This is a genomic window from Mesorhizobium sp. M1409, from assembly GCF_040317535.1.
Classification (GTDB): domain Bacteria; phylum Pseudomonadota; class Alphaproteobacteria; order Rhizobiales; family Rhizobiaceae; genus Mesorhizobium.
This window is the reverse complement of the sequence record NZ_JAMYKV010000001.1, coordinates 1-54,466: the sequence shown is the minus strand read 5'-3', so window position 1 is coordinate 54,466 and position 54,466 is coordinate 1. Positions and strand designations below refer to the sequence as shown.

62 protein-coding genes, 1 tRNA gene and 1 pseudogene are annotated in these 54,466 nt (G+C 61.8%); 42 read left to right on the top strand and 22 right to left on the bottom strand.

Annotated elements, in window-relative coordinates:
• Positions 1–110 precede the first annotated feature (110 nt).
• The 5 genes from rpsU (at position 111) to NKG99_RS00300 (ending at position 4,287) form a co-directional block, all read left to right on the top strand.
• A complete protein-coding gene (gene rpsU, locus NKG99_RS00320) occupies positions 111–389 on the top strand; it encodes a 30S ribosomal protein S21 (protein ID WP_023810129.1) in 279 nt (92 codons plus the stop codon).
• Positions 390–530: 141 nt separating this feature from the next.
• On the top strand, positions 531–1,373 hold the full coding sequence (locus NKG99_RS00315) for a tetratricopeptide repeat protein (protein WP_352863137.1): 843 nt from the start codon (positions 531–533) through the stop codon (positions 1,371–1,373).
• Positions 1,374–1,578: 205 nt separating this feature from the next.
• On the top strand, positions 1,579–2,055 hold the full coding sequence (locus NKG99_RS00310; RefSeq protein ID WP_352725195.1) for a DUF992 domain-containing protein: 477 nt from the start codon (positions 1,579–1,581) through the stop codon (positions 2,053–2,055).
• Between the two features lie 93 nt (positions 2,056–2,148).
• On the top strand, positions 2,149–2,646 hold the full coding sequence (locus tag NKG99_RS00305) for a DUF992 domain-containing protein (protein WP_352863136.1): 498 nt from the start codon (positions 2,149–2,151) through the stop codon (positions 2,644–2,646).
• Positions 2,647–2,850: 204 nt separating this feature from the next.
• Positions 2,851–4,287, top strand: coding sequence for an MFS transporter (locus tag NKG99_RS00300; RefSeq protein WP_352863135.1), 1,437 nt, complete (start codon positions 2,851–2,853; stop codon positions 4,285–4,287).
• Between the two features lie 14 nt (positions 4,288–4,301).
• On the opposite strand, the gene NKG99_RS00295 is transcribed toward NKG99_RS00300, so the two are convergent.
• The 9 genes from NKG99_RS00295 to NKG99_RS00255 form a co-directional block, all read right to left on the bottom strand.
• Entirely contained in the window at positions 4,302–4,994 is a 693-nt protein-coding gene (locus tag NKG99_RS00295) for a response regulator transcription factor (RefSeq protein WP_352863133.1), read from the bottom strand.
• Positions 4,991–7,720: a DUF4118 domain-containing protein gene (locus NKG99_RS00290; protein ID WP_352863132.1), complete on the bottom strand. Its 2,730-nt coding sequence runs from the start codon at positions 7,718–7,720 to the stop codon at positions 4,991–4,993. The genes NKG99_RS00295 and NKG99_RS00290 overlap by 4 nt, the downstream gene beginning before the upstream one ends.
• Before the next feature lie 57 nt (positions 7,721–7,777).
• On the bottom strand, positions 7,778–8,341 hold the full coding sequence (gene kdpC, locus NKG99_RS00285; protein ID WP_352863131.1) for a potassium-transporting ATPase subunit KdpC: 564 nt from the start codon (positions 8,339–8,341) through the stop codon (positions 7,778–7,780).
• A gap of 73 nt (positions 8,342–8,414) precedes the next feature.
• Positions 8,415–10,508 (bottom strand): potassium-transporting ATPase subunit KdpB, encoded by a 2,094-nt coding sequence (gene kdpB, locus NKG99_RS00280; RefSeq protein ID WP_352863129.1) that lies wholly within the window; start codon positions 10,506–10,508, stop codon positions 8,415–8,417.
• Positions 10,505–10,720 carry a hypothetical protein gene (locus tag NKG99_RS00275; RefSeq protein WP_352863128.1) on the bottom strand — a complete coding sequence of 72 codons (216 nt, stop codon included), beginning with the start codon at positions 10,718–10,720 and terminating at the stop codon, positions 10,505–10,507. The genes kdpB and NKG99_RS00275 overlap by 4 nt, the downstream gene beginning before the upstream one ends.
• Before the next feature lie 7 nt (positions 10,721–10,727).
• Complete coding sequence (gene kdpA / locus NKG99_RS00270; RefSeq protein WP_352863126.1) at positions 10,728–12,431, bottom strand: potassium-transporting ATPase subunit KdpA; 1,704 nt, start codon at positions 12,429–12,431, stop codon at positions 10,728–10,730.
• A 19-nt stretch (positions 12,432–12,450) separates the two neighbouring features.
• Entirely contained in the window at positions 12,451–12,540 is a 90-nt protein-coding gene (gene kdpF / locus NKG99_RS00265) for a K(+)-transporting ATPase subunit F (RefSeq protein WP_019861144.1), read from the bottom strand.
• A gap of 474 nt (positions 12,541–13,014) precedes the next feature.
• Positions 13,015–13,311, bottom strand: coding sequence for a hypothetical protein (locus tag NKG99_RS00260; protein ID WP_352863124.1), 297 nt, complete (start codon positions 13,309–13,311; stop codon positions 13,015–13,017).
• Between the two features lie 203 nt (positions 13,312–13,514).
• Entirely contained in the window at positions 13,515–13,739 is a 225-nt protein-coding gene (locus NKG99_RS00255) for an alkylphosphonate utilization protein (protein WP_352863122.1), read from the bottom strand.
• Positions 13,740–14,046: 307 nt separating this feature from the next.
• Here NKG99_RS00255 and NKG99_RS00250 point away from each other — a divergent pair, with 307 nt between their 5' ends.
• From NKG99_RS00250 to NKG99_RS00180, 15 genes are all read left to right on the top strand, one after another.
• Positions 14,047–15,288, top strand: a complete 1,242-nt coding sequence (locus tag NKG99_RS00250; RefSeq protein ID WP_352863120.1) for a tyrosine-type recombinase/integrase — start codon at positions 14,047–14,049, stop codon at positions 15,286–15,288.
• Between the two features lie 24 nt (positions 15,289–15,312).
• Positions 15,313–15,804, top strand: coding sequence for a hypothetical protein (locus NKG99_RS00245; RefSeq protein WP_352863118.1), 492 nt, complete (start codon positions 15,313–15,315; stop codon positions 15,802–15,804).
• 117 nt (positions 15,805–15,921) lie between these two features.
• Positions 15,922–16,140: a helix-turn-helix domain-containing protein gene (locus tag NKG99_RS00240; protein WP_352863117.1), complete on the top strand. Its 219-nt coding sequence runs from the start codon at positions 15,922–15,924 to the stop codon at positions 16,138–16,140.
• 123 nt (positions 16,141–16,263) lie between these two features.
• Positions 16,264–16,551 (top strand): hypothetical protein, encoded by a 288-nt coding sequence (locus NKG99_RS00235; RefSeq protein WP_352863116.1) that lies wholly within the window; start codon positions 16,264–16,266, stop codon positions 16,549–16,551.
• Positions 16,548–16,799 (top strand): hypothetical protein, encoded by a 252-nt coding sequence (locus NKG99_RS00230; RefSeq protein ID WP_352863114.1) that lies wholly within the window; start codon positions 16,548–16,550, stop codon positions 16,797–16,799. The genes NKG99_RS00235 and NKG99_RS00230 overlap by 4 nt, the downstream gene beginning before the upstream one ends.
• On the top strand, positions 16,799–18,172 hold the full coding sequence (locus NKG99_RS00225; RefSeq protein WP_352863113.1) for a primase-helicase family protein: 1,374 nt from the start codon (positions 16,799–16,801) through the stop codon (positions 18,170–18,172). Before NKG99_RS00230 ends, NKG99_RS00225 begins: the two co-directional genes overlap by 1 nt.
• Positions 18,173–18,262: 90 nt before the next feature.
• Entirely contained in the window at positions 18,263–18,748 is a 486-nt protein-coding gene (locus NKG99_RS00220) for a hypothetical protein (protein ID WP_352863112.1), read from the top strand.
• Positions 18,749–18,790: 42 nt separating this feature from the next.
• Entirely contained in the window at positions 18,791–18,988 is a 198-nt protein-coding gene (locus NKG99_RS00215; RefSeq protein ID WP_352863111.1) for a hypothetical protein, read from the top strand.
• Positions 18,989–19,060: 72 nt separating this feature from the next.
• A complete protein-coding gene (locus NKG99_RS00210) occupies positions 19,061–19,756 on the top strand; it encodes a class I SAM-dependent methyltransferase (protein ID WP_352863109.1) in 696 nt (231 codons plus the stop codon).
• A gap of 73 nt (positions 19,757–19,829) precedes the next feature.
• Entirely contained in the window at positions 19,830–20,393 is a 564-nt protein-coding gene (locus tag NKG99_RS00205; RefSeq protein WP_352863107.1) for a terminase small subunit, read from the top strand.
• A gap of 229 nt (positions 20,394–20,622) precedes the next feature.
• On the top strand, positions 20,623–21,396 hold the full coding sequence (locus NKG99_RS00200) for a recombinase family protein (protein WP_352863105.1): 774 nt from the start codon (positions 20,623–20,625) through the stop codon (positions 21,394–21,396).
• A gap of 193 nt (positions 21,397–21,589) precedes the next feature.
• Positions 21,590–21,730, top strand: coding sequence for a hypothetical protein (locus tag NKG99_RS00195; RefSeq protein ID WP_352863103.1), 141 nt, complete (start codon positions 21,590–21,592; stop codon positions 21,728–21,730).
• Between the two features lie 237 nt (positions 21,731–21,967).
• On the top strand, positions 21,968–22,279 hold the full coding sequence (locus tag NKG99_RS00190) for a helix-turn-helix domain-containing protein (RefSeq protein ID WP_352863101.1): 312 nt from the start codon (positions 21,968–21,970) through the stop codon (positions 22,277–22,279).
• A 243-nt stretch (positions 22,280–22,522) separates the two neighbouring features.
• A complete protein-coding gene (locus NKG99_RS00185) occupies positions 22,523–22,876 on the top strand; it encodes a hypothetical protein (protein WP_352863099.1) in 354 nt (117 codons plus the stop codon).
• Between the two features lie 322 nt (positions 22,877–23,198).
• Complete coding sequence (locus tag NKG99_RS00180; RefSeq protein ID WP_352863097.1) at positions 23,199–23,660, top strand: hypothetical protein; 462 nt, start codon at positions 23,199–23,201, stop codon at positions 23,658–23,660.
• 477 nt (positions 23,661–24,137) lie between these two features.
• Here the strand turns inward: NKG99_RS00180 and NKG99_RS00175 are convergent, their stop codons facing one another.
• Positions 24,138–24,452 carry a hypothetical protein gene (locus tag NKG99_RS00175; RefSeq protein WP_352863095.1) on the bottom strand — a complete coding sequence of 105 codons (315 nt, stop codon included), beginning with the start codon at positions 24,450–24,452 and terminating at the stop codon, positions 24,138–24,140.
• Between the two features lie 461 nt (positions 24,453–24,913).
• Between NKG99_RS00175 and NKG99_RS00170 the strand changes: the two genes are divergently transcribed.
• The 3 genes from NKG99_RS00170 (at position 24,914) to NKG99_RS00160 (ending at position 26,048) form a co-directional block, all read left to right on the top strand.
• The gene (locus NKG99_RS00170) at positions 24,914–25,435 is read left to right on the top strand and encodes a hypothetical protein (protein ID WP_352863093.1); all 522 of its coding nucleotides are present in this window, start codon (positions 24,914–24,916) and stop codon (positions 25,433–25,435) included.
• Between the two features lie 73 nt (positions 25,436–25,508).
• On the top strand, positions 25,509–25,712 hold the full coding sequence (locus tag NKG99_RS00165; RefSeq protein WP_352863091.1) for a hypothetical protein: 204 nt from the start codon (positions 25,509–25,511) through the stop codon (positions 25,710–25,712).
• Between the two features lie 90 nt (positions 25,713–25,802).
• Positions 25,803–26,048, top strand: a complete 246-nt coding sequence (locus NKG99_RS00160; protein ID WP_352863090.1) for a hypothetical protein — start codon at positions 25,803–25,805, stop codon at positions 26,046–26,048.
• Between the two features lie 272 nt (positions 26,049–26,320).
• Here the strand turns inward: NKG99_RS00160 and NKG99_RS00155 are convergent, their stop codons facing one another.
• Both NKG99_RS00155 and NKG99_RS00150 read right to left on the bottom strand, forming a co-directional pair.
• Positions 26,321–26,980, bottom strand: a complete 660-nt coding sequence (locus tag NKG99_RS00155; RefSeq protein WP_352863088.1) for a hypothetical protein — start codon at positions 26,978–26,980, stop codon at positions 26,321–26,323.
• A 5-nt stretch (positions 26,981–26,985) separates the two neighbouring features.
• Positions 26,986–27,870, bottom strand: a complete 885-nt coding sequence (locus NKG99_RS00150; RefSeq protein ID WP_352863087.1) for an HAD family hydrolase — start codon at positions 27,868–27,870, stop codon at positions 26,986–26,988.
• A gap of 439 nt (positions 27,871–28,309) precedes the next feature.
• Here NKG99_RS00150 and NKG99_RS00145 point away from each other — a divergent pair, with 439 nt between their 5' ends.
• The 3 genes from NKG99_RS00145 (at position 28,310) to NKG99_RS00135 (ending at position 30,862) form a co-directional block, all read left to right on the top strand.
• Positions 28,310–29,425 carry a hypothetical protein gene (locus tag NKG99_RS00145; protein WP_352863085.1) on the top strand — a complete coding sequence of 372 codons (1,116 nt, stop codon included), beginning with the start codon at positions 28,310–28,312 and terminating at the stop codon, positions 29,423–29,425.
• Positions 29,426–29,502: 77 nt separating this feature from the next.
• On the top strand, positions 29,503–29,895 hold the full coding sequence (locus NKG99_RS00140; protein WP_352863083.1) for a hypothetical protein: 393 nt from the start codon (positions 29,503–29,505) through the stop codon (positions 29,893–29,895).
• 601 nt (positions 29,896–30,496) lie between these two features.
• The gene (locus tag NKG99_RS00135; protein WP_352863081.1) at positions 30,497–30,862 is read left to right on the top strand and encodes a hypothetical protein; all 366 of its coding nucleotides are present in this window, start codon (positions 30,497–30,499) and stop codon (positions 30,860–30,862) included.
• A 163-nt stretch (positions 30,863–31,025) separates the two neighbouring features.
• Here the strand turns inward: NKG99_RS00135 and NKG99_RS00130 are convergent.
• Positions 31,026–31,115 (bottom strand) — tRNA-Ser (locus NKG99_RS00130).
• A 328-nt stretch (positions 31,116–31,443) separates the two neighbouring features.
• On the opposite strand from NKG99_RS00130, the gene NKG99_RS00125 reads away from it, so the two are divergent.
• From NKG99_RS00125 to NKG99_RS00110, 4 genes are all read left to right on the top strand, one after another.
• Positions 31,444–31,686 (top strand): hypothetical protein, encoded by a 243-nt coding sequence (locus NKG99_RS00125; protein WP_352863079.1) that lies wholly within the window; start codon positions 31,444–31,446, stop codon positions 31,684–31,686.
• Positions 31,687–31,825: 139 nt separating this feature from the next.
• The gene (locus NKG99_RS00120) at positions 31,826–32,146 is read left to right on the top strand and encodes a hypothetical protein (RefSeq protein WP_352863077.1); all 321 of its coding nucleotides are present in this window, start codon (positions 31,826–31,828) and stop codon (positions 32,144–32,146) included.
• 37 nt (positions 32,147–32,183) lie between these two features.
• Complete coding sequence (gene msrA, locus NKG99_RS00115) at positions 32,184–32,849, top strand: peptide-methionine (S)-S-oxide reductase MsrA (RefSeq protein WP_352863075.1); 666 nt, start codon at positions 32,184–32,186, stop codon at positions 32,847–32,849.
• Positions 32,850–33,061: 212 nt separating this feature from the next.
• Positions 33,062–34,051 carry a BMP family lipoprotein gene (locus tag NKG99_RS00110; RefSeq protein ID WP_352863073.1) on the top strand — a complete coding sequence of 330 codons (990 nt, stop codon included), beginning with the start codon at positions 33,062–33,064 and terminating at the stop codon, positions 34,049–34,051.
• 64 nt (positions 34,052–34,115) lie between these two features.
• Here the strand turns inward: NKG99_RS00110 and NKG99_RS00105 are convergent, their stop codons facing one another.
• A complete protein-coding gene (locus NKG99_RS00105) occupies positions 34,116–34,508 on the bottom strand; it encodes a hypothetical protein (RefSeq protein WP_352863071.1) in 393 nt (130 codons plus the stop codon).
• A gap of 20 nt (positions 34,509–34,528) precedes the next feature.
• Positions 34,529–34,738: a SlyX family protein gene (locus NKG99_RS00100; RefSeq protein WP_352863069.1), complete on the bottom strand. Its 210-nt coding sequence runs from the start codon at positions 34,736–34,738 to the stop codon at positions 34,529–34,531.
• Between the two features lie 215 nt (positions 34,739–34,953).
• Between NKG99_RS00100 and NKG99_RS00095 the strand changes: the two genes are divergently transcribed.
• The 6 genes from NKG99_RS00095 (at position 34,954) to deoA (ending at position 41,203) form a co-directional block, all read left to right on the top strand.
• The gene (locus NKG99_RS00095) at positions 34,954–36,486 is read left to right on the top strand and encodes an ABC transporter ATP-binding protein (protein ID WP_352863067.1); all 1,533 of its coding nucleotides are present in this window, start codon (positions 34,954–34,956) and stop codon (positions 36,484–36,486) included.
• Positions 36,483–37,622 carry an ABC transporter permease gene (locus tag NKG99_RS00090; RefSeq protein ID WP_352863065.1) on the top strand — a complete coding sequence of 380 codons (1,140 nt, stop codon included), beginning with the start codon at positions 36,483–36,485 and terminating at the stop codon, positions 37,620–37,622. Before NKG99_RS00095 ends, NKG99_RS00090 begins: the two co-directional genes overlap by 4 nt.
• A 1-nt stretch (position 37,623) precedes the next feature.
• Positions 37,624–38,595, top strand: a complete 972-nt coding sequence (locus NKG99_RS00085) for an ABC transporter permease (protein WP_352863063.1) — start codon at positions 37,624–37,626, stop codon at positions 38,593–38,595.
• A 62-nt stretch (positions 38,596–38,657) separates the two neighbouring features.
• Positions 38,658–39,050 (top strand): cytidine deaminase, encoded by a 393-nt coding sequence (gene cdd, locus NKG99_RS00080; RefSeq protein WP_352863061.1) that lies wholly within the window; start codon positions 38,658–38,660, stop codon positions 39,048–39,050.
• Positions 39,051–39,074: 24 nt separating this feature from the next.
• Positions 39,075–39,884, top strand: coding sequence for a purine-nucleoside phosphorylase (locus NKG99_RS00075; protein WP_352863059.1), 810 nt, complete (start codon positions 39,075–39,077; stop codon positions 39,882–39,884).
• Positions 39,884–41,203: a thymidine phosphorylase gene (gene deoA / locus NKG99_RS00070; protein WP_352863057.1), complete on the top strand. Its 1,320-nt coding sequence runs from the start codon at positions 39,884–39,886 to the stop codon at positions 41,201–41,203. Before NKG99_RS00075 ends, deoA begins: the two co-directional genes overlap by 1 nt.
• 85 nt (positions 41,204–41,288) lie before the next feature.
• Here deoA and NKG99_RS00065 read toward each other — a convergent pair whose 3' ends face one another.
• The 3 genes from NKG99_RS00065 to NKG99_RS00055 form a co-directional block, all read right to left on the bottom strand.
• Positions 41,289–41,852, bottom strand: a complete 564-nt coding sequence (locus tag NKG99_RS00065) for a TIGR02281 family clan AA aspartic protease (protein ID WP_352863056.1) — start codon at positions 41,850–41,852, stop codon at positions 41,289–41,291.
• A 224-nt stretch (positions 41,853–42,076) separates the two neighbouring features.
• The gene (gene upp / locus NKG99_RS00060; protein WP_352863054.1) at positions 42,077–42,706 is read right to left on the bottom strand and encodes a uracil phosphoribosyltransferase; all 630 of its coding nucleotides are present in this window, start codon (positions 42,704–42,706) and stop codon (positions 42,077–42,079) included.
• A gap of 144 nt (positions 42,707–42,850) precedes the next feature.
• Positions 42,851–43,825 (bottom strand): adenosine deaminase, encoded by a 975-nt coding sequence (locus NKG99_RS00055; protein WP_352863052.1) that lies wholly within the window; start codon positions 43,823–43,825, stop codon positions 42,851–42,853.
• Positions 43,826–43,958: 133 nt separating this feature from the next.
• Between NKG99_RS00055 and ubiE the strand changes: the two genes are divergently transcribed.
• The 3 genes from ubiE to coaBC all read left to right on the top strand — a co-directional run bounded on the left by ubiE (position 43,959) and on the right by coaBC (position 47,944).
• The gene (ubiE, locus tag NKG99_RS00050) at positions 43,959–44,735 is read left to right on the top strand and encodes a bifunctional demethylmenaquinone methyltransferase/2-methoxy-6-polyprenyl-1,4-benzoquinol methylase UbiE (protein ID WP_352863050.1); all 777 of its coding nucleotides are present in this window, start codon (positions 43,959–43,961) and stop codon (positions 44,733–44,735) included.
• 70 nt (positions 44,736–44,805) lie between these two features.
• Positions 44,806–46,380, top strand: coding sequence for a 2-polyprenylphenol 6-hydroxylase (gene ubiB / locus NKG99_RS00045; RefSeq protein WP_352863048.1), 1,575 nt, complete (start codon positions 44,806–44,808; stop codon positions 46,378–46,380).
• Positions 46,381–46,474: 94 nt separating this feature from the next.
• The gene (gene coaBC / locus NKG99_RS00040) at positions 46,475–47,944 is read left to right on the top strand and encodes a bifunctional phosphopantothenoylcysteine decarboxylase/phosphopantothenate--cysteine ligase CoaBC (protein WP_352863046.1); all 1,470 of its coding nucleotides are present in this window, start codon (positions 46,475–46,477) and stop codon (positions 47,942–47,944) included.
• Positions 47,945–48,040: 96 nt separating this feature from the next.
• Here the strand turns inward: coaBC and NKG99_RS00035 are convergent, their stop codons facing one another.
• On the bottom strand, positions 48,041–48,613 hold the full coding sequence (locus NKG99_RS00035) for an invasion associated locus B family protein (protein WP_352863044.1): 573 nt from the start codon (positions 48,611–48,613) through the stop codon (positions 48,041–48,043).
• 337 nt (positions 48,614–48,950) lie between these two features.
• Between NKG99_RS00035 and NKG99_RS00030 the strand changes: the two genes are divergently transcribed.
• A complete protein-coding gene (locus NKG99_RS00030; RefSeq protein WP_352863042.1) occupies positions 48,951–49,259 on the top strand; it encodes a hypothetical protein in 309 nt (102 codons plus the stop codon).
• Between the two features lie 128 nt (positions 49,260–49,387).
• Positions 49,388–49,864 (top strand): NUDIX hydrolase, encoded by a 477-nt coding sequence (locus NKG99_RS00025; protein ID WP_352863040.1) that lies wholly within the window; start codon positions 49,388–49,390, stop codon positions 49,862–49,864.
• A 9-nt stretch (positions 49,865–49,873) separates the two neighbouring features.
• Here the strand turns inward: NKG99_RS00025 and NKG99_RS00020 are convergent.
• A pseudogene (locus tag NKG99_RS00020) lies at positions 49,874–50,086 on the bottom strand (citryl-CoA lyase); the annotation flags it as partial.
• 552 nt (positions 50,087–50,638) lie between these two features.
• On the opposite strand from NKG99_RS00020, the gene NKG99_RS00015 reads away from it, so the two are divergent.
• Positions 50,639–53,131, top strand: coding sequence for an EAL domain-containing protein (locus tag NKG99_RS00015; protein WP_352863038.1), 2,493 nt, complete (start codon positions 50,639–50,641; stop codon positions 53,129–53,131).
• Positions 53,132–53,157: 26 nt separating this feature from the next.
• On the opposite strand, the gene NKG99_RS00010 is transcribed toward NKG99_RS00015, so the two are convergent.
• Positions 53,158–53,760: an OmpA family protein gene (locus tag NKG99_RS00010; RefSeq protein ID WP_352863036.1), complete on the bottom strand. Its 603-nt coding sequence runs from the start codon at positions 53,758–53,760 to the stop codon at positions 53,158–53,160.
• A gap of 7 nt (positions 53,761–53,767) precedes the next feature.
• Positions 53,768–54,259, bottom strand: a complete 492-nt coding sequence (locus NKG99_RS00005) for a hypothetical protein (protein WP_352863034.1) — start codon at positions 54,257–54,259, stop codon at positions 53,768–53,770.
• Positions 54,260–54,466: the final 207 nt, after the last annotated feature.

Genomic DNA, 54,466 nt, shown 5'->3' with positions numbered 1-54,466 from the left:
GCGGCATGATTCTGCTATCAGCCGCCCCAATTCGTGGTGTAAACCGCCGCGGAGGCTAGTGGCTATGGCCGCTTGCCTGTTGATATCAAACCCGAAAGACAGGATTGCCCGTGCAGGTACTCGTCCGCGACAATAACGTTGATCAGGCGCTTCGCGCTCTCAAGAAGAAGATGCAGCGCGAAGGCATTTTCCGCGAAATGAAGATGCGCGGTCACTACGAGAAGCCGTCCGAAAAGCGCGCCCGTGAAAAGGCTGAAGCTGTCCGCCGCGCCCGCAAGCTGGCCCGTAAGCGCGCCCAGCGCGAAGGCCTGCTGCCGATGACGCCGCGCCCCGTTGCTGCTGGCGCCGCCGGCGGTGCAGGTGGTGCTCCGCGTCCGCCGCGGTTCTAACGCCAATTTTTCGTCCTTTTCGAAGGATATCAGAGGTGGCGCGATGCGGAATCGCCGCCACCTTTTTGTTTTGGTTGTGACCCGGCCCGGAGGGGGGAACCGGACCTGAGCGACGCGGCTTGAAGTGAGGACAGGGCAGACATGAACGCAACAAGCGTGGAGCGCGGTACCGCATTGCGTGGTTTCGCCCTGACAGTGGCCCTGCTCTCCGGACTGGCGCTTGCCGGCTGCCAGACGTCAGGCCCGACCGGCGAATTCAACAACATCGACAAGGCGCAGGGGTCGAGCGAGAACATCTCCTCGCTGTCGGCGGTCATTCAGCGCAATCCCCAGGATCCCGAAGCCTACAACGTGCGCGGCTCGGCCTATGGCCGTGGCGGCCAATACCAGGCGGCGCTCAAGGATTTCAACCAGGCCATCCAACTCAACCCGAATTTCTTCCAGGCCTATTCGAACCGCGCGCTCATCCAGCGCTTCCTCGGCAATCAGACGGCCGCGCTCGAGGACTACAACCGTTCGATTCAGATCAATTCAAATTATGACGCCGCCTACATCGGCCGTGGCAATCTCTACCGCAAGGCGGGCCGCACCCAGGACGCATTCAACGACTTCCAGAAGGCGATCCAGCTCGACACGACCGACGCGCGCGCCTACCACAATCGCGGCCTGATCTATCAGAGTCAGGGCCAGCACAAATTCGCCATCGAGGACTTCTCGACCGCCATCTCTCTGGCGCCGGACGCCGCCGAACCCTACAATGGCCGCGGCCTTTCCTACCTGGCGACAAATGACGAGGACAACGCCTTCGCCGACTTCAACATGGCGATCAAGCTCGACGGCAAGAATGCCGAGGCCTGGGCCAACCAGGCGTTGATTTACGAGCGGCGCGGCGACAAGGCCAGGGCGGCGAAATCCTATCACGAAGCCATCCATCTAAACCCGGCCTACCAGCCGGCCAAGGATGGCCTCGCCCGCGTCAGCTGATCGATTTCGGCAAGCATTCCCACACAATCTGCGTGGCATCCAAGTGCCGCGGCGTCCTTTGCGTGTCCGAAAAGACGCACTCCGGCAACCCCGTGTTAACCCCGGCAGCAAGGCGTCGACCCGTGCCTTGTTCGCGCCAAGTTTTCAGCGGAACGGTCTGCCCACCCAATCCGTTGTCAAAAAGTAATTTGCGAAAGGACCTCCCATGATCAAGAAACTCGCCTGCGCCGCTGTCCTCGCCATGACGGCGTTTGCCGTCGCCCCGGCCAGCGCCGGCAAGCTGCAACTCGGCACGCTCGACTGCACCATCGATGGCGGCACCGCTTATATCGTCGCGTCCAACAAGGGCGTGTCCTGCGTCTTCCGCCCCCATCATCACGGACCGTCCGAGGTTTACACCGGCGTGATCTCCAAGGTCGGCCTCGATGTCGGCAAGACGCATCAAGGCCAGCTCGTCTGGGCCGTGCTGGCGGCAACGCGCGACCGCGACGGAGGCGATCTCGCCGGCAGCTACTACGGCGTCAACGCCGAGGCGAGCGTCGTGACCGGCGGCGGCGCCAATCTGCTTGTTGGCGGCCTGGACAGCGCCTTCATGTTGGAGCCGCTCAGCGTCCAGGCGCAGACCGGCGTCAACCTTGCCGTGGCCGTGACCTCGCTCCAGCTCATCCATTCGTTCAAGTGAATGCAGTGGAGCCATGCGCTCCACGACCCCTCACCCTGCGGCGCGAAACCAGATAGGATGGTTCCGCGCCGTTTGTTTTTGAGGGGGACTGCCATGCCCAAGACAGCCAGACTGAAGACAGCCATTGCCGCCGCCGTGATCGCCACTGTGTTTGCCGGGGCGGCGCATGCGCGGGACCAGGGCTTAGAACTCGGCACGCTCGATTGCGCCATCGGCGGCGGCACCGGCTTCATCTTCGGCTCGAGCAAGGATTTGAGCTGCACCTTCAATCCCGCCGACAAGAGCTTCGCGCCGGAAGCCTATTTCGGCGCCGTCAACAAATACGGCCTCGACATCGGCACGACGAAGCAGACGTTCATGCAGTGGATCGTGCTGACGCCGCTGAAGAATATCTATGCCCCGGGCGCGTTGGCCGGCGACTATATCGGCGCCAGCGCCGAGGTGACGGCGGCCGTCGGCGCCGGCGCCAATCTGCTGGTCGGAGGATCCTCGCAGGCCTTCACCTTGCAGCCGCTCAGCCTGCAGACGCAGACCGGCATGAACCTCGCGATCGGCGTCAGCCAGTTCCAGTTGCGCAGCACCGAGAATTGATCGCGCCACCGGACCGCAACCACATCCCGAAAAATTCGCTTGAGCTCAACCTCGGTTGAGGTTTTACAAGCCTGCCCCGACCGGAGCAGCGCGCTTGAAGCGGCGCGCGATACACGCTCCTGCCCGCGCATGGTCCTGCCGGAAATCCGTACTGGCTTCTGGCGTCCTGCTCTGGCGTCAAGATATTGCAAGGCAGGGGTGGACATGACCGATATCAACACAAACAGGGTCGACTGGCGCGCATTGTGGGCAAGCGGCGACTTGGCGCGCTTCTGCTTCATCAGCCTCGGCATCCTGCTGCACGCCACCAACGAAACCATGGTGGCAACCGTGATGCCGGCCATGGTCGGCGAACTGGCCGGCGTGCAGCTCGTCGGCTGGTCGCTGGCTATCTACGAGCTCGGCGCCATCGTTGCCGGCGCGGCGGCCGGACGTCTGGTGAGCTATGTCGCGCTGCGCACCAACATGGTGGTCGCCGCGCTCCTTTACGCAGCCGGAGCGCTGATCTGTGCCACCTCGCCTTCCATGCAACTGTTTCTCGCCGGCCGCCTTATCGAAGGACTTGGCGGCGGGGCGCTGGTGTCGCTGGCCTTCGTCTCGGTCGAGCGGCTGTTCTCGCGCGCCATCTGGCCACAGCTTTTCGGCATCATGTCGGCGATCTGGGGCGTCGCCGCCTTCAGCGGACCATTGCTCGGCGCGATCATGACCGAGCTGCTGTCATGGCGCTGGGCCTTCGGCGTCTTCACCCTCGGCGGCACCGCCATGGCGCTGGCAAGTTTCATCGTGCTCGACACGCCGGAGGCGACGAAACCCAGGACGAGCATAGGCATGGCGCCGCCCTTCCCGTTCGCGGCCCTTGGCTGCCTTGCCGTCGCCGTGGTGCTGATCGCCTCGGCCGGCGTCGACATCGCATTGCTGCGTTCCTCGCTGCTGATGGTCCTTGGCCTGGCTGGCCTGGTGCTGTTCTTCTCCATCGACGCGTTGAAGCCGCGCTCGCGGCTGTTTCCGGCGCGGCTGTTCTCGTGGCGAACGCCGGTCGGCGCCGGCATGACCATGGTTGCCGCCTTTTCGGTAGCGACCTGTTCCTTCGGCGTCTACGGACCGCTGCTGCTGACCAGCCTGCACGACATTCCGCTGCTGACCACCGGCTACATCATCGCCGCCGAATCGATCGCCTGGTCGATCCTGTCGATCCTGGTCGCCAACGCGCCGCCACGGCGCGAGCGGCTGATCATCGTTGGCGGCGCGGTGATGATCGCGGCCGGTATTGCCGGCTTTGCCTATACGATACCCCTAGGCTCTATCCCGCTGATCCTGATCTGCGCGCTGCTGCAGGGCGGCGGCTTCGGCATCTCCTGGCCCTTCCTGACGCGCGTCATCGTCGCCTCAGCGCCTGAAAGCGAGCAGACCATCGCCTCGGCGGCGGTGCCGACCATGCAGCGCATCGGCTATGCCGTGGGTGCCGCACTCGCCGGCATCGTCGCCAACGCCAGCGGCTTTTCGCAAGGCTTGAACCACGACGCGGCGGCGAATGTCGCATCCTGGCTGTTTCTCGCCTTCGTGCCGCTCGGCATTGTCGGCTGCCTGGCGGCTCTGCGGGCATCGACAACAGCAAATCGACTGCAAGAGGCTGTTGGCTAGACCGGGGTCCTGGCTTACTCGACCTCGCGCAGACGATAGCCCACACCAGTCTCGGTGGTGATGTAGCGCGGCTGGTCGGGGGTCTTCTCGATCTTCTGCCTGAGCTGCCGGACATAGACCCTGAGATACTGCACGTCGGTCGAATCGCCCCAGACCTGCTTCAACAGGAAATGGTGGGTCAGCACCTTGCCTGAATGCTGCACGAGGATGCGCAGGATATCGTACTCCTTCGGCGAGAGCTTTACGTCCTTGCCCTCGACCTTGACGATGCGCTTGACCAGATCGACGGACAGGTCGCCGGTCTGGAAAACAGGCTTCTCGCCCTGTTGCTGGAATTTGTGCCGCAGCGCCACGCGGATGCGCGCGACCAGTTCGTTCATGCCGAACGGCTTGGTGACATAGTCGTCTGCGCCGAGTTCAAGAGCCTGGACGATGCCGGCCTCGTCGGTGCGGCTCGACAGAATGACCACCGGAATGTCGAGGCCGTCGTCACGCCATTTGCGCAACAGCTCATGGCCGCTCATGCCGGGCAGGCCAAGGTCGAGCAGGACAAGGTCCGGCTTCTCGGCCTCCATCAGCTCGATCGCCGCTTTGGCGTTCGGCGCCTCGCTGATCGCGTAGCCTTGGCTGCCGAGCCCGACACGCAGCAGCTTTCGGATCGGCGGCTCGTCATCGACGACCAGTATCCTGACGTTCGAGTTTGTCATGCCAAGTCACCCACATCATCCGTGGCGGAGGCGTCGAGATCGGGCGGGTTGGCCGGCTTAGGCATCTTGATGGTGAAGACCGCGCCCGAACGATCGGTCCGGTTTGCCGCCGTGATCGTCCCACCCATCGCCTCGATGAAACCACGGCAGATCGAGAGCCCGAGCCCGGTGCCGGCGCGGACCTGATCGCGCTTGCGCACCCGGTAGAAGGTATCGAAAATCCGTTCCAGATCGCCGGGGGGGATGCCCGGCCCTTCATCCATGACCTGCAGGAGGACAGAACCATTGTCGATCCAGCCCTGCATGCGGATCGTCGAGCTGGCCGGCGCGTATTTCGCTGCATTGTCGAGGAGATTGAACAGCGCCTGCTCGAACAGCACGGGATCGACCTTCAACATCGGCAGATCCGAGGGGATGTCCGTCTCGATCTTGTGCTCGCCGATGATTTTCCTGGCCCGCTGCAAGGCGGAACCGACGATGTCGCCGACATAGTGGAAGGCAAAGTTCGGCTCCATCGCGCCGGACTCGATCTTGGTCATGTCGAGCAGATTGGCGATGAAACGGTTCAGCCGCTCGGATTCGTCGAGCACGGTCGACAAAAGCTCCACCCGGTCCTGTTCGGGAAGTGTCGGCGCGAATTCCCGCAGCGTGCCGGCCGCACCCATGATGGCGGCGAGCGGCGTCTTCAAGTCATGCGAGATCGAGGTGAGCAGCGCCGAGCGCAGCCGGTCCGCCTCGGCCGCGAGCTTGGCGCGGTCGACGTCGGCGACCAGCTGGATGCGCTCGATGGCGACAGCCGCCTGGTCGGCCAGCGCGTCGAGCAGGCGCTGTTGTTCGGGCGTCAGCAGCGGTCCCTGCTTGTCATTGTCGAGGCCGACGACGCCGATCGCCGTGCGCCCGGTTCGCAAGGGAAGGTAGAGGCGCTTGGCGCCGGGAAGCGTGTCGGCGCCGCGACCCGCGGCACGGTTGTGCTCCCACGCCCAGCGGGCGGCGGCGATGTCGGCTTCGGCCAGCGTGTCGTCAGGCGGATAGCCGGCCTTGACGGTGATCGTTCCGTCTTCCGGCAAAAGCAGCACCACCCGCAGCTTCAGCATCGAGGCGATCTGGAAAGCGGTGGCCCAGAGAACGTCGTCGAGCGTGCCGGCACCGGCAAGCTTCTTCGAAAAGAGGTAGATGTCCTCCGTCGCCCGCGCCCGTGAGCGGGCGGCGACCGCCTGGCGCTGCACGCGCGCCGTCAGATTGCTGGCGATAACGGCGACAACCAGGAACACGCCGAGCGCGACAATGCTTTCCGGATCCCGGATGGTCAGCGTGTAGCGCGGTTCCAGGAAGAAATAGTTGAAGGCAAGGGCGCTGACGAAACAGGCATACAGAGCCGGCCACAGGCCACCGGTCACCGCCGATGCCAGCACCGCGATGAGAAAGATGATCGCCAGATTGCGAACGTCGAGAAACTGGTCGAGAAGCATGGCGAAGGCGAGCGAGCCCACGACAAATGCCGTGGCCTTTAGATAGGGCCAGATCTCGAACTGCCACTGCTCGTCCGCCGCCCTGACGCTCCTCGACGCCGCCTCCGTGCCGCGTTCGTTTCCCGAAATGACATGGACGCTGATGTCGCCGGCATTGCGGATGAGATCATAGGTGAGCGAGCCTTCGATCAATTCCCGCCAGCGCGACCGGGTCGGCCTGCCGACCACGATATGGGTGAAGTTGTTCGCCGTCGCGTAACGCACGATGTCCTGCGCTACATTCTGCCCCGGAATGGTCGTTACCTCGGCGCCAAGCTGCTGGGCGAGGCGCAGGTTGTTTGCGAGCCGGTCCTTATCCTCTTCGGGCATACTGGCCGAGCGCGGGCTATCGACATGCAGCGCCGTCCAGGGGGCACGCAGCCGGTCGGCCAGCCTGCGCGCATAGCGGACGCGGGCCGCTCCTCCCGGACGCGCGTCGAGGCAGACGAGAACCCTTTCCCCGGCAGCCCATGGTCCGGGAATAGCATGGGCCTGCATATGGATCAGCAACTGGTCGTCGACGCGCTGTGCGGTTCGGCGCAGCGCCAGCTCTCTGAGCGCCGTCAGGTTGCCGGGCGAGAAGTAGTTCTCGATCGCGCGCTGGGCGGTGTTGGGGAAATAGACCTTGCCTTCCTCGAGCCGTTTGATCAGGTCGTCGGGGGTAAGATCGATGATCTCGACATCGTCGGCCTGGTCGATGATGGAATCGGGAACCGTTTCGCGCACCCTGACCTTGGTGATCTGGGCGACGACGTCGTTCAGGCTTTCGACATGCTGGATGTTGAGCGTCGTGTAGACGTCGATGCCGTGCGTCAGGATTTCCTGAACGTCGAGATAGCGCTTGGGATGGCGGCTGCCGGGCGCGTTGGTATGGGCGAGCTCGTCGACGAGAACCAGCGCCGGACGCCGGGCAAGGATGGCGTCGATATCCATCTCGTCAAGGATGCGCCCTTTGTAGTCGACCTTGCGGCGCGGAATGACCTCATAGTCCTCGACCAGGGCCAGCGTTTCCTTGCGGCCATGCGTCTCGACGATGCCGATCACCACGTCGACGCCGTCGGCCAGTCGGGCGCGGCCCGACATCAGCATTTCGTAGGTTTTGCCGACGCCCGGCGCGGCGCCGAGGAATATCCGCAAACGGCCGCGTCCCTCCCGCTCGGCATGATCGAGCAGCGCGTCGGGAGAGGGTCTGGTATCGTTGCTTCTGTCGTCCGGCATCAGGTTCGATCATGGATGGCGCCGGGGATACTGTCGATCCCTGGCCGCCGCCATTCCCTATTTCGCGGCGTCCAGCGCAAGATTGAGACCAAGCACATTGACCGCCGGTTCGCCCATGAAGCCGAGTTCCCTGCCCTCGACCTGGCGGTCGACAAGCGCCTTGACCTTGGCTTCATCGATCCCCCTGGCCTTCGCCACCCGGGCAACCTGGAAGTAGGCCGCTTCGGGACTGATATCAGGATCGAGGCCACTGCCGGAAGTGGTGACCAGATCGATCGGGACGGGCTGGTTCGGATTCTCCGCCTTCAGCTTTTCCGCGTCGCCCTTGATGCGGTCGATCAGCTTGGGGTTGGTCGGACCTAAATTGCTGCCGCTCGAGGCGGCGGCATTGTAGCCGTCGCCGGCAGCCGAGGGGCGACCATGGAAATAGCGGTCGCTGGCAAAGGCCTGGCCGATCAGTTCGGAGCCGATGACCTTGCCGTCCTTCTCGATCAGGCTGCCATTGGCCTGGCGCGGGAACAGCGCCTGGGCGATTCCGGTCATGCCCAACGGATAGATCAGGCCGGTCAGCACCGTGAAGAAGACGATCATGACGATCGCGGGTCTTATCTGGGTGAGCATGGACATATTCCTCAGAGCAATTCCAGGAAAAGTGCGTAGCGCTTTCCCTAGGGAATTGCGTTAAAACACAGAGTTAAGCGAGGCCGAGTGAGGTGACGATCATGTCGATCGCCTTGATGCCGACGAACGGGACGATGATGCCGCCGAGACCGTAGACGAGCAGGTTGCGGCTGAGCAGCGCGCCGGCGCCGATGGCACGGTATTTGACGCCTTTCAGCGACAGCGGGATCAGTGCGATGATGATCAGCGCGTTGAAGATGATGGCTGACAGGATAGCACTCTGCGGCGTCGCCAGATGCATGACATTGAGTGCCTGTAACGGGCCCGTGGTCTGCCCCGGCGCGATGTAGAAGGCCGCGAACATCGCCGGGATGATGGCGAAATATTTGGCGACGTCGTTGGCGATGGAGAAAGTCGTCAGCGAGCCGCGCGTCATCAGCAGCGCCTTGCCGATTTCGACGATCTCGATCAGCTTGGTCGGATCGCTGTCGAGGTCGACCATGTTGCCGGCCTCGCGGGCGGCGACCGTGCCGGTGTTCATGGCGACGCCGACATCGGCCTGGGCAAGGGCCGGCGCATCGTTGGTGCCGTCGCCGCACATGGCGACCAGCTTGCCCTTGGCCTGCTCGTCGCGGATCAGCTTGAGCTTGTCCTCGGGCGTCGCCTGGGCGAGGAAGTCGTCGACGCCGGCCTCCGCGGCAATGGCCGCCGCCGTCATCGGATTGTCGCCGGTGATCATCACCGTGCGGATGCCCATCTTGCGCAGTTCGGCAAAGCGCTCCCTGATGCCGCCCTTGACGATGTCCTTGAGGTGGACGACGCCGAGCAGGCGCCCGTCGCGCTCGACAGCCAGCGGCGTGCCGCCCGACTTGGCGATCTCGTCGGCGATCGCCTGCAGGTCACGGACGGTATCGCTGCCGGGCCGCGTCGCGTGGGCGGCGACCGTCGACTGGCTGACATGGGCAAGCACGGAATCGACCGCACCCTTGCGCACCGAAGAGCCGTCAATGTCGACGCCGCTCATGCGGGTCTGCGCGGTGAAGGGCACGAAGGTGGCATGCAACGTGGCCATGTCGCGGGCGCGGATGGCGTATTTCTCCTTGGCCAGCACGACGATCGAGCGGCCTTCCGGCGTCTCATCGGCAAGCGACGCGAGTTGCGCCGCGTCGGCCAGCTCCTGCTCGGTGACGCCCTTGACCGGACGGAACTCGGTCGCCTGGCGGTTGCCGAGCGTGATCGTGCCGGTCTTGTCGAGCAGCAGCGTGTCGACGTCGCCGGCAGCCTCGACGGCGCGGCCCGACGTAGCCAGCACATTGAAGCGCACCAGGCGGTCCATGCCGGCAATGCCGATGGCCGACAGCAGCGCGCCGATGGTGGTCGGGATCAAGGTGACGAACAGGGCGACGAGCACGGTGACCGAGATATAGCCACCCGAATAAGTCGCAAAACTCGGGATCGTTGCGGTGGCCAGAACGAAGATCAGCGTCATGCCGACGAGCAGGATGTTGAGTGCGATCTCGTTCGGCGTCTTCTGGCGCTCAGCGCCTTCGACCAGCGAGATCATGCGGTCGAGGAAGGTGTGGCCGGACGCGGCCGTGATGCGCACGCGGATCCAGTCGGACAAAACCTGCGTGCCGCCGGTGACCGCCGAACGGTCGCCACCGGATTCGCGAATGACCGGTGCGGATTCGCCGGTGATTGCTGCTTCGTTGACCGAAGCGACGCCCTCGATCACCTCGCCGTCGGACGGGATGATGTCGCCAGCCTCGACCAGCACCGCATCGCCGACCTTGAGGCTGGTGCCGGGCACGAGTTTGTATCTGGTGCGGTCTTCGCCGGTCAAAAGCTTGGCCTGGGTCTCGGTGCGCGCCTTGCGCAGCGAATCCGCCTGTGCCTTTCCGCGGCCTTCGGCGACCGCTTCGGCGAAATTGGCGAACAGCACGGTGAACCACAGCCAGATGATGATCTGCAGCGTGAAGCCGAGATTGCCGCCGCCGGTGACTAGGTCCTTGACGAACAGCACCGTGGTGAGGGCCGAGACGACGGCGACGACGAACATCACCGGGTTCCTGGCCAGCGTGCGCGGGTCGAGCTTGCGGAAGGCGCCGCCAATGGCGGGAAGCAGGATGCGGGCATCCATGATGCTTGCTGATTTCGAGCGGCTCATTTTGAAGCTCCGGCTTCGGTGTTGTTGGATGGCACCGAACGATCGGTTGCCGAAAAGAAGTGTGGCGGCCCGTAGGCCAGCAACCAGAGGACGAGCATGACTGCCGCAAGACCGAGAAACGTCGACAGGGTCGGGAAAGGAGGAGGTCTCTCCTCCTTCCCGTGATCGCCACCGTGGCTGATCTTGCGACGCATGGAGTTGAACCAGGGCATGACAGCCTCAGAAGGTCTGCCCGTGAATGCCAGCCAGGTGCTCGATGATCGGCCCGACGGCGAGCGCCGGGAAGAAGGTCAGACCACCGACGATCAGGATGACGCCGACCAGCAGCCCGACGAACAGCGGGCCATCGGTCGGGAAGGTGCCGGCGGAAGCCGGAACCGTCTTCTTCGCCACCAGCGAGCCGGCGATGGCCAGCGCCGGGATGATGACCAGGAAGCGGCCCATCAACATTCCGATGCCGATGGTGATGTTGTACCAGGGCGTGTTGCCGCTGAGGCCGCCGAAGGCCGAGCCATTGTTCGCCGCACCCGACGTGTAGGCGTAGAGAACCTCGGAAAAGCCGTGCGGGCCGGCATTGCCCATCGACGCCACACCGGTCGGCAGCACGACCGCGATGGCGGTGAAGATCAGCATCGCCAGCGGCAGGCACAGGATGGCCAGCATCGCCATCTTGACCTCCTTGGCCTCGATCTTCTTGCCGAGATATTCGGGGGTGCGGCCGACCATCAGGCCGGCGACGAAGACAGCGACGACGATGTACGTCAGGATACCGTAGAGCCCGGCGCCGACACCGCCGACGATGACTTCGCCAAGCTGCATGTTGATGATCGGGATCATGCCGCCGAGCGCGGTGAACGAGCCGTGCATGGCATTGACGGCGCCGCAGGAGGCGGCGGTGGTGATGACGGCAAACAGCGCCGACAAGGCGATGCCGAAGCGTGTCTCCTTGCCTTCCATGTTGCCGCCGTCGATGCCTAGCGCATGCACCAGCGGGTTGCCGGCGGCTTCCGCCCAGTAGCAGACGATGACGCCGCCGATGAACATGACGCCCATGGCCGACAGGATCGCCCAGCCCTGGCGCTGGTTGCCGACCATGCGGCCGAAGACGTTGGTCAAGGCAGCGCCGATGGCGAAGATCGACACCATTTGGATCAGGTTGGAGATCGCGTCAGGGTTTTCGAAGGGATGCGCGGCATTGGCGTTGAAGAAGCCGCCGCCATTGGTGCCGAGCATCTTGATGGCCACCTGCGAAGCGACCGGGCCGACGGCGATGGTCTGCCTCGCGCCTTCGAGCGTCGTGGCCTCGACGTAGGCGCCAAGCGTCTGCGGCATGCCGAGCCAGACATAGACCAGAGTCAGCACGATGCAGAACGGCAACAGCAGATAGAGTGTTGAGCGGGTCATATCGACCCAGAAATTGCCGATCGACTTGCCGGAAGCGCGGGCAAAACCGCGGATCAAAGCGATGGCGATGGCTATGCCGGTGGCCGCCGAAACGAAGTTCTGCACCGTCAGGCCGGCCATCTGCACGAGGTAGGACAGCGTGCTCTCGCCGCCGTAGTTCTGCCAGTTGGTGTTGGTCATGAAGCTGGCGGCGGTGTTGAAGGCCAGTCCTGGCTCAACCGCGGTCATGCCGGCGGGGTTGTAGGGCAGGCTTCCCTGCAGGCGCTGCAGGACATAGAGCACAAGGAAGCCGGCAAGGTTGAACAGCAGCAGCGCCACCGCATAGGTGGTCCAGTGCTGCTCCTCGCGTTCGCTGGTTCCGCAAATGCGATAGAGCCCGCGCTCGATCGGGCCGAAGATTGGCGAGAGCAGCGTGCGGTCGCCGTTGAAGACGCGGTGCATGTAGCCGCCGAGCGGTTTCACGAGCAAAATGATGATCCCGCAATAAACCAGGATCTGTATCCAACCGTTCAGGGTCATGGCTGTGCTTTCCGTGCCTTCAGAAGCGTTCTGGACGAACGAGCGCGTAGGTCAGGTAGGCGAGCAGGAACAAGGTCACGCCACCACCGAGGATGTAATCGAAAAGCATGGTCCTATCCTCAGCTCAAATTCTGTCGCAGGCTTTGACATAGGTGAAGAACAGGGCGAAAAACAAAACCCCGATCCCAAGAACAATGCCGTCCATTATGTTTGTTCCTTTTGCTCACTTGTACTTTGCGCCCTCGACGAAGATTCGCGACGCCATGGCCCGCCGCATTTTTTGCCGCTGACGGAACCGGTTGTGTTTTCTCAAGGGGAATATGGACCCGATCGCCATAAAGGTTCGAGACGGGACGGGGCGGAAAGAAATAGGAATTTCATAAAGGTTTTGGCCTGGCGACCATCCCAGGGGTCGCGGTCGGTGCGTCGCGCACGCCCTACCGGCTGGCCGTCATGCCGGCCATGCGGGACGTCATCGTGCAGCCGGCCCGGAACGCCGAAAAAGCGAAAAGCCCGGCTGGGGGGCCGAGCCGGGCTTCTGTGGTCGGGGTGTGGCTTTCACCCATGACGATGGGAGGTGCATTCATTGCTGAATGGATTTGGCCGGCATTCCAATATCGTTTTGTATTCCTATGGCATCCGAGGCCCATTCCCGCATTTCCGGGGAAGCATCGCTGGACTTGAGGATCGACACCGCCAGCGCTGCCATATCGGCCGGCGGTTTTTGGTTGGCGTCCATATAGGCGAAATAGCCGACCGTGGCGGCACATCCTATCGAAATGGCAGGCGAGACAAACTGGACTGTCTTCAGAACTATTGTTCGGCAGCGTTTGGATGGGCTGGGTTTTGCGACGTCAGCCTCGTCATCCAGGTCAGTCATTCCACCCCGCCCTCGCGAGTCGATACCTCACCATTTAGGACGATGAGCTTCATTGGTTAAAATGCGGATAAAACTTTCACAAGCCTGGTCGCGCTGCGGGCCGAGAACTATACGCCGCAACAATCACTGGCCTTGTGCGCTCTTTGGCAAGGACGAGACGGTTGATATTTACCGAAGCTGCATCTTGATTGCAGCCTTGAGGGTCACGCCTTCTTCACGAACTCGGTTTTGAGCACCAGGCCCTTCACTTGCTTGGTGTTGCATTCGATCTCGCCGGGATTGCCGTTGAGGCGAATGTTCTTCACCAGCGTACCCCGCTTGATCGTCTCCGAGGAGCCTTTGACTTTGAGGTCCTTGATCAGCGTGACGGAATCGCCGTCATTCAATTGAGCGCCGTTGCTGTCGCGCACGATTACATCGTTTGGCATGCCGTCTCCTGTGATTGGATCACCACTACCAGATCACGTAACAATTCCAAAATCGGCTCGTGGGCGTTCACGCGTGATCCTTCTGGCGCCCTTACGAGACGCAACGATATCAGAGGGTTCTACCATTTTTTGTGGGCTGGCGGAGAGAGCGTCCGCCAAAGGTGGAGTGACATAGGGTGACGCACGGTGGCATGGCTAACTGAAAATCCCTGCAAATACAACGAATTTGCCCATTCCAACGGGTCGCGCGCTGACATATACTACCTTCCAATGACACCATAGAGGTGCAAGGAAAGGTGCAAGTGAAATGGCGCGCCCCACCAACAAGCTCTCCGCTCAGGAGGTCAAGTTCGAAGCAAGGCCGGGACGCCACAGCGATGGCGGCGGCCTCTACCTTCAGGTTGAGCCGGGCGGGTCAAAATCTTGGGTCTTCATGTGGAAGCGTGACGGTAAGCGCACAGCGATGGGGCTGGGACGTTATCCCGATAACGGCCTAGGCGACGCGCGCGGTAAGGCTGAAGCGGCTCGCAAGAACCTCGCTGCTGGCCGTGATCCCTTGCTGCAGGTGCGTCAAGAGGCGGAGCGCGAGGAGGCCGACAAGACCTTCTCCGAGTGCGTCGACTTGTTCCTCGATGAGGATCGGAAAGCCTCGTGGAGGAACTCGAAGCACCGGGCCCAATGGGAGATGACGCTTGGCGACGCCTATTGCAAGCATCTCAGGCCGATGCGGGTTTCGACAATCGGCACCGAAGATGTACTGAAGGTTCTGAAGCCCATCTGGTCAGCAAAGCCCGAGACGGCAAGCCGATTGCGTGGCCGTATCGAGCGAGTGTTGTCATTTGCCAAGGGGAAGGGATGGCGTTCCGGCGAGAACCCGGCGCTTTGGCGCGGCCATCTCGATTCGATCCTGCCGAAGCCTGAAAAGCTGAAGCGGCGCGGCCATCATCGCGCGATGGCGTATGGGAGCGTGCCAGCCTTCATGCAGCGCCTGCGCGAGGCCAGCGGCATGGATGCGAAGGCGTTGGAGTTTACGATCCTGACGGCTGCGCGGTCGGGCGAAACGGTTGGCGCTACATGGGATGAGATCGATTTCGAGCAGAAGGTCTGGACGGTCCCGGCAAGCCGCATCAAGGCCGGGCGCAGGCACGAGGTGCCGCTGTCGCCACGCGCTGTTGCGCTCCTGCGCTTGGTGCCGAAGCGCAACGACAACCCGTATGTCTTCCCCGGTCAGAGAAAGGGGAAACCGATCTCGGCAGCCTCGATGGAGATGCTGCTGCGCCGATGGGAACTTAAGGACCAAACGACCATCCACGGCTTTAGGTCCTCTTTCCGCGACTGGGTCGGCGACTGCACCGACTTTCCGCGAGAGGTGGCAGAGGCCGCGCTTGCGCATGTTATAGGCGACAAGGCCGAGCAGGCCTACCGGCGCGGAACGGCATTGGAGCGTCGCCGCAAGCTGATGACGGCGTGGGCCGACTTCCTCGCCAGCGGCGATGGCAAGGACAAGGTGATCCCGCTTGATGGGCGGCGCAAGGTGGCGAGAAAGTAGCCGCGCATGGGGTCCGACAGCCACATGGCCATCCGCGCGGCTTATCTGAAGGCGATGGCCGACGAGGGCGACGAGACCGGCGTCTTCGCCCATATCGTGAGAATGCTCTGGAGGTCCGACGATCCCGAGCAGCGGATGGCAGCCCGACTTTTGCTCAGGTACTGCAGAACGGGCACCTTCCCCGCAGCGGCAAAGGCGAAGACCGGCAGGCCGGCTGGCCCGGTCAAATGCAAAAGGACGCCGACCGGAGAGCCCCGGGAGTGCGAGGTTCCCCGCAACGAGATCGCACTTTCGGTTTTCCATCGCCTTGTCCCCGACCCCAAGCCCCCAAAGCTCGCCCTGGCGGCGATCTTCGACGCGGACGAACGGCGGCGCTCCCTGCGACGGCGCAAGTTGAGGAAAGCGGTCGCTGAAACGGCCTCATACTTCGGCGTCAGCGAGAACGTAGTGCGCGACTGCTTTGAGGAGCACTGCGACGAGCTTCTGCTGTTTGGCGACGCGATCACATGGTCATGACGAAAAGAGGGTCGAATCGGCCTTCGAAATCGTCGTGAAACTGCCAAATCGTTGTTTTGCAAAGCGATTTCAATAGTGCTGTCATGGGCTGTCTATCCCTTTCGAGGAGTGCCAGCCATGAACACCACTGCAGGGGTCGAGCGTACTGATCCCATCGTGGACCTCCTTTCGAAGCTGTCCGACAACCGACTTGCCTATTCGATCAAGGAGGTTGCGGACATGACCGGCCTGAGCCAGAGGACGGTTTTGCGGCGCATCGCCGACGGCAGCCTTCCGGCGGTCCGCAGCCGGGGCAGGACGCTGATCCTGAAGGAACTCAACCACAAGGCAGCCTAGACCCGCCGGCAGTTACCCATGCGCGGCGGATCAAGGTTGTTTTCAGGCTGGTGAGACGGTCCGAAACTACCCCCCATTTGAAGCGCAGGTCAACTGCCCGGCTCCTGACCAAGGAGGCGTCCAATGCCTGCACCGTTGCCGCTCACAGAGTTGCCGCCGTTTCGCCGCCGCGTCACTCTCCCTCACGGCTACGAGGTCGAGTTCGCCTTTGGCTCCTCCGGCCTGAGCCGCAAGTGGTACCCGGCCCGTCCTGTGTTCCGCTCGCATCGCGCGGGCCGTCGCTTCCTTGACGCCTATCGAGACGCGCGGGCGGATTTCTTGCGCGACGTCGCAACAATGCTCGGCGGCACCGTTGTCGTGGCCGACACGGAGGGCGAGGTCGATGTCATCGAGCCGGAGACGCGGCAATGATCGATTTCAAGCCGCCCGACACCGACGTGATGGAAGCTGTGCGGCTTTTGCGGTTTGCGCGCAATGCTCTGCACGCGGCAACGCTGAAGCTCGATGACGCTGGGTACACCTGCGCGGCGCTCGACCACCTCTACTGTGACTGTGCAGGCCTTGTCGCCGATTGGGCTGGGCGCAGGCCCCAACCCGTTCCCGAGCACATGGTCCGCGCGGCTGTCGAATATCGCCACCGGCACGGCAGGAGCTACTGATGACACGTGACGCCGACGAGGATTTCTGGGATCAAGACGAGTTGCAGCCATGGGAGATTGAGAGCCCGCAAGGGGTGAGGCTTGAAGATTTCTTCGCTTACATGCCGCAACACCGCTTCATCTTCGCCCCGACCCGCGAGTTGTGGCCGGCATCAAGCGTAAACTCTCGTCTGCCGCCGATGATGGAGAATGGAGAGAAACTAAGCGCATCCGCATGGCTTGACCGCCACCAGCCGGTAGAGCAACTAACATGGTTTCCCGGCGAGCCGATGATTATCCGCGACAAGCTGGTCGCTGAAGGCGGGTTCATTGACCGCAGCGGCTCGACCATCTTCAACTTATACAGGCCACCCGGATTGCTGCCGGGGCGACCAGAACTTGCAGGTCCGTGGCTCGAGCACGTCCGAGCGGTCTATCCTGACAACGCCGAGCACATAATCCGCTGGCTTGCGCACCGCGTGCAGAAGCCGGGCGAGAAGATCAATCACGCGTTGCTGCTCGGGGGGCCGCCTGGCATCGGCAAGGACACTCTTCTGCACCCAGTCGTCCATGCCGTTGGCGCATGGAATTTTGCCGAGGTGTCGCCGCCGCAATTGCTGGGCCGTTTCAATGGCTTCTTCAAGAGCGTCATCCTGCGGGTCAATGAGGCCCGCGATCTCGGCGAGATAGACCGCTTCGCCTTTTATGAGCACTGCAAGCCGCTGACAGCGGCTCCGCCGGAGGTGCTGCGCTGCGATGAGAAGAACATTCGTGAGCATAGCGTCCTGAATGTCGTCGGCGTCATCATTACGTCGAACTATCTGACTGACGGCTGTTATCTGCCCCCTGATGACCGACGGCACTATGTCGCCTGGTCCAAACTGCCTGCCGCTGGCGAGCCGGGAGCGCTCGACAGCGACTACTTCCAGAGGCTCTATCGTTGGTACGACGAGGGCGGCGGCAACGGGCATGTCGCTGCCTACCTGAGGGAATTTGATCTATCTGACTTCAATGCCAAGGCACCACCGCCGAAGACTGCCGCGTTCTGGGAAATCGTCGATGCAAACCGGAGTTCAGGAGAGAGCGAATTTTCGGACGCCATCGACAAGATGACCGAAGGCAATGGGGGAAGGCCGCCGATCGCCTTCAGTACCGACAAGCTTACCGCGCACCTGCCGGAGCCGCTCGCTACATGGGTGCGAGACCAGAAGAATCGGCGGATTGTCCCGGTAATTCTCGAAAAGATCGGATACGTGCGGGTGCAGAACCCGCACACCAATAATCACCTATGGAAAATCAATCAGCGCAGGCAGGTCGTGTACGGTCTCCGATCCCTGTCGGAAAGAGCCCGGCTTGATGCGGCAATGGACCTCTACAGCAGCGGCGAAGCCTAGCACTGTTGGCACTGGTGGCACTGGTTCTCCAACTCGCATGTTTTGTACGCGGCGGTACAAATCCGCTGAAATGACAGATCACTGCCACCAGTGCCAGCACTGTCGGATGAGCCGACCCCTTGGAACCCTGCCGACAAGGCCGAGGCGCTGGCCTCCTACGCCCGGCAGGCCGACGACGACACGCTGCTGGATTACGCCATGCGGGTGAAGGCACGGGCGGTCAGGCGGGCCGGTGAACTGCTCAAGGAGTTCGACGGCAAGGGCCGCAACCAGTTTTCCAAGGATGGTGGGGGTGCCCCCACCACCCAGCGGCAGGCCGCCGAAGAGGCGGGCATGTCGAAGGATCAGCAGGTGCAGGCGGTGCGGGTCGCCAACGTGCTGCTCGATGCGTTCGAGGCGGCAATCGGTGGCAACCATCCGGCAACCCGCCTGTGGCCATCATTAGACGCGCCGCATGTCCCGGATGACCTCTTGATGCATCTGTTCGCCCGCCTGAATAGCCCATTGGCCGAGGCTTCCGACAAAAGGGTTGTCCTGCGTTATCAATCTTGCCCGTCCGATCACGGCAGGTCTTGATAGGCGAAGCTGGGAGGAGGCAAGCTAGGAGGAGGACAGACCATGCCGGAGATCACCACCCCGTCCCTCACGCCGGTCGAGCGGGCTGCCCACTGGCTCGCAAAGCAGCCTGTCGGAAGCGTAGAAAATACCTTGCCGACCCTAATGAAGCAATTCAAGCCCTCCGCTCCGGATGCCATGCGAGCCATCAAGCGCGCCAATTTGTTGCGCGCCGCGTCGGCACGCGGGCCAGCGCCTTAATGCGACGGCGCGCAAGACCGTGGCGGCAGCCACGCCGTTGAGGTAAGCTTCCACACGCAAGAGGAGGTGCACATGCCGTCCGATCAGGAACTCTTCGCGAAAGGGTTGGCAGCCTACAAAAAGGTCGTGAGCTTGAATTACATGGCGCACAAGGAGGTCTATGACATCCTGCGGCAGGTTCTGTTGACCGAAGCTCCTGATCAGTTCGTGTTTCTAGACGTCGCCTGCGGCACCGCCACTGCCTCGGCAGAGGCACTGAAGGGCACCAATGTCGGGCGCTACATTGGGATCGACATTTCACAGCCATCGCTCGACGTGGCCCGGAAAGCGCTAAGCGACCTACGCTGTCCGGTTGATCTCCGCTGTCAGGATTTCGTTGAGGCGTTCGACGCGTGGGACGAACCTGTCGATGTCGTGTGGATTGGCCAGTCCCTTCACCATCTCCGTTACCCAAGTGAAAAGCAGGCCTTGATGCAGCGGGTTCGATCTGTGCTGCCGTGCACCGGGCTGTTCCTGATCTGGGAGCCAACCTGTCTTGAGGGCGAAGATCGGGAAGGATGGTTCAAAAGGTTCGGGCGGCTGCGACCGGAATGGTCGATGGTCACTGACGAGGAATTTGCCGCGTTTGATAGCCACTGTCGCGCGTCGGATTATGCCGAGACTTCGGCGACATGGATGGCAATGGGGCGCGAGGCTGGTTTCGAGCGGGTAGACGAGCTTCTGACGGTACCGAACCAGTTGGCACGGGTTTATCGATACAGCCACTGACAACGCGGCGAGGGCACCGCCGGTGTTAATCGCTGTGGCGTCAATCGGGTGACTGCGGTATTCTGACACCACCATGCCAAAGTCCAAACTGAACATAAGGCACGAGCGTTTCTGCCACGCCCTTGCCGAGGGCCTCCCCCAGTCCCGCGCCTACATCGAGGCAGGCTATGCGGCGCGCGGCAATGCTGCTGAGGTGGAGGCGTCGAAACTGGTCAGGATGCCTAAGGTGGCCGCCCGTGTTGCCGAGTTGCAGGCTGAGGCTGCAATACGCTCGGACGTCACTGTTGACGGCCTCGTCGAAGAATTGGAGCAAGCTCGCATTGGCGCAATGGCGGCAAGGCAATACTCGGCAGCAGCTGGCGCAATCCTTGGCAAGGCCAAATTGCTCGGGCTGATTACTGACAAGGCCGAAATCGAGACCGCAGTCCGTCGTCCGATGCGCGAGCCTGGCGCGGTCCGACAAATGTCGCTGCAGGAGTGGGAGGAGCGGTTCAGGCCGAAGACCTCCGCAACGCAGCTGGGTAACGGCAAGCCCGCCGCTGAACCGGAGAAGACGGAGCCGGAGGAGGAGATCGGGATCATCGAAACCATCCGGCGGGCCAAGGCGGCCATACAGGCGAAGTCGGGTTCGACTTAACGTCGCCGAGGACACCCCCGCAAAGGCACCTCGTGCGGCCATAGAGGCCCGCTCGGGGCCGGGCGGAGTTCCTACCTCCCGAAGGACCTTGCGCCGTTCTACGGGCCGCCCGGCAGAGTCAACGTCACTGCCCGCTGAACCCCGGTGCAACCTCTTCTTCCGACCCTCTGATGACCTTGTAAAGTTTGAATACGAGCGTATACATTCCTTACACACACGGATGTCGCCTATGAAGCCCGCAATCGCCTATCTTCGCGTCTCGACCGACCGTCAGGGCAAGAGCGGCCTCGGCCTCGATGCCCAGCGCCAGTCAATCGCCCGCTTCGTCGAGGCCGAGGGGTTCGAAGTCGTCGGCGAGTTTGTCGAGGTCGAAACTGGCAAGGGAGCCGATGCGCTCGCCAAACGGCCACGGCTTTCGGCAGCGTTGGCGGCAGCCAAGCGCAACGGCGGTTGCCCGGTGGTCGTCGCCAAGCTGGACAGGCTTTCGCGCGATGTGGCGTTTATCAGCGACCTGATGTCGAAGAAGGTGCCGTTCATCGTCGCCGAGCTTGGCCCCAAGGTCGAGACCTTCATGTTGCACATCTATGCGGCGGTCGCCGAGCAGGAGCGCGCGGTGATCAGCAGGCGCACCAAGGAGGCTCTGGCGGCGGCAAGGGCGCGCGGCACCGTGCTCGGCAGCCCCGACCTTTCCCTCGCTCAGCAAAGGTCACGGGAGGTTCGTATGACACAGGCCGACGCTTTCGCGACCAACCTCCTCCCGATTATCCGCGACATCCAAGCGAGCGGGGTCAAATCCCTGAGGCAGATCGCGGCGGCACTAAATGCGCGCGGCATCGCCACCGCGCGCGGCGGGACGTGGACTGCGGTTCAGGTGACAGACATCGTCAATCGCGATGCTCGTATGAAGTCCAGTCCGCGCCAGCCAATCGCGACGGCGCTGCAAGATGAAGCTGCAGAGGTTGCTGAGCCCGGCTCTCGGACGCCGCTCGGCTCGCGCTGGTAGCGTGCTACACGTTCAGGATGAACAGAAAGCAGCAAATCCGAAAGCTCGCCCGGCGCTATGCTGACAACTACTACCGGGGCACGCACAGCACGAACGTGGCGACGTGGGGCCGGGTGTCTGCGCGTACCACCTTTGGGCTTACATGCGGCAGTGGCTCGACGACCATGATGAACTGCCCTCAGGTACGCATGTCGTGCCAGCAACCGTGGCCCGGTCGCCGGGCTTCACTGTTGGTCCCGAGCGCACGGTCGACTTCACTCGCCTGCGCAATGATCCAGACTATCCCGAGAGCTATGTTGCTCATATCTCGCCGCTCTCCTCGGTCACTGCCTAGCCGTCGGGCTCGCTGAGTTGAGTTACGCAAGAACACACCGAGTACGGGCGGCTGGACCACCCGGTACCCGCCCCGCCCGGGTTTGTCGGCAGCGGGGGTGGGGTGGCTTTGGGGGCCCCATGTTCCGGCGCGCAGAGCCGAAACAGCGGCGCGCCCTCCTCCAATCTGACCACTGCTGTTTGCGGGTCGGCAATTCACCGTGTTATCGATTTCTGATCGGAGACCGAGGCTGAACCATTGAACAATGCATTTGAGGGAATGGCTGCGTTCGTGGACGATTTTGATCGTCGATTGAGGCGCATCGAAGATGACGTGGCCCACATTCTGGAATTACTGCAGCAGAACAGGGTAACCCCTCCTGAAGTTGACAACGTTCGCCTGAACAAGAAACTTGCCTATACGCTGCGAGAAGCGAGCGAGGCCACGGGTCTTTCAAGGGCAAAATTTTACAGCTTGTTTAAGGAGGGGAAATTGCAACGGAGCAAGGCAGGTGGGCGCACCTTAGTCCTCGCGACCGAGTTGGAGCGGTACTTGCGGGAGGTGTCCTGATCAACGGCGGCCAACGGAGCAACTGCCTCGGCTCATCGGCAAGCTTTGGACCAATTTCCCTGAACTCGCATCTCCAGAACGCCCAACTTGATGGCTCAGGGCGTTTATGTGCCCACTTCACCACACCTTCTGGGTTCCAATGGCCAACTGACCGTATTGTCAGCAGATAGCATCTGACCATCTCTGCGGCCTGGCACGGCGATGCTATGGTCGGCATGATCGGCAGCCAGGAGGACATAATCCATGCCCGCGATCACCCGTCGCACTCTTCTCGCGCTGACCGGCGCAGCGGTTGTCGTCGACCCAGTGTGCGCTGACGTAAAGACGTCGCCGCAGCTGGAGGCACTGATCGCGGCCCATGAGGCGGCCTATGCCGCGTTCCACCGTGTTGTTCATCGAGCGGGGAGCAGCAGGGATGACCGCGAGCGGGCCGACGGGGTCGAGCAGGAGGCGCTGCTGGCCGTCTGCTCCTATCCTCCGGTCAGTCGGGACGACTGCCGGGCCAAGGCGAAATATCTGCTCGCCGTCGAAGCGCGTGGCGAACTCGATTTGCAAGAGCACGTGCAGGCCATCCTGCACTCGATCATGCGGCGCTGATGGATCGTCTGGTGCAGACGGCGGCGCTTAGCCGGCCCGAGCCCGGGTGGCCTAGTGAGGCCTCTAGAGGGCCACGGGTACCCTCCCGGTTCCACCCGAAGGCCGGGCCCCATGTTCTGGCGCGCGCTTTGAGTTTTGGATGGCCTAGTCCGCCGGATGGTCGTGCTCCTCGCGCTGTTTGTCTGCGTCATGAGCTACAATTAAATATTTGGAACGTTCTTGGACTCAAATTACCGGGAGGTCTGGAAAGGGGCGTTGATTTGACTTTGGCAGGCGTTCAAGATCGCTCCGACTTGAATAGAACCGAGAGCCGAGTATTAGGATGACAAAGGCAACCACGATCGCATGGCTCCTGCGCATTGGTTTCGAAGCGTCGGCCATCTTACTTCTCGCCAACTTGTTTACCGGCAGCTTCACCCCCAGCTTCTGGCACACCTTCTTCGGCATCTACGTCGGGTGGTATGCTTTTTGTGTTCTCTTTTGGGTTTATCGCACGGTCGTCGACACGTTAGTCTTCCGCATCATCAAGACCATGATTGTCAACGAGCAGGTGCAGATGATGATCGAGATGAAAATGCCAGCCGACGAGTTCCCGTACGAAGAGTTCGGCACTTATCTCGATCGTGTCGTGGCCGATGCCAGTGCCCCCGGAATTGCTAAGTTTCAGGCCGGGGTGATGGCGGGCATCCTGCAATGCCACACGGCGCTTTTTCCGAGGCTCAGGCTGCAGAAAGTCTACAATGAAGCCCGCTTGCTTCATCGCCGCAAATTGCAGGCGACCTAGGCCGTCGTTTTCACAGTACCTGCCTCCCAAGCCGGGCTTTTACGTCATATCGCAGCTAGCTTGTCAGATCGATCCGTCTGTCGCGACGCGCCGAACAAATCAGACAGGCGCACGTTAATCCTCAAAGCTGAGTTGGATCGCTATTTTCGGGAGATAACCTGATCGGCGAGCGCCGTCGGATACAGCAGATGGAACAGCTGCCGCCGCTGGCTCGGGGCTCCAACAGGACACACACCCTAGCTGATTGACTGCCGAAGATTGATGGCAATGTGGCCCTACCTCCCGGCCCGTCAGATTTGCCGCGAAGCTTTGGACGCCGAGAACTGCGCGTACTTACGGAAGCCCCTTGAAAACTTGCTTTGCTGATCGCGCCCCCATGATGAGACGCGATGGTTGCGGCGGTGATAGAGAGAGTTTTCGCCAAGGCAGGGGCCGTTGATCCTTCTGCGCTTGTCGCACCAACATGACGTCAAAGCTTCATGGCCCGTTGCCTTCTGCGGCTGCATTTCCTGACCCAGAGGAGGCCAGACGATGCAGAGGGCTGAAGTCGACCTCCAGTGCAGGATATGTGGTGTAGAAACCGGGGATGCTGCGCGTTGCCCGAGCAGTGTGGATGCCGTTGGGCATCTCGCCGTGCTCGGCCAGCCAGTTGACGGCGTAGTCGGTCACGACGTGCGCCCCGACGGCGATGGACGGCGGGCGATGCGGGCCCGGTCCCAGATAAGCTTTGGCCCATGCCCTGGCGAAGGCATGGATGCGCCGCCGCTGAGCGGAAAAACGGTTCTTGTACATGTGATGCTCCCATGGCGGAGAGCCGCACATGTAGCACGACTTCATCGAGTTGGGCACATGCGCCACGGAGAAGTCGATTGAGCGCGGCAGCGGTGTGCTGCGCATTTCTTGGTGGTGGTCCCCCCGGCACCGCCCGGGGGCGGTTTGCCCGAAGGCCGGGAGCGGGGCACGATGTGGGGCCTCTATAATCCGCACGTTTTCGCTTTCTTAAAAGCTCTTTGTGGGATTGGCGGCAAGGCTACCGAGGCCGCACTCTTCACCTGTATCGGCATCCGAAGCGGCAAAAATATCCATTTAAGCCGCGCCCCGATTGACAAGCCAATAAGAAATGGACGGCGGGGCAATTTCCCAAACTCGGCGCTAACGACAGGCCTGAGCCTGTCCACTACAGTTTGTGTTTGCCGCCGGTTTCGCGGGCTAAGGCCGCCACCGAAATGGTAGGCACCGAAGGGATAATCAAAATGAGAAAAATCCTGATCGCCGCACTGTCGATACTTATCCCCGCAATTGCGAATGCTGGTGATGATCCGGACCAGCAAATACACTGGGAAAATATCGGAAACTGGACCATCACAGTCAGTAAAAACACGAGCGTGTGCGTTGCAGGTTCAGACTTCGATGGTGGTACTTTTATCGGCATGTCGGTCAAGAATGACGGAACTGCCGGGTTGTTGGTCACCAATAACCTCTGGAAAGATGACTTCTTCAAGGGAGGGAAGTACGCTGTTGCGCTAGAACTTGATAGTCGTCCGGAGATCTTGACCGGCTATGCCACAGACGATGGCGCACTCTTTTTTAGCGTAACTCCGGCGTTCATCGTTGACTTCGCCCTGAAGGATGCTTTCGGGATTTCGTTCTACGGAAACTCGATGGGGCGGTATAGCCTTGCTTACACCAAACGGGCCGTCCGTTCGCTACTTGCCTGCCAGCAGAGCATGGACAAGGCCAGCATTGGCTCAGCCGATCAATCCGTCTCATACTAAGATTTCACCGGCAGCTAATCTCGCTGAATTAATACACACGCGGTCTTAGCGACCGCACAAGGGGAAAATACTGATGGCCGTGAAGCACCGCCTCGACTGGAACGGTACCCAGAACATCGTCGTCATCGACAACACCGCGAACGGCGGCCACGTCGAGATGACGCTGGCGGAGTTCGTGAAGCTCGCCGACAAGGTCATCACCAAGACGTTCGAGCCGACCAACCCCGGCTACCGGAAGTCGTTCCGGCTGCTTCCTGCTCTTGCTGCGGCCAGATAGGTGCAGCGGGCCCGCTCCCGGTGCTGACGGTCGACTTCAGCCGCCTGCACCGTCACCTCCCCGCTGCTGAGTGAGGAACAGGCCTGCCACATGACTTACGTCCCGCAGAAACCCACCTCGATGCGCGATGTCGCCGGCTACACGCTAATGCAGCGCGCCCGCGCCACCGACACCAAACGCCCCGGCGGTCGCGACCCACGCGTCGAAATCTGGCACTACGCCTCCGACACGCTGAAGCACGTCGCGCCCAGCTGGATGGCGGCCATTGCATGGGCGAACGAACACCGGGCGATCCCAAAGCTGGCGAAGGTCTGGCCGCATCGCGAGCATGGCTAGCAGCGAGACGAAACCACAATGCTGCGGACATCGCTCGGCTCGCGCTGGTAGCCGGTACGGCAGCTGGACCACCCCGACCTGGCCCGCAGGGGTTTGCCCGAAGGCCGGGGGTGGGGCGAATGTGGGGCCCCATGTCTCGGCGTCCTTTCGGGTTTCAAGGCTTTCTACCATGAGAGAAAACGCTAGCGTGTCACCTGCAATACGCTTGCCCAACGCTGCCAGGAGCGAGGCTCGCGACGTGTCTTTTCGATGCTGTGCCCGTCACCGGTCGCTTAATTGCCCTTGCCGGTACCTATTAATTCTTCCAACGTTGAGACTGTTTCGCACAAAGACTGAAGTGCTTGCGGACACAATGGACCCTTGGGAGCGACGGTTGCATTGTGGTCGAAAAAAGTAATGCCGCCCCCTACAGAGAGGACTGCCATCGTTAAAAACAGTACTAGCATGACGGACTTATAAAAAAGCTCAATCTTACCGTCGGAATGCAATCTGCCTTCCTGTCGAAATTTGTCATGGGAAACGAGTAGATTCGCTATCCAACTCAATGGCCACCGGGGCGTAAACGGGCTCTCTTCTCCAATTTTGGCGCTCAGCGATAGCTCTGGAATCTCATCTTTGTACTGCTGTTCGATTGCTATTCCGTGCTTTACGGAACCTACGAGCAGTCTGTGATACCAATAGCGGTCTATGAAATACAGCAGCCACGTGGCGAACAATCCAAACATTGGAACCAGGGTGGAGAACTTAATGCGAAGGTCACCGATTTCGATGCTGAGATTTTGATCGAGTAGAAATCCGAGTGCCGCAAAGAATCCGAGTAGGATCGTCACAAACATACCACGGATGCGCATGCTAACGTCGTTGAAATGCCGTTGAACTTCGATAATCGACTTCCAAATTTCGATCACTTCATTTCGCCGCGCTTCTTTCATGCTTATCACTTCGCCTGTTTGAATTCGCAAAAGTCAAACAGCGGTAGGATTTCCGAAAATGAGCTATCAAGTGTGTGGGTTGGTTCCACGTGCTCGCGCTCCTTAATCTTCTGCTCTCGTTCAACCTCTTCCAGAGTCCAATGGGTTACGTCCTGCAGGAGCTTATATTCAGGGCGCTTGTGGGCCTGCCCATATTTTGCCCACGCGTCCTCAATCCCGCCGTCGAGTGCCATAGCGACGTCTTTCATCAAGTTGTCCCCGACGTAAACGCAATCGGCCTTGTTGAGTCCCAAATCCGACACGATGGCGTTGAGAACTGCGGTATCTGGCTTTTTTGATCCCTTTGGGGTGAAGTGCTGTTTGGTGAAATTAAGCTTGAAATGTTCAGATGGGTACTTCCGCAGATCCTCTTGAGAAAGCCCTTCCGGCAACAAGTGGTCTTCCGGACAAAAGACGTGGTCCAGCACTCCGTCTAGTCCCAAGCGCCGGAGGCGGTAGTTTGAATAGAATGACATCGACTCGGTGTATCCAATGATCAGAGTTCCCGCTCCCTTTATCGTCAGCAAGGTCTCTCCTACCGTTGGAAAGAGCCTTAGATAGTCACGGCGTTGGCGGCGATAAATATCGATTGCAGTTCCAAATACCTTGGTTGCCTCGCGACCTGACAGAAACCTTTGAATGGAGGGAAGCTCCTCGATCAAAAACGAATATTCTGAAGTCCCGTGCCTCCGATGGACCTCACGTATTTCTGGAATTAGTCTGTCTTTTGTAATACCGCTGATTTCCGCGATCTCGTCGAGCATGGGTGAGAAGCAATTCAGCCAAAGCTCGACCCAATCAAAAAGCGTGTTATCCAAGTCGGTGATTAGCGCAGTCTTTTTGGGTTGCATCTCTCTCTCGAATCTATCGCAAGTGTAGATCACATAGCCGGTTGATCGGACGGTGAGCAACATCATATTCACTGGGACGACAACTCCTAAAGCGGCCCAACCAGCGATCGCGCTGCGGGGCGTGGGATTTGTGGGGCCCATCACGCTGCGTACTTTCGGTTTTCAGGAGCCTCAACCGGCCAGCAATAGACGCGAAGAGCGACTGCGGGAGCGAATACATTTTGTCGGCAGACAATGTGGTCGCGCTCCAGAGCCCCTCTCCGAACCGTAGCGCCGGTTATACGATCGCGCCGAGGCGCGTTGTGTGTTACGGGGCCTGCTGTTGGAAATAATGAAAGGGCGGCCCGGTGGGGCGCATGTTGTTTAAAGTAAGTGTTACGGATAGAGCTATGCGTTACTAGCTTTGTCGTGCAGCTATTGGAAGTTGGGGGAGTAGAAATTGAACGCTTCGAGATTACTCGAGATTGTCGGCCTACTGTTGGACGGAGAAGACCAGGCTGCGACAGAATCTCGCTTCGCCGGTTTATCCACAGCCTTGGGTCAGCTTGTCGCGTCACCCGCCGAGCCATCTTATCAACAGGCATTTTCTGAAGCGCTGGACAAACTTAACGAATCACTGGACGTATTTTTACAATTGTTCCAGCCTGCCCAGATAAATCTACTTTATGATATTGGTGCGGGTAAGTACTTTCTAGACGATATTGTAAACGACATTCGTGATTGGGTATCTGAGGGTCCCGCAACACCAGCAGTGGCTCAGGATAAGCTAGCCAAGTTCCTTAAGCGGCGAACCGCTTTCGTCACGCAACTCAGAAATCTTAGGACGTCACTAGCATTTGTCGGCATTAAAAATGACGAACTGGAGCCCGGTCAAGCTGAAGTGGGCTTCCTCTTGCCACGCGATTTGTTCAACAATCAGTTGGATAAACTTATTGACGAACTTCGGTTCGTAAAAAGAGCAATCCGGGCTTTCTCCGAGGCTGCCACCGGATCTGCCGAACCAATCGAGGTTCGCCAAATTTCGACTAGTGATCCCCAATTTTTTTTCGGCCTTTCCACGGCCACGATCACACTGCTCGGCCTAACTGCGACTTGGGCAATAAGCACGTGGAGACAGGTTGAAGACATTCGCAAAATACGCGCAGAAACCGAAAAAATCTCGGCCTTCAAGGATGATCCAATAGCTGAGTTATTCGATGCGAAAATCAACAAGGTAGTCGAGGAATCGGTCAACTCGAAGGTCGAAGAGTTGTTGGCGAACGTCGCGGGGAAAGATGGTCGAAAGCACGAGCAGACTTCAGACCTGAAATGGGCACTGGAGTCGATGCTAGCACGCGTTGAGCGCGGCATGACTGTGGAGATACGGCTCCTCCCGCCAACGATTGAGGATGGCGACCACGGTGCGGCATCTGCAAATATTCAATTCCAAGATCTGAAGAGGGTGGCGGACGCACTTGTATTTCCTGCGATGGAAGGTGATCCCGTCTTGGCCTTGCCGCCTGTCGAAAAGCCAAATCAAAAGGCGACACGACGCGCGACAGAAGCCGAAGCCTGAGCACGCCGTCCCATGCATCCGCGTCAATTTCTTCGGACTACGTTGAGGCCGCTGTCGGCGATTGGGTGTCCCAGCCCTTGAGCATCCGGCACGCGATCTTGGCATTGTGTGAAATCGATAATCTCGCCGAGCACTTCATTTTGCACACCAATCCCATCGCCCCAGAAATCAGTGCGGCGCGGGATGCTCTCGGCTCGGCAGTGCATCAGTTGGCCATCGCGCGGGACACACACGACACTCACAAGCATGGGGCGCTCGGCAGGAAGTCAGCGATGATTACGCAGGGCCAAAAGCCAACCCAAGCTCAGCGCGGTGGGGGCTTCTCTGCAGAGGCGATCAGTCCCGCCTTCGACGTAGGTGAGCCTGCGCTTGTTGTGATCGAGGATGACCAGACGCGGCACTACGTGGATGACGTTATCGGGAAAGCCATGGGCTATTGGCGAGCCGAAATTGCGAAAATCCCGACCTAGCCGGAAATGATCGCCTAAAATATTTCTCCGCCGAATCCTCAGCATTCCACAGGCACCGCGTCACTTTGGACAAGGATCTACTAACCGCTCGCGCATGAGTGCAGCTATCGCCTGTTCCTGGCGCTTCTGACTGAGTTGTCGGCTGAGTTCATGGGCCTTCTCGGGTCCCATGGTTCTGGCCGCCGCCGTAATGAAATCGCCCATTTCGTCAGGGCACCCGCTCACTATGGCAATCGCCACCTGATCAGCTGGTTCGCAAAGTTTCCTGAACAAATCCAGTTGCCGAACATAGCAGCGGTCGAAGGCGTGGACGCTTTCACTAAAGTCGTCCGCAAGGACTGCCGTAGTGTTTAGTAAAAGAACTAGGCACAAGATATTTCGCATGGGCCATAGTGAGATGAAAATCCACAGTTGTGCAAGGCGAGCCGCCAGCGAAAAAGGTAGCCGACATCGACTGCGCATGTTGGCCACCCGACATTCACACCTTCTCTCCCTTAAGCGGCAGCCCGTGCCGCTTTAGGTATTCCGCCTCAGTCTCACCCTCCAGAAGCGGCGACGCTAGTGGCGCACCATACCGCCGCTCACCGGCATAGGGCAGCGCATGCTTCCACCAGTTGGTTGGGCGGCCTTTAAGACGGCAGGCACAGTGGGCTATTTCTTCTGCCCATTTCCTGAGGTTGAGGCGTTCGACGGCGATCTTGAGGGACTAAATCTCGCGTGGAAGCCGGAGCGCGTTACGCAGATCGATGAGGGCGGAGACCTGACTCCTGTGGAATTTGCAGAATGGCGGCGTGCCTACTGTGACCAGCAAGTGGAGGCTGGCGCGGATAGCGTGTGGCCTGTCTGGATTGTTCCGATCAGGCTGGAAGGCCAGATCGCCGGTTACGCCTCGTTTCAGCACGACGATCCCACTCTGGGTGGAGTGTACGACACCATCGAACAGGCGGAAGCCGCGCTATCTGAATAGGGCGCATTCAAGCGGAGCTAACCGCCCCTAGGGTGCGGCAGGGCTCACTACGGAACGGCTCCACACACGCATCAATCACGCGCTGAAGGTGCAAGTAACGGTGCAAGCCAATTCTGCGTCGCAGCAGAAAATATAGCTAAATCAATACGTTATAGAAAATCTTTGGCGGAGAGAGCGGGATTCGAACCCGCGTTACGGTCTCCCGTAAACACACTTTCCAGGCGTGCGCCTTCAACCACTCGGCCACCTCTCCGTCCATGCATGTCGCGCCGGCCGGTTTCGCCGCGCGGGTTGGGGAGATGCACCTCCCTTGGGGCGGTGGCGCGGTATTCCGCGCCGGCGTCGCCAACCAGCGAACGCCCTTCCCCTGCACCTGAGCCGTCGAAGCAACAGGCGCGGGGCTCATCTAGTCGATCCGGGGCCGAATGCCAAGCCATAACGGCAGTCTATTCGCTTTGCCGGCCACACAGCGTTCGCGAAGCCGCCTGCGCGCCCTTTTTGAGGTACCGCCGGCCGAATGATGTGCACAGGCAACACCGCACGGCTGGCCTTGCTTGACTTCGCCTCTGGCCATCTGTCGAGTGACGCAAAGACCAATCGTCGCTGCCCTGCTCGGCATCATCCTCGGCGCCGTCATCGGCGCCCTCGCCGGCTTCTTCGCCGGCTCGATCATTGCCGACACCACCGACATGAGCTGCTTCGAAGGCGCCTGCGGCTTTTTTGCCGTGTTCATCGGCTTGGCCGGGCTGGTGATCGGCGCCATCGGCGGCGGCATTTTCGCCGTCTGGCGTGTCCAATGGCGCAAACGCAAGCCGGTGGCTTAGGGCCGACCGGAGAAAGCGCGGACTTCAAATTCGCGTAGGCCGATTGCGAAGTGGGCAGGGCCATTCTATCTCTCGTTTCGAAATGTGCCGGAAGGCCCTCGGGAGGAGCTTGAGGACTGGCCCGGGAGGAAGGTCTCTGATGTTTCGCTTCGTCTTCCGTCTTGCCGCCATGGTCGCCCTGTCGATTTCCGTCATCATGGCGGTGCTCGACGCGACGCGCACCGTGGCGGCCTCAGTGCTGGTGCTGACACCGCTCAACACCAGCTGGCTGGCGGTCTCGCCGGACACTCGGGCCGCCTTCGAGACCTTCGTTCGGGCCAAGGCCGGCCCTCTGCTGTGGGACGGCGCCGTCGCCTGGGCGCTCAACCAGCCGGGCTTCGCCGTGTTCGCGGCGCTGGCCTTCCTGCTCTATGCGATCGGCTACAGGCGGCAACCGCGCGGACGGTTCGCCGCGAACTGATCCCCTTCCGCGTTTCACCCAGAGAGGAAAGCCGTGCATGTTCTTTCTCAGCGACATGCTGAACAAGAAGCTCAATCTGCCGAAGCCGTCCGAGGCCCTGCCGGGCCGCGCCAGGGCGATCCCGACCGCACCACGGCACAAGGTCTTGAAAAGACCGCTCAAGGGTCCCTATCCCGAGGGGCTGGAGACGGCGATGTTCGGGCTCGGCTGTTTCTGGGGTGCGGAGCGGCTGTTCTGGCGGAGGGAAGGCGTCTGGGTCACGGCGGTCGGCTACGCCGGCGGCATCACGCCCAATCCGACCTACCAGGAAACCTGCACCGGGCTTACCGGCCATGCCGAAGTGGTGCTGGTCGTCCATGACCCCAAGATCGTCTCCTATGCCGCGCTTCTGAAGCTGTTCTGGGAAAGCCATGACCCGACACAAGGCATGCGCCAGGGCAATGATATCGGCACCACCTACCGCTCCGCGATCTACGCGATCGGTGATGCGCAATTGCAGGCGGCGAGCGCCTCGCGCGATGCCTATGAGGCTTCGCTGCGCGGCGCCGGCCACGGCAGGATCACCACCGAGATCGCGCCGGCGACCGAATTCTACTTCGCCGAAGGCGATCACCAGCAATATCTGGCGAAGAACCCTTACGGCACTTGCAACTTGAAAGGCACGGGCGTCGCTTACGACATTCCGGCCGCCGCCTCCGCCTGACGCCTTTGGCGCAGGGATCAAGCTTCCGCGCGGCTTGCCCGCGCCATGCTTTTCCAAAAGGTCAAAATTCCGCGTGAATTTTGTTTCGGGCCGTGCCAGATTGCCGCCGAGCGGGAGGGGAATACACTCCTGGCTGACGTCGCATGCCTGCCGGAGAACCGGGCCGGTATGCGGTGCATAACGGAAAAAATAACCGACAGGGTGTGGATCACATGAAACGTATCGTTCTCGGCCTCCTGGCCGCAACCGCAATGGTTCTTCCGGCTTTCGCCGCGGATGTCCAGCCGGCGCTTCTCTATGATCTCGGCGGCAAGTTCGACAAATCCTTCAACGAGGCAGCCTACCACGGCGCCGAAAAATTCAAGACCGAGACCGGCACGGCCTATGTCGAATTCGAGGTCTCCAACGCCTCGCAGCGCGAGCAGGCGCTGCGCCGCTTTGCCGAGGATGGCCGCAACCCGATCGTCATGGCCGGCTTTGCCTGGGAGGACGCGCTGAAGAAGGTCGCGGCCGAATATCCTGACCTCAACTTCGCCATCATCGACGATGCCGTCGATCTGCCCAATGTCCGCTCGCTGGTATTCAAGGAGAATGAAGGCTCCTATCTGGTCGGCATCCTGGCGGCGATGGCTTCGAAGTCGAAGAAGGTCTCCTTCATCGGCGGCATGGACATTCCGCTGATCCGCAAGTTCGAATGCGGCTATGTCGGCGGCGCCAAGTCGGCCGGCGCGACGGACGTCATCCAGAACATGACCGGTGACACGCCGGCTGCCTGGAACGACCCGGCCAAGGGCGGCGAGATCGCCAAGACGCAGATCGACCAGGGCTCCGACGTGGTCTACGCCGCGGCCGGCGGCACCGGCGTCGGCGTGCTGCAGGCGGCGGCTGATGCCGGCAAGCTTGGCATCGGCGTCGATTCCAACCAGAACGGCCTGCAGCCCGGCAAAGTGCTGACCTCGATGATGAAGCGCGTCGACGTTGCCGTCTACAACGCCTTCATGGACGGCAAGAACGGCACCTTCAAGGGCGGCCTGCAAAACCTCGGCCTGAAGGAAGGCGGCGTCGACTACGCCATGGACGAGAACAACAAGGCGCTGGTGACCGACGAGATGAAGGCGGCCGTCGAAAAGGCCAAGGCCGACATCATCTCCGGCAAGATCCAGGTGCACGACTACACCGCCGACAACGCCTGCCCCTATTGAGCGGCACAAATATTCGGCCATGATCTGCAAACCGCCGGGCGCAAGCCCGGCGGTTTTGCGTGGCCTATAATTTACCCGCCAGATACCCCAGCGCGAAGGCCACGATCAGGCCGACGGACACGGCAAATCCGCGCCGGCCGCCAAGCGCGTGCAAGCCGATGCCGTGCGGCCGCCGCGACAGGCGTTCGATCACGGCTGGCGACCCGGCATCGCCCAGCCCGGAGCTGCGCATCTGCGGCAGGTCTCCGATGCGCTGCGTGATCTGCTTCCAGCGCTCTTCGCCATCGGCCGGTTCGGCATGGTCGAAGACATGCGTGCGTTCGGCTAGCCGCACGACCGCATCGCGGAAGGCCGGGTCGAATTCCAGATCGCGCTCGGCCCGTTCGCGTTCCATGTCGTTCATCAGGCCGAGCACATAGTCGCCGGCCCGCGCGATACGATCGCTTTCACCGGCCATGGCGGGCGCGCCCCTTTTCCTCACCAGTGCGGCGGCTTGGTTACAGGCACTTCATCTCCTGTCTGCTCCTCCAGTGCCAGGAACCGATCGGTCAGCGCATCGAGCTTGCGCTGCATGCGCTCGATCACCTTCCACTGTTCGGCGATCTGGCCGGACAGTTCCTCGATGGTCTTCTCCTGTTCGGCGGCGCGGATCTCCAGCGTCGTCAGCCGGTTGGCGAGCACGGTCATTCAAAATCCCCAGTCTTGCAGCGTACGGCCTTTGCGCCGTGATGCGCATTTCGGCCTCGCCATATTAGCGAATGTGAAGGCCCCGGCCACGTTGGAAATTGACAAGCGCACCGGGATTTGTCGAGAGTGGCCCTGCTCCGGCCAATTGGCACGGGCGGAGCGTCATGCTAGGCGTTTTGACCAAGCGATAAAAAAATAAGAGTGGGACAGGCTGCATGGCGCAAGCCGCAATCGAGTTGATCGGCATCGACAAGAGTTTTGGCGCCGTGCGCGCCAACCGGGACATCAATCTGGAGATCGCGCGCGGCACCATCCACGGCATCGTCGGCGAGAACGGCGCGGGCAAGTCGACGCTGATGTCGATCCTCTATGGCTTCTACCAGGCCGATAGCGGCGAGATCCGAGTCGGCGGCCAGCCGACGGCGATCAAGACGCCCAACGACGCTATCGCGCTCGGCATCGGCATGGTGCACCAGCACTTCATGCTGGTCGACAACTTCTCGGTGCTGGAAAACGTCATCCTCGGCGCCGAGAGCGATGCGCTACTGAAGAAGAGCATCGCCAAGGCGCGCTCCGAACTCGAGCGGTTGGAGCGCGAATACGGGCTGGAAGTCGATCCCGATGCGATCATCGAGGAACTGCCGGTCGGCCTGCAGCAGCGTGTCGAGATCCTCAAGGCGCTCTATCGCGGCGCCGAGATCCTGATCCTCGACGAACCGACGGGCGTGTTGACACCGGCAGAGGCCGACCATCTGTTCCGCATCCTCAGGCAGCTGAAGGACCAGGGCAAGACGGTGGTGCTGATCACTCACAAACTGCGCGAGATCATGGATATCACCGACACCGTGTCGGTCATGCGTCAGGGAACGATGGTGGCGACGCGCGAGACCGCCAGGACCACAGTCGAGGAACTGGCTGAGCTGATGGTCGGACGGCGCGTGCTCTTGAGGGTCGAAAAGGGCGAGGCGGAAGCCGGCGGCGTCAAGCTCGCGGTCAAGAACCTGACGGTCAAGGATACACGCGGCGTCACCATGGTCGACGACATCTCCTTCGATATCAGGGCCGGCGAGATCGTCGGCATCGCCGGTGTCGCCGGCAACGGACAATCCGAACTGCTCGAGGCGATTTCCGGCATCAGGCGCGCGGTCTCGGGCTCAGTCATGCTCGACGGCAAGCCGATCGACCTGACCGGTGCCGCCGACCCCGGAGAATTGCGCGACCGCGGCCTGGCGCACGTGCCGGAAGATCGCCATCACGTCGGGTTGGTGCTGGCCTTCGAGGAGAACGAGAACTCCATCCTCGGCTATCACGACGATCCCCGCTATCTGAATGGGCCGTTCCTCAACATCGATGCCATCCGCAACGATGCCAAGGACAAGATCGCTAAATACGATATCCGCCCCACGGACTGCCGGCTCAAGACCGCCAATTTTTCCGGCGGCAACCAGCAGAAGATCGTGCTCGCGCGCGAAATGGAACAGGATCCCGGCGTGCTGATTGTCGGCCAGCCGACGCGCGGCGTCGATGTCGGCGCCATCGAATTCATCCACAAGCGCCTGATCGCCATGCGCGACCAGGGCAAGGCAGTGCTGGTGGTGTCGGTCGAGCTGGATGAGATCCGTTCACTCTCCGACCGCATCCTGGTGATGTTTGCCGGCCGCATCGTCGGCGAGCGCGGCCCGGAGGCGAACGAAGGCGAACTTGGCCTGCTGATGGCCGGCGTCGAGCACCAGGAGGCCGCGGAATGAGCACGCCTTACGCCAAGCTGCCGGCCTGGGCAGACTACGGCCTGATCCCGGTGATCAATCTGTTCGTCGCCTTCGTCGTCGCCGGCTTCGTCGTGCTTCTGGTCGGCGAAAACCCCTTGCGCGCCGCCGTCATCCTGGTCGAGGGCGCCTTCGGCAAGGGCTCAGGCATTGCCTTCACCCTCTTCTATGCCACCACGTTCATCTTCACCGGGCTTTCGGTGGCCGTGGCGGCACATTGTGGCCTGTTCAACATCGGCACCGAAGGACAGGCCTACATCGCCGGCCTCGGCATAGCCGTCGTCTGCCTCAGCTTCGACACGACGCTGCCATGGTGGTTGACCTTTCCGCTGGCCATCGTCGCGGCAGCGATCGTGGGCGCGTTGTGGGCTCTGATCCCCGCCTATCTGCAGGCCAAGCGCGGTTCACACATCGTCATCACCACCATAATGTTCAACTTCATCGCCGCCTCGATCATGGTTTACCTGCTGGTTGGCCCGTTGAAGCCGGCAGCCTCGCAAGCGCCGCAGACGCGCAACTTCTTCGCCGGAGCGGAATTGCCGAAGCTCAACTGGATCATCGAACTGTCCGGCGCCAAGATCCGTTCGGCGCCGCTCAACATTTCCTTCCTGCTGGCACTGGCCATGGCCTTCCTGGTCTGGCTGCTGATCTGGCGCACCAAGCTCGGCTATGAGATGCGCACCTACGGTCACAGCCCGAAGGCGGCACGCTATGCCGGCATTTCGGAAACTCGCATCATCATCACCGCCATGATGATCTCGGGCGCGCTCGCCGGCATGATGGCGCTCAATCCGGTGATGGGCGACCAGCACAATGTCGCGATCGATTTCGTTTCCGGCGCCGGTTTCGTCGGCATCGCCGTGGCGCTGATGGGCCGCCTGCACCCGGCCGGCATCGTGCTGGCGGCGATCCTGTTCGGCATGCTTTACCAGGGTGGCGCCGAGCTTGCCTTCGAAATGCCGGCGATCAGCCGCGACATGATCGTCATCATCCAGGGTCTCGTCATCCTGTTTGCCGGCGCGCTCGAGCACATGTTCAGGCCTTACATCCAGGCGCTGTTCGCCTCGTTCAATCCGAGGTCGGTCGGCATGGAAGCGATCAAGAGTAAGGGTGCCTGAGATGGATGTGTTCAACGCAATCGTCCAGACACTGGACTCGACCATCCGCCTCTCGGTGCCGCTGCTGCTGGCATGCCTCGCCGGCCTCTATTCGGAACGCGCCGGCATCTTCGACATTGGTCTCGAGGGTAAGATGCTGGTCGGCGCCTTCGCCGGAGCGGCGGCGGCTTCCGTGTTCCATTCGGCCTTTCTCGGCCTCGGCATGGCCATCCTGATCTCGGTCGGGTTTGCCATGATCCACGGCTTCGCCTCGATCACCCATCGCGGCAACCAGATCGTCTCCGGCGTGGCAATCAATTTCATTGCCGCCGGATCGACCATCATCCTCGGCCAAGCCTGGTTCCAGCAAGGCGGGCGCACGCCGGCGCTGCAACCGGGCGAGCGCTTCGAGGCCATCATTTGGCCTGGTGCCGCCGCCCTGCACGACGTGCCGATCATCGGGCCGATCTATGCCGAACTGCTGTCGGGCCACTCGATCCTGGTCTATCTCGCTTTCGCGATGGTGCCGTTCACCTGGTGGGTGCTGTTTCGCACCCGGTTCGGCCTGCGCCTGCGCGCCGTCGGCGAGAACCCGGCCGCCGTCGATACCGCCGGCATCTCGGTCGCCTGGCTGCGCTACCGGGCACTGATCTGCACGGGCATCCTCACCGGCATCGCCGGCGCCTATCTGTCGATGGTGCAGAATGGCGGCTTCGTGAAGGACATGACCGCCGGCAAGGGCTATATCGCGCTGGCCGCGCTGATCTTCGCCAAGTGGAAGCCGGTCAACGCCATGTTCGCCTGCCTGCTGTTCGGCTTCCTCGATGCGCTGTCGATCCGTCTGCAAGGCTCGCCGCTGCCCATCATCGGCAAGGTGCCGGTGCAGTTCATGCAGGCGCTGCCCTACATCCTCACCGTCATCCTGCTCGCCGGCTTCATCGGCAAGGCCATTCCGCCACGCGCCGGCGGCGTACCATATGTCAAGGAACGCTGAGCGGGAGCAACGGGGCGGCTTAGTGCCGGTTTTTGGACATGATCATCGGAGAGAACACCTGAATGTCGCATGATCTGTTCGAGGCCGCCAAGGCTGCCATGGCCAAGGCCTATGCGCCCTATTCGAAGTTTCCAGTGGGCGCTGCCTTGCGCACCGAGGACGGGCGTATCTTTACCGGCGCCAATATCGAGGTCGCCTCCTATCCGGAAGGCTGGTGCGCGGAGACCACAGCGCTCGGTCACTACATCATGGGCGGGGGCGGCAAGATCGTGGAGATCGCCGTTCTTGCCGAGCGCATGGCGAAATGCTCGCCTTGCGGTGGCTGCCGGCAGCGGCTGGCCGAATTCTGCCGGCCCGAAACCAAGCTCTATCTCTGCGACAATGCCGGCGTGGCCGAAACCGTGACCATGGGCGACATGCTGCCCTATGGTTTCCGCGGCGACATCTTGCAATGAAGACCTGACTCGGAATTGGCTGAAATGACGGAAAAGGCGCTGGATCATCTCATCGAAAGGCTGGACGGTCTCGCACCGTTGACGGCGCTTGTGCTGGGTTCGGGCCTGGGCGGTCTTGTCGACCAGATCGAGGATCCGATCCGCATCTCCTATGCCGAGTTGCCGGGCTTTCCCAGAAGCGGCGTCACCGGCCATGCCGGTGAGGTGGTGGCGGGGCTGTTCGCCGGCGTGCCGGTGCTGATGCTGTCGGGCCGCGCCCACTACTATGAGCACGGCGTTGCTGCGGCGATGCGTCCGGTGCTGGAGGTGCTTGCCGGCATCGGCATCACGAAACTGATCCTCACCAATGCAGCCGGCTCGGTCGATCCGGATATGCCGCCGGGCTCGGTGATGCTGATATCGGACCACATCAATTTCTCGGGCACCAACCCACTCATCGGGGAGCCCAGCGACCGCCGCTTCGTTGGTCTCACCGAAGCCTATGATGCCGGCATCCGCAAGGCGATCGAACGGGCGGCGAAAGCGACCGGCACCGCGCTGCACAAGGGCGTCTACATGTGGTTCTCGGGGCCGTGCTTCGAAACACCCGCTGAAATCCGCATGGCGCGCATCATGGGCGCCAACGCGGTCGGCATGTCGACCGTACCGGAGGTCATTCTCGCCCGTTTCCTCGGGCTGCGCGTCGCCGCCTGTTCGGTCATCACCAATCTGGCGGCCGGCATGACCGGTGCCGAGCTTTCGCACCAGGAGACCAAGGACATGGCACCGATAGGCGGCGCGCGGCTGGCAACCATCCTGCAGCGCGTGTTCCGCGACGGACTGCTGGAGAGCTGATGCTTCCGCAGGAAATCATCCGCCGCAAGCGCGACGGCCTGAGGCTGTCGGAGCAGGAGATCGCCGGCTTCGTCGAGGGCGTGACCGATGGGGCCGTTTCGGACGGTCAGGTCGGTGCCTTCGCCATGGCGGTGTTCTTCAACGGCATGAGCCGCGACGAGGCGGTGGCGCTGACGCTCGCGATGCGCGATTCCGGTGACGTGCTCGACTGGTCGGACCTGCCCGGTCCGGTCACCGACAAGCATTCGACCGGCGGGGTCGGCGACAATGTCTCGCTCATGCTGGCGCCGATCGTCGCCGCCTGTGGCGCCTATGTGCCGATGATATCAGGCCGTGGCCTTGGCCACACCGGCGGCACGCTGGACAAGATGGATGCGATCCCCGGCTATGTGAGCCAGCCCGATATCGCGCTGTTTCGCAAGGCCGTTCTTGAAACCGGCTGCGCCATCATCGGCCAGACCGCCGACCTCGCGCCCGCCGATCGACGGCTCTATGCGATCCGCGACGTCACCGGAACCGTCGAATCGGTGCCGCTGATCACCGCCTCGATCCTGTCGAAGAAGCTGGCTGCCGGGCTGCAATCGCTGGTGCTCGATGTCAAGGTCGGCAACGGCGCCTTCATGGAGAAGTCGCGCGACGCAACCGCACTCGCCAACAGCCTGGTCGAGATCGCCAATGGTGCCGGGCTGAAGGCCTCGGCGTTGATCACCGGCATGAACGAGCCGCTGGCATCGGCCGCCGGCAACGCCGTCGAGGTGCGCAATGCCGTCGATTTCCTCACTGGCCGGTTTCGCGACCATCGGCTGGAGGACGTGACGCTGGCGCTGGCCGCCGAAATGCTGCAGTCGGCGGGACTGGTGTCGTCCAACCAGGATGGCATGCGGCGCGCCACCGAGACGCTCGCCAGCGGCCGCGCCGCCGCCACCTTCTCGCGCATGGTGGCCGCGCTTGGCGGTCCGGCCGATTTCATCGAGAAGCCGGAAAAATATCTGCCAGTGGCGGCGACCGAATTTGCCGTCAGGGCGACCGAAAACGGCTTCGTCACCGGCATCGCCACCCGAGACATTGGGCTCGCCGTGGTTAGCCTGGGAGGCGGACGCACGCGGCCGGACGACAAGGTCGACCCTGCGGTCGGCATCACCAGGCTGTTGCCTATCGGCGCGGAGGTCAGGGTCGGCGAGCCGCTGGCGCTGGTCCATGCCCGCTCATCGGCCAATGCCGAGGCTGCCGCCGCCGCCGTGCTTTCGGCCTATACGGTCGGCGCTTCGAAGCCGGCCGCCGACAAGTCGGTCATCCGGCGGATCCTGCCGCGCGGCTGAGCAATTCCAGGAAAAATGTGTAACGGTTTTCCCGGGAAAAGCGCATAGCGCTTTCCCTTGGGAATTGCGGAAAACGAATAGGACTTTACTGAACGAGCAGCAGCGTGCCGTCCTCGACCTGGTATTTATCGAGCCGATTAAGGAAACTCATGCCGATCAGATTGGTGCGCAGCGCCCTATCTTCGAGCACGATGGTCTGGACGTCGTTGACCGTGATGTTGCCGATCTGCAGGCGGCCGATCATTGCCACGGCTGCCTTGATGGTGCCGTTGGCGGTGCTGACCTCGTGACTGAAGTCGGAAGGGTTCAGCGACAGGCCGATCTTGCGCGCCGTTGAAATGTTGATGGCGACCAGTGTGGCGCCGGTGTCGATCATGCCGTCGATCTGACGTCCGTTGAGTTTGAAGGCCGACGAGAAGTGTCCGCGCTCGTCTGCCGCAACGACGACCTTGCGGCCCATCGGCAGCGGCGCCACCGGCTTGTCGGGGACCGATGCCAAATTGACGTCGGATTGGGCTTCGACCGCTTGTTTGCTCGTCACCGTGGATTTCAGCAGGTTTTCAACGAATTGCGGATTCGACTGATACACAATCGGTATCGATGCCGACGTGCCGGCGAAAACGCCAAGGATGAGAAGTTTGCGCAGCATGGATCGGCCTCGCCGCATGACCCCGAAAATCGGGATCGATTTTCGGAAAGGATCATGCGCAAAATCAAAGCGCTACAGCGTCCTTTGCGCGTCCGAATGGACGCGCGGCGCTGTAGTTGAGGGCCGATCCTTAAGCCCGGATGGTGTTTGCCGCTTTAACGGGCGCCAAAACCGCGCCTTTGCGTAAATATTCGGTAAATAGTACCAGGCAACTTTGCCTGGTACTATTTGGTCCCGTACATGCGGTCGCCGGCATCGCCGAGGCCGGGCATGATGTAGCCCTTCTCGTTGAGCTGGCGGTCGATGGATGCCGTGAAGACGGGAACGTCCGGATGCGCCTTGGTGAAGCGCTCGATGCCTTCGGGCGCTGCCAGCAGGCAAAGGAAACGGATGTTGGTGGCGCCGCGCTCCTTCAGCTTGTCGATCGCCGCGATCGCCGAATTGGCGGTCGCCAGCATCGGATCGACGACGATCACCAGACGGTCGGCGAGGTCGCTCGGCGCCTTGAAGAAATATTCCACCGCTTCCAGTGTTTCGTGATCGCGGTAGAGACCGACATGGGCGACGCGGGCCGCCGGCACCAGGTCGAGCAGGCCTTCCAGCAAGCCGTTGCCGGCGCGCAGCACCGAGGCGAAGACCAGCTTCTTGCCCTCCAGCGTCGGCGCCTCCATGGTTTCCATCGGCGTTTCGATCGTCGTCGTCGTCAGTTCGAGGTTGCGGGTGACCTCGTAGCCAAGCAGCAGCGAGATTTCGCGCAGCAGCCGGCGGAAGCCGGCCGTCGAGGTCTCCTTCTTGCGCATGATGGTCAGCTTGTGCTGGACAAGCGGATGGTCGATGACGGTGACGCCCTTCATGGTGTTCTCCTGATGCCTGCGACCGAAAGTGCGCATGGTCCTTTCGGACGCGCCGCGCTCCAAGCTGCTTGAGCGAACCCTAGCGACAATGCGGCGGCCAAGGAACCGCCTAGCCCGACCCGACCACAGCTTTGTCGGCAGAAATCAGCGTGCCGCGCTGTTCAACCGGGCAAGAAGTGCTGACTTGGTCTTTTTGTCGACGAAAGCGGCTTCGATGGCGGTCCGGGTCACGGCGACCAGCGCCTTTTCGTTCATCGCGAAATGCTCGGCGGCGATGTCGTATTCGCGCTTCAGCGAGGTCCAGAAATAAGGCGGATCGTCGGAATTGAGCGTCACCTTGCAGCCAGCCGTCTGCAGGGCCGGAAACGGATGGTCGGCAAAACTGTCGAACACCTTGAGCGCGATGTTGGAGCCGGGGCAACATTCCAGCACGACGCCCTCGTCGGCGATGCGCCGAACAAGGTCCGGGTTCTCGATGGCACGCACGCCATGGCCGATGCGGGACGGACGGATGTGGTCGAGCGCCGCCTGGACGGTCTCCCAGCCTGTCAGTTCGCCGGCATGGATGGTGATGCCGAGCCCGGCCTCGCGGGCGATCTCGAAAGCCCTGACATAGTCTTCCATCTCGCCGATGCGCTCATCGCCGGCGACGCCGAAACCGGTGACCAGCGGGTGCCCGCAGCGCGCCGCGAAACGCGCCGCCTGCTCGATCGACTCGACGCCGACATGGCGCACGCCGGTAACGATCATGCGGCCCTCGATGCCGGTCTTGGCCTTGGCGCGCGCCATGCCTTCGCCAAGCGCATCGGTATAGGCCTTGGGCGAAAGCCCGGCCTTCCTGGCGTGGTCCGGCGAAGTGAATATCTCGGAATAGATAGCCCCGTCGCGGGCAAGGCTGGTCAGATAATGATCGGCCAGCCGCGCATAGTCCTCCTCGGTCCGGAACAGATCGGAGGAAAAGTCGTAAGCCGCGAGGAAGGACGTGAAATCGTGCCAGACGAACGAACCGTTCTGGATATAAGGCGAGGTGTCCTTGCCGTATTTCTGCGCCTGGCGGATGACGAGTTCAGGCGCCGCTGCCCCTTCGATGTGGCAGTGCAGTTCCGCTTTCAAAGGCATTCAATCATCCCGTCGGTCAGTCCAGGTCTTGAAAACCGCCACCTGGAAGCGCGGCCGAACACCGCGCCTTAAACAATAGCGCCCGCACCATCGATCGGCTATGGTCCCGCCGGTTTTATGACGGATCAAAAAAATGTCAGTTGAGAGAACCACGGCCGCGAGCGGCATGGAAACCTCTTATGGTTTCAAGCGTGTTGGGGCTGGCGACAAGCAGTCCCTGGTCAACGATGTTTTCCACAAGGTGGCCAACCGCTACGACCTGATGAACGATCTGATGTCGGCCGGCCTGCACCGGCTGTGGAAGGATGCCATGGTGACATGGCTCAATCCTCCAAAAAGGACCGGCTGGCGCGTGCTCGACGTTGCCGGCGGCACCGGCGACATCGCCTTTCGCATCGTCGATGCCAGCCACGGCAATGCCCATGCCACGGTGCTCGACATCAATGGCTCGATGCTGGCCGTCGGCCGCGAACGCGCCGAAAAGAAAGGCCTGTCCGGCAACACCGATTTCGTCGAGGCCAATGCCGAGGAACTGCCCTTCCCCGACGCCACATTCGACGCCTACACCATCGCTTTCGGCATCCGCAACGTGCCGCGCATCGATGTCGCACTCGGTGAAGCGTTCCGCGTGTTGAAGCCGGGAGGGCGCTTCCTGTGCCTTGAATTTTCCGAGGTCGAGATGCCGCTGCTCGATAAGGTCTACGAAGCCTGGTCGTTCAACGCCATTCCGAAGATAGGCAAGATGGTGACCGGCGACGGCGAGCCCTATTCCTATCTGGTCGAATCGATCGCAAGGTTTCCCAACCAGCAGAATTTCGCGACGATGATTTCCCGCGCCGGCTTCGATCGCGTTTCCTTCCGCAACTATTCCGGCGGTATTGCCGCGCTTCATTCGGGCTGGAAGCTTTGAGGCCGGGGGGCATTTTTCACGTTCGACATGCGCTATGCCGGTTCGAAGAGCCGGCAGAACGGGCGCGGCCATGAGCACCGCCAGCGCTGGATTTCGGCTTATGCGCGCCGGCTGGGTGCTTATGCGCGAGGGCGTCGTTGCCGCCTTGCCAGGCGACGAACTGTCCGGCCTGCCGAAATTTGGCTGGCGGCTGGCACGGCTGTTCACCCGCCGCCGCGCGCTTGCCTATGAGCGCAGCGACCGGCTGGCCAAGGCGGTCGTCCGGCTCGGTCCCTCCTATGTCAAGCTCGGCCAGTTCCTCGCGACGCGGCCCGACGTCGTCGGCAACGACATGGCGCTCGATCTCGCCATGTTGCAGGACAAGATGCACACCTTCCCGAAGATCGAGGCGGTTGCGGCTATCGAGGCTTCGCTCGGGCGCAAGATCGGCGATCTCTATTCGCATTTTGGCGACCCGGTCGCTGCCGCCTCCATCGCCCAGGTCCATGCCGCCGACGCGATCCACGACGGCGTTGCCACCAAAGTGGCGGTCAAGGTGATTCGGCCGGGAGTGCGCCGCCGCTTCTTCCAGGATCTCGAAAGCTATTTCCTCGCCGCTCGCCTGCAGGAAAAATACATTCCGTCGTCCCGTCGTCTGCGGCCGGTCGAGGTCACCGAGACGCTGGCGCAGACCACCAAAATCGAGATGGATCTTCGCCTCGAGGCGGCGGCGCTTTCGGAACTCGGCGAAAGCACCAAGAACGACCCCGGTTTTCGTGTGCCATCCGTCGACTGGGAGCGCACCGGCCGTGATGTGCTGACCATGGAATGGGTCGACGGCGTCAAGATGAACGACATTGCTGGCCTCGAAGCCGCCGGCCATGATCTGAAGGCGATCGCCGCGAACCTTATTCAGTCGTTCCTGCGCCACACGCTGCGTGACGGGTTCTTCCACGCCGACATGCATCCGGGCAACCTCTTCGTCGAGGCAAACGGCACCATCGTCGCCGTCGATCTCGGCATTGCCGGACGTCTCGGCAAGAAGGAGCGCCGTTTCCTCGCCGAAATCCTCTACGGCTTCATCGTGCGCGACTATCTGCGCGTCGCCGAGGTGCATTTCGAAGCCGGCTACGTGCCGCGCCAGCACAACGTCGCGGCCTTCGCGCAAGCGATCCGGGCGATCGGTGAGCCGATCCATGGCCAGCCGGCCGAGACCATTTCGATGGCCAAGCTTTTGACGCTGCTATTCGAGGTGACCGAACTCTTCGACATGGCGACGCGGCCGGAACTGATCCTGCTGCAGAAGACCATGGTGGTGGTCGAGGGCGTCGCGCGCACGCTCGACCCGGCTTTCAACATGTGGAAGACGGCCGAACCGGTGGTAAGCGGCTGGATCGCCGGCAACCTTGGGCCGCGTGGCATGATGCTCGACGCGCGCGACGGCGCCAAGGCGCTGCTGACGCTGGCCCGCCAGGCGCCCGAGCTTGCGGCGCGCACCGATCGGCTGTCGCGCGAGATCGATCTGATGGCCGAGCACGGCCTGCGCTTCGACGAGACCACCGCACGCGCCATAGGCAAGGCCGAGGCGCATTACAGCCGCTCCGGCCGCCTGGCCCTGTGGGTGATCGCACTGACGCTGGTCTATATCGCCTGGAAGATCGTCTAGCATTCCAGTCGCCTCAGACTCCGAGTCCGCAACTTGCGGCAGTCTGATTGCATTGCTATCATTGCGCTCGGCAATCCCATCCGAGTGCAATCACATGGCCAGCATCACGATCCGCAACCTTGACGATGAGGTCAAGGAGTTGCTGCGCCGATTGGCGGCGGAGAACGACCGCTCCATGGAAGAGCAGGCGCGGGTCATGATCCGGGCCGCCGTTGACGGGCAGATCGGCCCAGTGGGCCGCATCGACCAGATCGAGAAAACGCTGCGCGAGTTGACCAGCGTGCACGGCGCGGCGACCCCGGCTACCGCCCCGGCAGGCAAGAGGCTTTCGCGCGGCCTCTCCGGCAAGCGCATCCTGCTCATCATCGGTGGAGGCATTGCCGCCTACAAGGCGCTCGATCTCATCCGCCGGCTGCGCGAGCGCGGTGCTGCGGTTCGGGTGGTGATGACATCGGCCGCGCAGGAATTCGTCACCACGCTATCGGTCGGCGCGCTCTCGGCCGACCATGTCTTCACCGACCTGTTCGACCGCCAGGACGAGCACGATGTCGGTCATATCAGGTTGTCGCGCGAGGCCGACCTTCTGGTGGTGGCGCCCGCCACTGCCGACCTGATGGCCAAGCTTGCCAATGGCCACGCCAACGATCTTGCCTCCACCGTGCTCATCGCCACCGACAAGCCGGTGTTGATGGCGCCTGCCATGAACCCCAGAATGTGGGCGCATCCGGCCACCCGCCGCAACCGTGCGGCGCTACGGAAGGACGGCATTGCCTTCGTCGGCCCGGCCAAAGGCGAGATGGCCGAAAGCAACGAGGCGGGCGAAGGCCGCATGGCCGAGCCGCTGGAGATCGTCGCCGCCATCGAGGCGCTGCTCGATATCGGCCCCAAGCCGCTGTCGGGGCGCAAGATCATCGTCACCTCCGGCCCGACGCATGAGCCGATCGACCCGGTTCGCTACATCGCCAACCGTTCGTCCGGCAAGCAGGGCCATGCCATCGCCGCGGCACTGGCGAGACTCGGCGCCGATGTGCGTCTCGTCTCCGGCCCGGTCGGCATTGCCGATCCCGCCGGGGTGAAGACCATCCATGTCGAACGTGCGCAAGAGATGCGCGATGCGGTGGAACAGCTTCTGCCCGCCGACGCGGCGGTGTTCGTCGCCGCCGTTGCCGACTGGCGCAGCGAAAATTCGGCCGGTGAGAAGATCAAGAAGGTTGCGGGCGAAGGGCCGCCGGTGCTGCGCATGGTCGAGAACCCCGACATTCTCGCCGGGATTGGCCATCACAGCCAGCGACCCGGGCTTGTGATCGGCTTCGCCGCCGAGACACAGGATCTGTTGCGCAACGCCGAGGCCAAACTCAGAAAGAAGGGCGCCGATTTCATCGTTGCCAACGACGTGTCGCAGGAAAGCGGCGTCGGTCCTTCGGGCGTGATGGGCGGTGATCGCAATCGGGTGCGGATCGTATCGAAGGCCGGCGTCGAGGAATGGCCCGAGATGAGCAAGGACGAAGTGGCGGCGCGGCTCGCCGCCCTGATCGCCGAACGGTTGAAAACGATCGTCGTTTGAGCCGACGCAAAGACGTCCTGCCGCCACGTTCGCTGCGGTGACGCACCGCGTTCAAGCGCGCGCTTCAGGTCCTGCGGGTCCACATGAGCTTTGCGGTCAATTGGTCAAAAGCTCCGCGGTTCGGGCAAGCGCGCCGGCGAAGCCGTTGAGCGGAATGGAAAAGCTCACCGCTTGTCCGGTGTCGGCCGCGAAGGCATCGATCTTCAGGGTGGTACCCGACTTCAGCAGCGGCGTGACAGTCGCATCGAACGCCACCGGCACCAGACAGCCGACGACCTGGCAGGTGTTGAATGCCAGGCTGCCGTCCAGTTTCTGATCGTCGATGGTCAGGCTGACCCCTTTGGCCAACGCCAGGCCGAACGGCAGCGCAAGCGTTCCCGTGGCATCCTCGCCGGTCTTGCTCGACAACTCGATCGCCAGCAGGCGCTGGTTACTTTGCTTGTTGAATTGCTGATGCGACAGGCTGCAGGTCTTGGTCGTGCCTGATATCTGGCAATTGACCGTCCAATCGCCATGGGTTTCGGACAGTGCCGACGCGCCACCAGGTAGCTGCGGCGCATCGACGGCGGCGGGCGGCGCGGTGACCTTGTCGCCCTGCGCCGCCACGGCCGGCACGCCGATGGTGCAGGCAACACCCAGCATCGCCACGAGATACGCGTACTTCCTCATAAAGATCCCTCCCGCCCGGCTCTGCCTCGGGCCAGCTGGAAGCTGACCTTGAGAGACGCGCTGATCGCGTTCCGTTTAATGTTTCGCCGAAGGCGCCATTATACCTGATGGACATGCCGACGCCGTTGACGCCGTTCGGCTCAAGGCCGGCGCCGACCCGATAGAGCGGCGAATCGACGGCTTCCGTCAAGTTCAATGCGAGGTTGCCAGGCAGATTCTAGGCCGCCGCCATTCGGCGGTCGACAGGCCGATTTCGTCTCGATCAACGCTTGGATATGGCACGGCCGGACCGACGTCCCTATATTGAGACCAGGATTCATTACGTGGGAATGAGCGAATGTCGGCGCTTCGACCATCAACGATTTTCACATCGGCAATGGTGGCCACGGCAATGCTGGTGGGCGCTCGCCTGCCCACTTCCGCGCAAGCCCTCAATTCCGCCACCGGCGACAACGCGCTGATCCGGCAGAACGACCTGCAAATCCTGCAAAACAGGGTTCAGCGGCAGCAATACCAGCAGCAACAGCAGCAGTATCGTGCCCAGGACCGTCAGATCGTTCGGCAGCCGCCGACAGTCGTGCAGCAACTCAAGCCAGGCTGCCAGATGCAGATAATCGGCACCACCGCCGTGAGCAATTGCCGCTGACATCCAGGCGTTTTTCATTTATTTAGCCGACTTATGTATTCGGGGTGCCTTTCGGCACACGCGAAAGTTTTGGTTTTGCAACGATGCCTTGTCGCGCTATGCGGCATTGCATCGACTGGATCGACGAAATGGCAGCCACCAAGAAAAAGGCCGTACGCAAGGCAAAGAAGGGCGAGAGGATCCGCCAGGTGGCGGCTATTCCCTTTCGGCTGAACGCGCGCGGCGATATCGAGGTGATGCTGGTGACGTCGCGAACCACCAGACGTTTCATCGTCCCCAAGGGATGGCCGATGACGGGCAAGAGCGGACGCAAGGCGGCCACCATCGAGGCGCAGGAGGAAGCCGGCGTGCTCGGCAAGACACTGAAGCAGCCGGCGGGCACTTATTCCTACTGGAAACGGCTGGCCAACCGCTTTGTCCGCGTCGACGTCATCGTCTATTTGCTTGAGGTGACCGAGGAACTGGCCGACTGGCAGGAAGCCAAACGACGCCAACGGGCCTGGCTGGCGCCGGCCGACGCGGCCATGCTCATCGATGAGCCCGAACTTTCGACATTGGTGAAGACCTTGAATCTCCCCCAGCCTGCGCCGGTCACTCCAGACTAGGGTCAGGCCTCACTCGCCGGTGTCATCCCCTTCGGGAAACGGTCGCGCCGGCGTACCGGTATAGGCCCACAACCACTCGCGCGGCAGCGGCCCCTTGTTCCGCTCGGTTTGCTGCGACTGCTCCCAGGCATGCGCCAGGATGCCGACCGAGCGCGACAGAACGAAAAGCCCGCGCGTCAGCGGCGGCGGAAAGCCGAGTTCGCCATAGATGACGATGAAGGCGAGCGTCAGCAGCGTCAGCGAAAGCTTGTGGGTGTAAAACACCGACCAATCGCCATTCGAGATGGTCATCGCCCGGCGGAACTGGGTTTCGGCGAGTTGCCCCAGGATCATGCCGATGATGACGGGCGCGGTCGGAAAATCGAAGCGCCGCATCAGGGAGCCGGCGGCCCCCAGCAGATAGAGTATGACGAGGTCGATGGGCGATTGCGAAATGCCATAGGTGCCCGACCGTGGCGAACAGCAAAATGCCGGCATAGAGCTGCGGCGCCGGGATGAGCCTCGCGGCGGAGCCCTAGCACCAATCCGCCCCCTGAGTTCTGAACACAATCCGATTCAATTTGAAGCAGTTGCGTGACGCTGCGTAATATTCAGCCGTGCACTGCAAGAATCGCTCGCCAAATAGTTGAAGTCTTTATTCGCTGTTAAGTGCCCCATGATAACTGGACCGTTGTCGCCAGCTGAGCGACATGAGGGCGAACGCAGTCTCAACCGACGAATGAAACAATCGGACAGACGTGCTGACAGGGATCATGGCAAATCCATGGAAATTCGATGAAGCTGGCATCGATGTATGCAAGCCCCCGTCTTCTCGGGCTCGTCTGGCCTTTCATCGCCGTCGTTCTTGTTCAGGCCCTGGTTGCCAGCCTCAGCCTCTACACGCTGTCGGCGGTTCGCGCCTATGTCGGCGGCGAAAGCCAGTGGTCCAAGGGACAGAAACACGCCATCTATTTTCTCAGCCTCTATGCCGGCACCGGCAACGCGGAATTCCTCAGCGAGTATCTTGGAGCGATCGCCGTTCCGCTGGCCGATCGTTCGGCACGCCTGGCGCTTGAGCAGCCCGAGCCCGACACCAACGCGGCGCGCACCGGCTTCCTGCGGGGCGGAAACCATCCCGACGACGTGACGGGGATGATCTGGCTGTTCCAGAATTTCCGCGGCTTCAGCTATCTCGATGCCGCCATCCGGCACTGGACGGCTGCCGATACCATGATCCTCGCCATCCAGCGGCTCGGCGACGCTATGCACGAGACGCTGGGCAAAGGGCCGGCATCAGCGGCCGAGATCAGCGCCTGGAAGGCGGAGATCCATCAGATCGATCATCGGATCAACCCGCTTTCCAAGGCCTTCTCGGACAGCCTCGGTGAGGGGTCGCGCTTCATCAAGATGCTGCTTACCTTTGCCAATCTTGTCACCGCCACCTTGCTGATCCTGCTAGCCGTGTGGCGGACGCGCAAGCTCCTGGCGCAGCGTCAGGCGTTCCAGTTGGCGCTCAATGCCGAGCGTGAGCGCGCGCAGATCACCCTGGCTTCGATCGGACAGGCCGTGATCAGCACCGGCGCCGACGGACGGCTGGACTACATGAACGCGGTCGCCGAAAGATTGCTGGCATGTCCGCTCGGTGTCGCCAGGGGCAAGCCGATCGAGTCGTTATTTCGCCTTGTGGACAAGGACACCAGCGACGAGGATATCAGGCTGATCGAGCGCCTGCTGGCCGGTGAGCCGCGCCGTTCCAGCGCGCGTCCGCAATTGCTGCAGCGGCCGGACGGCTCGGTTGTTCCCGTCGCGGTGACCGGCGCGCCGCTGCTCGTTTCCGGTCACGTCGTCGGCGCGGTGCTCGCCTTCCACGACATGACGCGCGAAGAGGACTATATCGAACGGCTCTCATGGCAGGCATCGCATGATGCGTTGACCGGACTGGCCAACCGGCGCGACTTCGAAAGCCAGCTGGAAAGAACGATCGCGGACTTGGCTGACCAGCCCCGCCAGCACGCGCTGATGTATCTCGACCTCGACCAGTTCAAGCTGGTCAACGACACCTGCGGCCATGCCGCGGGCGACCAGCTGCTGCGCCGGATTTCAGCGCTGCTGACCAATGAATTGCGGCCAGGCGATGTGCTGGCCCGGCTGGGCGGCGACGAGTTCGGCGTGCTGCTCGTCGACTGCGATGCCGACAGTGCGGCCGACATCGCCGAACGGTTGCGCGCCGCCGTGCAAGACCTGCATTTCGCCTGGGACGGCAGACCCTTCAACACCAGCGTCAGCATCGGCATGGTGCAGATCGCCGATGCGCAAGTGACGATCGAGGAAACGCTTAGGGCCGCCGACGTCGCCTGTTACATGGCCAAGGAAAAGGGCCGCAACCGCGTCCAGATCCACAGCGATGGCGACATGGCCTTGCAGGAGCGCTTCGGCGAGATGGCCTGGGTGCAACGCCTGCACGCCGCCCTCGAAGAAAACCGCTTCAGGCTTCATGCCCAGGAAATCTGGCCACTCAACGACGACGACGCCGAGGCAGGTGCACATATCGAGATCCTGTTGCGGCTGACCGACGAAGACGGCGGCTTCGTCACTCCGCAAAGCTTCATTCCCGCGGCAGAGCGTTACGGCCTGATGCCGTCGATCGACCGCTGGGTAGTCCGCAACACGTTCGCCATCCTGGCCGCGCGGCAGGCCGATCCGCGCACGGCTCCGATCTCCACCTGCGCCATCAATCTTTCCGGTGCCACTTTCGGTGACGAGACATTCCTGTGCTTCCTGCGCGAGCAATTCCTCGCCCATCGCATTTCGCCCGCCATGATCTGCCTGGAGATCACCGAAACCAGCGCCATTGCCAATCTCAACAATGCCATGCGGTTCATCGCCGATCTGCACGGCCTGGGCTGCCGCTTCGCGCTCGACGATTTCGGCTCCGGCATGTCGTCCTTCGCCTATCTGAAGCACCTGCAGGTCGACTACCTCAAGATCGACGGCAGCTTCGTCAAGGATATGCTGGAAGACCGAATCGACCACGCCATGGTCGAGATGATCCATCACATCGGCAAGGTCACGGGCAAGCGCACCATTGCTGAGTTCGTCGAAAGCGACGGCATCATTGCCGCACTGAAAAAGATCGGCGTCGATTATGCCCAGGGCTATGCGATCGCGAAGCCTCGGCCATTTGACGCTTCAACGGTATTGCTCTGCCAAGGCGTCGCGCCGGTCGCAGACACCGTCACCGATTCATGGGGCGATCCGGCGCAGAAGCTGCGCCGCAAGGCCAGCTAGAATGCGTCCTCGTTGGGAAGGCTCGCTCAGTTCAGCTTGACCAGAACCACACGGCGGTTCTTGGCGCGGCCCGCGTCATCGTCATTGCTGGCGACAGGCGCCATCATGCCGGCGCCGGCAGCGGTCAGCCGCCCCCCGTCGATGCCGTATTTCGACACAAGTGCCGCCTTGACCGATTGCGCTCGTCGCGACGACAGGTCGAGATTGTAGTCGAAGGCGCCCCGATTGTCGGTGTGGCCGACGACGATCACCGCCATCTTCGGGTCGTTGGCCAGCAGCGTCGAAATTTCCTTCAGCGTCGGTTCCGACTCCGGCTTGATGTCGGCCTTGTCGGTGTCGAAGAAGATGCCGTAGAGCGAAATGCTGCCGGTGGCCGAGAGCGAATCCGCCATCTTGGCTGCCTCGACGACCACCATCTTCTTGTCGCGCGCCTTGGGTTCCAGCACCTGGACGATGGCAACGGTGCGGCCGTTGAGCTCCTTGCAGTAGAGATCGTCGGTCATCGAATAGGTCTGCACGGTCACATAGGCGTCGCCACCGTCCTGCGGCACCTTGGCCGAGAAATAGCGCTGGTCGTTGATGCCGGAGGTCAGCGCGCAGGCGCCATTGGAGAATGCCGCGTCCTTCAAATCGCTCTCATGGTAAGGAATACATCGTCAGGCTCATATCGCCGCCGCCACCACTCGACGAACGGTCAGCGGCACCGCCGCATTCCTCCTTCTTGCATTCGAACAAGGTTTCGCCGCCGGCCGCCGCAATCACATCCTGATAGTTGCGCAGCACTTCGAGCGGCGAGCGCTCGGCCGGCAGCACATAGGCAATGCGGGTCAAGGCGCCCTCGACCTCGGCCTTCTTGTCGGGTGCGAAGACACGGTTGTTCATAGCATCACGCGCGTCCGGGTCGGCGCTCGGCTTCAGCGGCGACAGCGGCACGCTGAAATCGGTGAAGGCCAGTTTCTCATAGGAGACGATGAATGAGCCTTCGTAGCGCTTGGCGAGATGGTTGTCGGCGGCGCCCTCGATATCGGCGGTCGGCACCGTCGCGTCGGCAGCGGCCAACCGCAATGTCAGCGCGAGAACAAACCCCGCCCAGAAAAACGCCATGGCTATCGTCTTGAATGCACGCATCGATCATCCCCCTTCGCACTATGATCGATGCTAGCAGAGCGGGTAAGTCCAGTCGATCACGCCGCCTAGAGCGGGATGAAATTACGGTGAGTCGATAAGGGATTCCCAAATCGGTTGGAATTTGATTGAACTAAACCGCTGCCGCGGTAGCTGATGCGCGGGTCTGGCCTGAGGAGGCCCCTGTCTGAGAAGATTTGGTGTCGAGCC

Coding starts and splice junctions, on each gene's coding strand:
- NKG99_RS00315 (WP_352863137.1), top strand. CDS start 531: ATGAACGCAACAAGCGTGGAGCGCGGTACCGCATTGCGTGGTTTCGCC.
- NKG99_RS00310 (WP_352725195.1), top strand. CDS start 1,579: ATGATCAAGAAACTCGCCTGCGCCGCTGTCCTCGCCATGACGGCGTTT.
- NKG99_RS00305 (WP_352863136.1), top strand. CDS start 2,149: ATGCCCAAGACAGCCAGACTGAAGACAGCCATTGCCGCCGCCGTGATC.
- NKG99_RS00300 (WP_352863135.1), top strand. CDS start 2,851: ATGACCGATATCAACACAAACAGGGTCGACTGGCGCGCATTGTGGGCA.
- NKG99_RS00295 (WP_352863133.1), bottom strand. CDS start 4,994: ATGACAAACTCGAACGTCAGGATACTGGTCGTCGATGACGAGCCGCCG.
- NKG99_RS00290 (WP_352863132.1), bottom strand. CDS start 7,720: ATGCCGGACGACAGAAGCAACGATACCAGACCCTCTCCCGACGCGCTG.
- kdpC (WP_352863131.1), bottom strand. CDS start 8,341: ATGCTCACCCAGATAAGACCCGCGATCGTCATGATCGTCTTCTTCACG.
- kdpB (WP_352863129.1), bottom strand. CDS start 10,508: ATGAGCCGCTCGAAATCAGCAAGCATCATGGATGCCCGCATCCTGCTT.
- NKG99_RS00275 (WP_352863128.1), bottom strand. CDS start 10,720: ATGCCCTGGTTCAACTCCATGCGTCGCAAGATCAGCCACGGTGGCGAT.
- kdpA (WP_352863126.1), bottom strand. CDS start 12,431: ATGACCCTGAACGGTTGGATACAGATCCTGGTTTATTGCGGGATCATC.
- kdpF (WP_019861144.1), bottom strand. CDS start 12,540: ATGCTTTTCGATTACATCCTCGGTGGTGGCGTGACCTTGTTCCTGCTC.
- NKG99_RS00260 (WP_352863124.1), bottom strand. CDS start 13,311: ATGACTGACCTGGATGACGAGGCTGACGTCGCAAAACCCAGCCCATCC.
- NKG99_RS00255 (WP_352863122.1), bottom strand. CDS start 13,739: ATGCCAAACGATGTAATCGTGCGCGACAGCAACGGCGCTCAATTGAAT.
- NKG99_RS00250 (WP_352863120.1), top strand. CDS start 14,047: ATGGCGCGCCCCACCAACAAGCTCTCCGCTCAGGAGGTCAAGTTCGAA.
- NKG99_RS00245 (WP_352863118.1), top strand. CDS start 15,313: ATGGCCATCCGCGCGGCTTATCTGAAGGCGATGGCCGACGAGGGCGAC.
- NKG99_RS00240 (WP_352863117.1), top strand. CDS start 15,922: ATGAACACCACTGCAGGGGTCGAGCGTACTGATCCCATCGTGGACCTC.
- NKG99_RS00235 (WP_352863116.1), top strand. CDS start 16,264: ATGCCTGCACCGTTGCCGCTCACAGAGTTGCCGCCGTTTCGCCGCCGC.
- NKG99_RS00230 (WP_352863114.1), top strand. CDS start 16,548: ATGATCGATTTCAAGCCGCCCGACACCGACGTGATGGAAGCTGTGCGG.
- NKG99_RS00225 (WP_352863113.1), top strand. CDS start 16,799: ATGACACGTGACGCCGACGAGGATTTCTGGGATCAAGACGAGTTGCAG.
- NKG99_RS00215 (WP_352863111.1), top strand. CDS start 18,791: ATGCCGGAGATCACCACCCCGTCCCTCACGCCGGTCGAGCGGGCTGCC.
- NKG99_RS00210 (WP_352863109.1), top strand. CDS start 19,061: ATGCCGTCCGATCAGGAACTCTTCGCGAAAGGGTTGGCAGCCTACAAA.
- NKG99_RS00205 (WP_352863107.1), top strand. CDS start 19,830: ATGCCAAAGTCCAAACTGAACATAAGGCACGAGCGTTTCTGCCACGCC.
- NKG99_RS00200 (WP_352863105.1), top strand. CDS start 20,623: ATGAAGCCCGCAATCGCCTATCTTCGCGTCTCGACCGACCGTCAGGGC.
- NKG99_RS00185 (WP_352863099.1), top strand. CDS start 22,523: ATGCCCGCGATCACCCGTCGCACTCTTCTCGCGCTGACCGGCGCAGCG.
- NKG99_RS00180 (WP_352863097.1), top strand. CDS start 23,199: ATGACAAAGGCAACCACGATCGCATGGCTCCTGCGCATTGGTTTCGAA.
- NKG99_RS00175 (WP_352863095.1), bottom strand. CDS start 24,452: ATGTACAAGAACCGTTTTTCCGCTCAGCGGCGGCGCATCCATGCCTTC.
- NKG99_RS00170 (WP_352863093.1), top strand. CDS start 24,914: ATGAGAAAAATCCTGATCGCCGCACTGTCGATACTTATCCCCGCAATT.
- NKG99_RS00165 (WP_352863091.1), top strand. CDS start 25,509: ATGGCCGTGAAGCACCGCCTCGACTGGAACGGTACCCAGAACATCGTC.
- NKG99_RS00160 (WP_352863090.1), top strand. CDS start 25,803: ATGACTTACGTCCCGCAGAAACCCACCTCGATGCGCGATGTCGCCGGC.
- NKG99_RS00155 (WP_352863088.1), bottom strand. CDS start 26,980: ATGAAAGAAGCGCGGCGAAATGAAGTGATCGAAATTTGGAAGTCGATT.
- NKG99_RS00150 (WP_352863087.1), bottom strand. CDS start 27,870: ATGCAACCCAAAAAGACTGCGCTAATCACCGACTTGGATAACACGCTT.
- NKG99_RS00135 (WP_352863081.1), top strand. CDS start 30,497: ATGCTTCCACCAGTTGGTTGGGCGGCCTTTAAGACGGCAGGCACAGTG.
- NKG99_RS00120 (WP_352863077.1), top strand. CDS start 31,826: ATGTTTCGCTTCGTCTTCCGTCTTGCCGCCATGGTCGCCCTGTCGATT.
- msrA (WP_352863075.1), top strand. CDS start 32,184: ATGTTCTTTCTCAGCGACATGCTGAACAAGAAGCTCAATCTGCCGAAG.
- NKG99_RS00110 (WP_352863073.1), top strand. CDS start 33,062: ATGAAACGTATCGTTCTCGGCCTCCTGGCCGCAACCGCAATGGTTCTT.
- NKG99_RS00105 (WP_352863071.1), bottom strand. CDS start 34,508: ATGGCCGGTGAAAGCGATCGTATCGCGCGGGCCGGCGACTATGTGCTC.
- NKG99_RS00100 (WP_352863069.1), bottom strand. CDS start 34,738: ATGACCGTGCTCGCCAACCGGCTGACGACGCTGGAGATCCGCGCCGCC.
- NKG99_RS00095 (WP_352863067.1), top strand. CDS start 34,954: ATGGCGCAAGCCGCAATCGAGTTGATCGGCATCGACAAGAGTTTTGGC.
- NKG99_RS00090 (WP_352863065.1), top strand. CDS start 36,483: ATGAGCACGCCTTACGCCAAGCTGCCGGCCTGGGCAGACTACGGCCTG.
- NKG99_RS00085 (WP_352863063.1), top strand. CDS start 37,624: ATGGATGTGTTCAACGCAATCGTCCAGACACTGGACTCGACCATCCGC.
- cdd (WP_352863061.1), top strand. CDS start 38,658: ATGTCGCATGATCTGTTCGAGGCCGCCAAGGCTGCCATGGCCAAGGCC.
- NKG99_RS00075 (WP_352863059.1), top strand. CDS start 39,075: ATGACGGAAAAGGCGCTGGATCATCTCATCGAAAGGCTGGACGGTCTC.
- deoA (WP_352863057.1), top strand. CDS start 39,884: ATGCTTCCGCAGGAAATCATCCGCCGCAAGCGCGACGGCCTGAGGCTG.
- NKG99_RS00065 (WP_352863056.1), bottom strand. CDS start 41,852: ATGCTGCGCAAACTTCTCATCCTTGGCGTTTTCGCCGGCACGTCGGCA.
- upp (WP_352863054.1), bottom strand. CDS start 42,706: ATGAAGGGCGTCACCGTCATCGACCATCCGCTTGTCCAGCACAAGCTG.
- NKG99_RS00055 (WP_352863052.1), bottom strand. CDS start 43,825: ATGCCTTTGAAAGCGGAACTGCACTGCCACATCGAAGGGGCAGCGGCG.
- ubiE (WP_352863050.1), top strand. CDS start 43,959: ATGTCAGTTGAGAGAACCACGGCCGCGAGCGGCATGGAAACCTCTTAT.
- ubiB (WP_352863048.1), top strand. CDS start 44,806: ATGAGCACCGCCAGCGCTGGATTTCGGCTTATGCGCGCCGGCTGGGTG.
- coaBC (WP_352863046.1), top strand. CDS start 46,475: ATGGCCAGCATCACGATCCGCAACCTTGACGATGAGGTCAAGGAGTTG.
- NKG99_RS00035 (WP_352863044.1), bottom strand. CDS start 48,613: ATGAGGAAGTACGCGTATCTCGTGGCGATGCTGGGTGTTGCCTGCACC.
- NKG99_RS00030 (WP_352863042.1), top strand. CDS start 48,951: ATGTCGGCGCTTCGACCATCAACGATTTTCACATCGGCAATGGTGGCC.
- NKG99_RS00025 (WP_352863040.1), top strand. CDS start 49,388: ATGGCAGCCACCAAGAAAAAGGCCGTACGCAAGGCAAAGAAGGGCGAG.
- NKG99_RS00015 (WP_352863038.1), top strand. CDS start 50,639: ATGAAGCTGGCATCGATGTATGCAAGCCCCCGTCTTCTCGGGCTCGTC.
- NKG99_RS00005 (WP_352863034.1), bottom strand. CDS start 54,259: ATGCGTGCATTCAAGACGATAGCCATGGCGTTTTTCTGGGCGGGGTTT.